Raw genomic sequence first — 57,671 nt, 5'->3', positions numbered from 1 at the left:
TTCTGGCACTTATGATTGCCGTGCCGGTGGGTAATCTTCCGGCGATGCTGAACAAACAATTCGGGAAAGATGATTCCGTGGTAGCAAAAGGCATTGTCTACACTACAGTTTTATCAGTTTTGACAATAACTGTAACCTGTATGTTCCTGTAAGAAAGGCTATACATTTGCCCTGTTTTATGATAAAACAGAAAGTAGGCGAAAAGTACGGATAAAGAAAGAGGTATTATATGAAATGGAATAAATTCACTGTTAAAACAACCACAGAGGCTGAGGATCTTGTCATCTCGGCACTGGTAGATCTGGGAATTGAAGGGGTGGAGATTGAGGACAAGCAGCCGCTGACGGAAGAGGACAAACAGCGGATGTTTGTGGATATTCTGCCTGACTTTCCGGAGGATGACGGGGTCGCGTATCTGAGCTTTTATCTGGAGGAGGATGCAGACACAAGTTCTGTTCTGGAACGTGTAAAGAGAGAACTGGAGGACATGCGCGCTTATACGGATATCGGAGAGGGAAGCATTGCTGCAAGCCAGACGGAAGATAAAGACTGGATAAATAACTGGAAGGAATATTTTAAACAGTTTTATGTGGATGATATTCTCATTATACCCTCCTGGGAAAAGGTGAAGGAAGAGGACAAGGATAGGCTGATCATCCACATAGATCCCGGGACTGCTTTTGGAACGGGGATGCACGAGACCACGCAGCTGTGTATCCGGCAGCTGAAAAAATATGTGACAGAAGAGACAGAGCTTCTGGATGTGGGGACAGGCAGCGGTATTCTGTCTATTGTGGCACTGAAGCTGGGGGCGAAGCATGCGGTAGGAACTGATCTGGATCCCTGTGCTGTGCCGGCAGTAGAAGAAAACAAAGAGGCAAATAATATCCCGACAGACGCATTTACCATGATGATCGGGAATCTGATAGACGACAGAGCAACCCAGGATGCCGTAGGGTATGAAAAATATGACGTTGTCACGGCGAATATCCTGGCCGATGTGCTGGTTCCCCTGACCCCTGTTATTATAAACCAGATGAAACAGGGGGGGATTTACATTACCTCAGGCATTATTGAGGACAAAGAAGCAGTTGTGGTAAATGCGGTGAAGGAAGCCGGCCTGGAAGTGCTGGAGGTAACCCGCCAGGGAGAGTGGGTATCCGTGACAGCCAGAAAGAATTAGGTGGGAATATGCATCGTTTTTTTGTAGAGCCTGAACAAGTAGGCCAAGAGGAGATTACCATCATAGGAAATGATGTGAATCATATGAAAAATGTGCTCCGTATGAAGCCTGGAGAAATCATTGGGATCAGCGACGGCTCCGGCATTGAGTATACTTGTGAGATCCTGGAGCTGAACAAAGAGGTAAAGACTAAAATTCTCACATGCCTGGATGCAAGAAGAGAACTGCCGTCCAGAATTACACTGTTCCAGGGACTGCCAAAGTCTGACAAGATGGAATGGATCATTCAGAAAGCGGTAGAACTGGGGGTGTATGAGATAATTCCGGTGGCTACAAGAAATACGGTGGTTAAGCTGGATAAAAAGAAGGAAGAGAATAAGAGGAAGAGATGGCAGGCAATAGCTGAGAGTGCGGCCAAGCAGTCTAAGCGGCTATATATCCCCCGGGTGGGAGCACTTATGTCTTTTCCCCAGGCGGTGAAAAGGGCCTGTGATATGGAGGTAAGACTGATCCCTTATGAACTGGCTGAGAATATGGCTGAGACAAGAGAGATCATTGCCGGAATACGTCCCGGCCAGTCAGCGGCTGTCTTTATCGGGCCAGAGGGAGGATTCGGGGAAGAAGAGATCGCCATGGCCATGGAGGCCGGAATGCAGCCTATTACCCTGGGAAAACGGATCCTGCGGACGGAAACGGCGGGAATTGCAGTACTGTCTGTTCTGATGTTTACCCTGGAAGGGGAACCGGCGGCAGCTGAAAAAAGCAGGGAGTGACAGGAACGTGGGGTGAAACTTGGAGGAAATAAAATGGAAGCTTATTTAGATAATTCAGCTACTACCAGATGCTATGAGAGTGTCAGGGATGTGGTGGTGAAGACGATGATGACTGATTACGGGAATCCCTCTGCCATGCATGCCAAGGGAGTAGAGGCAGAACAGTATGTAAAGAACGCAGCCCAGAGGGCAGCCAGGGCTATGAAGGTACAGGAAAAAGAAATATATTTTACTTCCGGGGGGACGGAGTCCGACAATTGGGCCCTGATCGGTGCGGCCATGGCGAATCAACGGCAGGGAAAGCACATTATCACCACGGCAGTAGAGCATCCGGCGGTATCAGCTCCCCTGGCCTATCTGGCAGAGCAGGGATTCCAGGTAACTGTACTGCCGGTGAACCGGATGGGGATAATATCCCTAAAGGATCTGGAGGACGCCCTCCGGGAGGACACCATTCTGGTGTCTACTATGTTTGTGAATAACGAAATAGGCTCCCTGCAGCCTGTGGAAGAAATCGGAAAGCTGTTAAAAGATAAGGCGCCGGGGGCAGTATATCATGTGGATGCTATACAGGCTTTCGGCAAATACCGTATATTCCCCAAAAAACTGGGGGTGGATCTGCTGGCGGTGAGCGGTCATAAGATTCACGGCCCGAAGGGGACCGGCATTTTATATATCAATGAGAAATGCAGGATACGCCCTCTGATACTTGGAGGAGGGCAGCAGAAGAATATGCGGTCCGGAACAGACAATGTTCCGGGGATTGCAGGACTGGGAGCTGCCGTGGAAGAAATATACCGGGACTTTGACCGTAAAATCGCAAAGCTGTATGAGCTGAAGGCATATTTCAGGGGACAGCTGGAAGGGATTCCGGATGTGGTGATCCACGGCATGGACACACAGCAGGGTGCTCCCCATATTGTAAATGCAAGCTTTCTGGGAGTCCGCAGCGAAGTCCTTCTCCATACACTGGAGGAAAAGGGGATATATGTATCTGCGGGGTCTGCCTGTTCCGCACATAAGCGGACGGGGAGCCCAACCTTGTCGGCAATGGGAGCGTCAAAAGCGGAAATGGAATCTGCGGTGCGCTTCAGCTTCTCAGAATTTACCACGCAGGAAGAACTGGAGTATTGTCTGGAGGCCCTCAGGGAAGCCGTTCCCATGCTTCGCAGATATGCCCGTTATTAATAAAGGAGAATACTATGTTTAAAGCATTTTTGATTAAATACGCAGAGATTGGAATCAAGGGAAAAAACAGATATCTTTTTGAGGACGCTCTGGTAGCCAGGATAAGGCAGGTGCTCAGGGAAGTAGAGGGGACGTTTAACGTAACCAAGGAACAGGGGCGTATCTATGTCTTTGCAGAGGGTGCGTTTGACTATGAGGAGACTGTGGAGGCTCTGAAGCGGGTGTTTGGAATCTTCGGAATCTGTCCGGTTGTGGTGCTGGAGGATAACGGCTATGAGGAACTGGCAAAAGAGGTTGTCTCTTATATGGACCGCATGTACCCAGATAAGAAGAAAAGCTTCAAGGTCAATGCCAGAAGGGCAAAGAAAAGCTATCCTCTCAACTCTATGGAGCTGAACTGCGAACTGGGAGGGGCTGTTCTGGACGCATTTCCGTCTATGCGGGTGGATGTGCACCATCCGGAGATTATGCTGAATGTGGAAATCCGCAGTAAGATTTATATATATTCAGAGATTATCCCCGGGCCGGGAGGAATGCCCATTGGAACCAACGGGAAGGCAATGCTGCTTCTCTCCGGGGGAATTGACAGTCCGGTAGCGGGCTATATGATCTCCAAAAGAGGGGTGAAAATTGATGCTGTATACTTTCATGCGCCTCCCTATACCAGTGAGCGAGCCAAGCAGAAGGTAGTAGACCTTGCCCGCCTGGTAGCCAGGTACAGCGGTCCCATTCAACTGCATGTGGTGAACTTTACAGATATTCAGCTCTACATCTATGAAAAGTGCCCTCACGATGAGCTGACTATTATAATGAGACGCTATATGATGAAGATTGCGGAGCATTTTGCCGGGGAGAACGGATGCCTGGGACTGATTACAGGGGAGAGCATCGGACAGGTGGCCAGTCAGACCATGCAGAGTCTGGCAGCTACGAATGAAGTCTGCACTCTGCCGGTGTACCGCCCTGTGATTGGATTTGACAAACAGGAGATCGTGGATGTATCTCTGAAGATTGGCACGTATGAGACTTCTATCCTTCCCTACGAGGACTGCTGCACCATTTTTGTGGCAAAACACCCGGTTACCAAACCGAATCTTAATATTATAAAGCGCTCAGAAAAGAATCTGGAGGAAAAGATTGAGGCTCTCATGGAAGAGGCGATCCGTACCACAGAAGTGATTTCCGTAGAATAATGCGGGGATACAGACAGAAAAAAACGGCCTCTGCAATGCAGGGCCGCATTCTGTTTTGTCTGTTCTCTGGTTTGTATAGAGCAGAGAAATTAAATCATGTAAGGTTTTAAAGTCTCTAAAATAGTATCCAAAGGTCCTTCATTTGCGTGGATATTCAAATCGATCGGCTTGGATAAATCTAAGCTGAAAATACCCATAATTGATTTAGCGTCGATTACGTATCTTCCGGATACTAAATCAAAATCAAAGTCAAACTTAGTAATGTCGTTAACAAATGATTTTACTTTATCGATAGAATTTAATGAGATCTGAACAGTTTTCATTGGAATCCCTCCCTTATGTATTAGTACTGTTTACAGGGATAATCTTACCGTCTATACTGGGAAAAGTCAAGATGAAAACATACAAAGATGAAAAGCAGGATTCGTCAAGTCGCATAATAAATGGAAAATGTTAGGAATAGAAAATATGGAAAAAAAAGTTGCCCTGCACAACCTGGGCTGTAAAGTAAATGCATATGAAACAGAGGCTATGGAGCAGATGCTGGAGGAGGCGGGATACCAAATCGTGCCTTTTGCTCCAGGGGCAGATATTTATATTATCAACACCTGTACTGTGACTAATATAGCCGACCGCAAATCCCGGCAGATGCTTCACAAAGCCAAGAAAATGAATCCGGATGCCATTGTAGTGGCAACGGGATGTTATGTACAGGTGGGAAAAGAAAGGCTGAAAAAAGATGACGCCATTGACCTGGTGGTGGGCAATAATAAGAAAAAGGATCTTCTGTCGATTCTGGACGCCTATATCCAGGGGAAGGCTGGGGACGGGGATGAAGTTCTGGATATGAAGGAGGCACTGGAGTATGAAAATCTTCAGCTTTCTCAGACCGGTGAGCATACCAGAGCCTATCTCAAGGTTCAGGATGGATGCAATCAATTCTGCAGCTACTGTATCATCCCCTATGCCAGAGGCAGGGTCAGAAGCAGAAACAAGGAAGAGGTTTTGGCTGAGGTAAACCGTCTGACGGCCAACGGGTATCAGGAATTTGTTCTGACCGGTATCCACCTGAGTTCCTACGGGATCGACTGCGGGGACAGTCTGCTGTCTCTGATACAGGCCGTACACAGTATAGAAGGCGTAAAGCGTATCCGGCTGGGTTCCCTGGAGCCGCGGATTATAACGGAGGATTTTGCCCGGGCACTGGCGGACATGCCCAAGATATGCCCTCATTTTCATCTCTCCCTGCAGAGCGGCTGTGATGAGACGCTGAGGCGGATGAACCGTCGGTACAGTGCCGGGGAGTACCGGGAAAAATGCGGGCTTTTGCGGCAGGTATTTGATAACCCTGCCCTGACTACAGATGTGATCGTGGGATTTCCGGGAGAGACAGAAAAAGAATTTCAGGAGTCCCGGGAGTTTATAGACGGCATTCGGTTCTACGAGACACATATTTTTAAATATTCCAGGAGAGAGGGAACCCGGGCGGCGGTTATGGAGAACCAGATTCAGGAAGCCGTAAAAGCACAGAGAAGCAGGGATTTAATTGCGCTGGGAGAACTGCACCAGAGGGAATATATGGAATCCTTTTTGGGAAAAGAAGTGGAAATTTTGTTTGAGGAAACAGTAAGTATCCAGGGGAAGAGCTTCTGGACCGGTCATACAAGGGAATACATCCGGGCAGTGGCAGAGACAGATCAGGACTTGGAGAATGTGATAGCCAGGGGAACCGTTCGCGGTTTTTCGACAAAAGATACAATTATTTGTGAAATATAGTAGAAAATATCCATTGAATTCTGTGTAGTTTTATATTAGAATAAAAGAAAGTTTAGGTAAGGGCGTGAAAATATGGCAAACAATAATATTAGCAATACACAATATTTCAAAGTAAAAACAGAACCGGAGATCCAGGTAAAAGAGATTCTGGATCTGGTATATAATGCGATGGACGAGAAAGGTTACAATCCGGTTAACCAGATCGTTGGCTACATTATGTCCGGAGATCCCACTTATATTACCAGCCACAAAGGTGCCAGAAGCATGATTATGAAGGTGGAAAGAGATGAGCTGGTTGAAGAGCTCCTCAAGGAGTATATCAAGAATAAATCCTGGAAACGAGATTAATCTATGAGAATTATGGGACTTGATTACGGTTCAAAAACCATAGGGGTAGCTGTCAGTGACCCCTTAGGTTTGACTGCCCAGGGAATCGAAACCATTCATCGCAAGGACGAGAATAAGCTTCGCAAGTCCCTGGCGCGGATTGAAGAATTGGTACGTGAATATGAAGTAGAAACCATTGTGTTAGGCTTTCCTAAAAATATGAATAATACCGTTGGGGACAGGGCTGTCAAATCTCTTGAGCTAAAAGATGTTCTGGAGAGAAGGACAGGCCTGCCTGTTGTGATGTGGGATGAAAGGCTGACGACAGTGGAGGCGAATCGGACGCTGATGGAGAGCGGGGTTCGCAGGGAAGACCGCGGCAAATATGTGGACAAGCTTGCCGCTGTATTTATTTTGCAGGGATATTTAGATTCCCTTAGCTAAAACTTAATATTGTGAAGAAAGGATGTCAGGTATGGAGACCATTATATTTGACGGAGACGACGGGATTCAGCTGGAATTCGGTATTCTGGAACAGACAAGAGTAAACGGACATAACTATCTTCTGGTAGTAGATCCGGACGAGGAAGACGAAGAAGAAGGAAGCGAGGCTTATATCCTGAAGGATATCTCTGAGGAAGAGGACGAAGAGGCCTGCTATGTATTCGTAGAGGACGACACGGAGTATGACGCCGTGTTTAAAGTTTTTGAAACTATGTTAGAAGATGTTGAATTTGTGAAATAATAATAAGTGAACAATGCACTTTATTCTACGTAAAAGTGAAGGTAAGAGGTGAGAACGTGACAGACAGCCAAGAGTTTGCAGAGATTTTAAGAAAAAACGGGTTGAAAGTAACCAACCAGAGACTACGGATATTGGAAGTGCTGGCTGGCTGTCCCGATCGGCACCTGACAGCAGAAGAAATTTATGATCTGGTAAAAGCAGAATTTCCTGAGATAGGACTTGCTACGGTTTACCGGACCATTCAGATTTTATTAGATTTGCATTTAATTGATCGGATTAATCTGGATGATGGATGTGTGCGGTATGAGATTGGCCAGGATAAAGGCCGGGACAGACACCACCACCACCATCTGATTTGTATATCGTGCGGAAAGATTATCTCACTGGAAGATGACTTTCTGGAACAATTAGAGGAGCATATCAGGGATTCCCTTGGGTTTACCGTAACGGATCACGAGGTGAAGCTTTTTGGATATTGCAGAGATTGTACGAAAGAACAGAATAAAGTAGAATGAGGTGCCAATTATATCATATGACGGAGGAATCATTTTGAAAAAAAAGAATAATGGCACAAGCTTGAAAATAATACCCCTGGGCGGGCTGGAACAGATTGGTTTAAATATGACTGCCTTTGAATACGAGGACAGCATTGTGGTAGTTGACTGCGGACTTTCTTTTCCGGAGGATGATATGCTGGGAATCGACCTTGTGATCCCGGACGTGACGTATCTGAAGGATAATATTCAGAAGGTAAAAGGATTTGTGATTACCCATGGGCATGAGGATCATATAGGGGCGCTGCCCTATATATTAAAAGAAATTAACGTTCCTATCTATGCGACAAAGCTTACCATAGGACTGATAGATAATAAATTAAAAGAGCACAACCTGCTGAAAACAACCAAGAGAAAAGTGATCAAACACGGACAGTCCATCAATCTGGGGGCTTTCCGCATTGAATTTATTAAGACAAACCACAGCATCCAGGATGCATCTGCTCTGGCCATCTACTCCCCCGCGGGGATCGTGGTGCACACAGGCGACTTTAAAGTGGATTATACGCCGGTGTTCGGGGATGCTATTGACCTGCAGAGGTTTGCCGAGATCGGAAAGAAGGGCGTGCTTGCTCTTATGTGTGACAGTACCAACGCGGAACGGCCGGGATTTACCATGTCGGAGCGCACCGTGGGACGCACCTTTGACAATATATTTTCAGAACACAAGAATACCAGGATTATCATTGCCACGTTTGCGTCCAATGTAGACAGGGTGCAGCAGATTATTAATTCTGCTTATAAGTTCGGCAGAAAAGTGGCGGTAGAGGGACGCAGCATGGTAAACGTTATTACCACAGCTTCTGAACTGGGCTATCTGAAGATCCCGGACAAAACGTTGGTTGAGATTGATCAGATTAAGAATTACCCGGATGAGCAGATGACGCTGATTACCACCGGCAGCCAGGGAGAATCTATGGCGGCTCTGTCCCGTATGGCAGCCAGTATTCATAAAAAGGTATCTATAAAACCAGGTGATACTATTATATTCAGCTCGAATCCCATCCCCGGGAACGAAAAGGCAGTATCAAAGGTAATCAACGAACTTGGGATGAAAGGGGCGGATGTTATCTTCCAGGATGCTCATGTATCAGGACACGCCTGCCAGGAAGAAATTAAACTGATCTATTCTCTGGTGAAGCCCAAGTATGCTATACCGGCGCATGGGGAATACCGTCACCTTAAGGCACAGGCTAAGGTGGTTGAGCAGCTGGGGATAGATAAGGACAATATTTTTATTCTGTCTTCAGGAGATGTTCTGGAGGTAAGCGATGACAAGGCGGAAGTGACGGGAAAAGTGCATACAGGAAGTATCCTGGTAGACGGCCTTGGCGTGGGAGATGTAGGAAATATTGTGCTCAGAGACCGCCAGCATCTGGCTGAGGACGGCATCATTATCGTAGTTCTCACCCTGGAGAGAAGGAGTAATCAGCTGCTTGCTGGTCCGGATATTGTGTCCAGAGGATTTGTCTATGTAAGGGAATCGGAGGACCTGATGGGAGAGGCCAGAGTTGTTGTGGAAGATGCCCTGGACGTTTGTCTGGATAAAAGAATCTCCGATTGGGGCAGAATAAAAGGAGTCATCAAGGATTCCCTTGGTGAATTTGTATGGAAACGCACAAAGAGAAGACCGATGATCCTGCCCATTATTATGGAGGCTTAGAGGTGATAAAATGAGTTTGATAGAAACCTGTACGGAAAGGCTGGCAGCAGCCATCCGCACCGGTGATGTTTATAAACGCTACAAAAAGGCGCTGGATGAACTGAAGCTGATGCCGGAAGAAAAAGCAAAAATGGATGAATTGCGAATTCTGAACTATCGTATGCAGAATGAGGAAAAGGACATTGATCTGTACGAGGCCATTGATCAGGTGGCGGAGCGTATGGATGAACTGCTGGAGATCCCTCAGGTGAGAGAGTTCCTTTTGGCGGAACAGGCCCTCTGCAGGCAGCTGCAGAATATAAATGCAACGATTCACCAGGGGATTGAAATCGACGTGCCGGATCTGTAAAAGTAAGGAGAATGTTATGGCTAATAGAATGAGAGACGATGGACATGGAGTAGCTATCGCAGGTGGGTTTTTCAGAATTCTTCTGTATGTCTGTGTGATATTCGCAATCATATATGTAGGTAAAACTGCTTACAGCTTTGGATACGATATCTTTAATCAGGTACCTGTGTCTCAGGGGGAGGGAAAGGATGTTACTGTGGTGGTAAAAGACGGAACATCTGTATACAAAATAGGTAAAATCCTGAAAAATAAGGGACTGATTGATGATGCGAAGGTTTTTGTGGTACAGGAAAAGCTGTCAAACTATAAGGATAAACTGCAGGCCGGGACTTACATTCTGAACACGTCCCAGACCGCAGATGAGATGATGGCGATTCTGGCCCGTGAGAATACGGAAGGCCAGCCTGAACAGGAAGACAAAGAGGAAGGCGGCACAAAGGACGAGGCGGACAAGACTGCGGACGAGAATCTGGAAAAAGTAAGCCAGGATCCTCAGGACGGAGACGATACCCAGGGCGGTGAAGGCGACTCTGGGGAAGAGGGGGCTGAAGAAGGCCAGGAATAAGCAGGATGGGAGACTGACAGATGATTGTAGAGGAGAGAATGGCTGCCTATATAAATTCCCTGGACAGAGGGAATACCCCATTTTTGGACCAGCTTGAGATAGAGGCGGTCCAGAATCGTGTCCCGATTATCCGTAGGGAGATGCAGAGCTTTTTAAAGGTGCTGCTTCTGTCCCTTCGCCCTCTGAACATATTGGAAGTAGGGACTGCGGTAGGGTTTTCCGCGCTTTTGATGAGCGAATATGCTCCACAGGGCTGCCGGATTACAACCATAGAAAATTATGACAAACGAATTCCCATAGCCAGAGAGAATTTCAAAAAGGCAGGAAAAGAGGATGTGATTACTCTTTTGGAGGGTGATGCGGCAGATATACTGAGAGATCTTGATGATAGGTATGATCTGATATTTATGGATGCTGCTAAGGGTCAATATATTCACTTTCTTCCTGAGATTCTCAGGCTTCTGCGCACTGGAGGAGTCCTGCTCTCAGACAATGTGCTTCAGGACGGAGATATCATTGAATCCCATTTTGCCGTGGAGAGGAGAAACCGGACCATCTATAAACGGATGCGGGAGTATCTCTATACATTGAAACATCATGAACAATTGGAAACTGCCATCCTTCCTCTGGGGGATGGCGTAACTATGAGCACAAAAATTAAATGAGTGATAATGCAATGAAAAAACCAGAATTATTAGTGCCTGCCAGCAGTCTGGAGGTATTGAAAATAGCCGTGATATACGGTGCGGATGCGGTGTATATCGGAGGGGAAGCCTTCGGACTGAGGGCAAAGGCTAAGAACTTTTCCATGGATGAAATGAAAGAGGGCATACAGTTTGCCCATGATCATGACGTAAAGGTTTATGTGACAGCCAATATCCTGGCTCATAACCATGATCTGGAAGGGATCCGCTCATACTTCCGGGAGCTTAGGGAAATCAGACCGGATGGGCTTATAATAGCCGATCCCGGTGTGTTTATGATCGCCGGGGAAGTATGTCCTGAGATCGAGCGGCATATCAGCACCCAGGCGAATAACACCAATTACGAGACCTATCTGTTCTGGCATAGGCTGGGAGCAAAACGGGTGGTATCGGCCAGAGAACTGTCTCTGGAGGAGATCAGGGGGATTCGCAGCCGGATTCCAGAGGAACTGGAGATTGAGACCTTTATACACGGTGCAATGTGCATCTCCTATTCCGGGAGGTGTCTGCTCAGCAATTACTTTACCGGACGGGATGCCAATCAGGGAGCCTGTACCCATCCCTGCCGGTGGAAATATTCCATTGTGGAGGAGACAAGGCCAAATGAATATATGCCTGTCTACGAGAATGAACGGGGTACTTATATCTTCAATTCAAAAGATCTCTGTATGATTGAACATATGGAGGATGTACTTACCTGCGGAATCGACAGCTTAAAGATAGAGGGCCGGATGAAGACAGCCCTCTATGTTGCAACCGTAGCCAGAACCTACAGGAAAGCAATTGATGATTATTTTTCAGATCCCGCTTTGTACCGGGAACATATGCCTTGGTACCGGGAGCAGATCTCTAACTGTACGTACCGTCAGTTCACCACAGGTTTTTTCTACGGAAAGCCTGATTCTGATACCCAGATTTATGACCAGAATACGTATCTGAAAGAGTATACGTATCTGGGATATGTGGAAGGAGTGGATGGCCGCGGGCTCTGCCGGATTACCCAGAGAAATAAATTCTCTGTAGGGGAAACCATTGAAGTCATGAAACCGGACGGCAGAAATATTTCTGTGCAGGTCAGATCCATTCTGGATGAGGAGGGCAGTCCCCGGGAAAGTGCTCCCCATCCAAAAGAGGTGTTATATCTTGATCTGGGAATAGAACTGGATCCATACGATATCTTAAGACGGCAGGAAGAATCTGCGTAATTTCAGAAGGGCATTTTTTTCTATTCTAGAGACGTAAGAGCGGCTGATATTCAGCCGCTTTGCTATTTCCCGCTGGGTATACTCTTCCTCTCCAAACAGGCCATAGCGAAGCTTTACCACCTCGTATTCTCTGGGGGTCAGAACAGACTCAATCAGCTCATATAATTTTTTTACATCTTCTTTGAATGTATAGGTATCTACTACATCTACCGGAACATTTTCTATAATGTCCAGCAGATGAATTTCATTGCCTTCCTTATCTGTGCCAATGGGTTCATAGAGGGAGACTTCTTTGGACGTCTTTTTGCGGGAGCGGAGCATCATCAACAGCTCATTGTCAATACACCTGGCCGCATAGGTAGAAAGCCTGTTGGCTTTATTGCTGTCAAAAGTTTGTATTGCCTTGATGAGCCCTACGGTTCCTATGGAAATCAAGTCATCCAAATCTTCATCTATTCCCTGATACTTCTTCACAACATGTGCAACAAGACGTAAATTTCGTTCGATAAGAACATTTTTAGCTTCCAAGTCGCCCCCCTGGTATCTCTGAAGATAATATTTCTCCTCTTCTACGGTAAGGGGCTTAAGAAATGTCTTCAAAAAGGTTACCTCAAAGGGATTTGTTTATAGTCTATGTGAGAGAAGAAGATTTTGTGCTTTTCCATCTGAAAAGGGCGAAAAAGGGGACGTGTTCTTTCTAGAAAGAACACGTCCCAAAATAGGATCGGCCTGTCCCAAAATGAGTATGACCTGTCCCCAACGGGGTTTTAGCTTTGTTTATCCTGCTGATAAGCTACCAGTACAATGTCTTTGTCTGTCTTCTGACTGATTTCCTGTTCCAGACGGTTGATCATGGAATTATCGGACTCAGTAATATCTGCCACCTGGTATCCTGAATATTCTTTTTTATCCATTTGAAACACCTCCTTTTGATGTAGTATGTGAAAAAAGAGGTAAAATTATGTTTTTAATTTCAAGGTGCAATTGACATGGCATAAATTTTGTGACAAAATATAAGAACCTTTTATTTAAACTTCTGTATTTTCGGGACACTTCGTCCAAGTTTATCCTTTACTAATCATTACTATAGAAAATAATAAGTTTCTTTCTTTTTGTCTCTGCGTTTCTGCAGCAGGCATATCTTTTTCTGTTCAGATTTGTCAAAGAAATATTTCCAAGGTATAAGTGAATTGTATTTGAGCCTGTGGAAAGGCTCGGAGAGGAGTTAAGTATGTTCAGCAGTGTATTGTCGGCAGCTATTATGGGAGTAGAATGTTTTCCGGTAAGGGTGGAGGCAGATGTGAGTGACGGGCTTCCTATGTTTAATATGGTGGGATATCTTACTTCCCAGGTGCGGGAGGCTCAGGACAGAGTGAAGACTGCTATGCGCAATATGGGGATTGCGCTTCCCCCAAAAAGGGTGACGATTAATCTGTCGCCTGGTGATCTGCGAAAGGATGGCCCCGCCTTTGACCTGCCTATTGCGGCAGCCATCCTGACTGCTCTTGGGTATCTGGAGGAGGTCATGGTAAAGGATGTTTTGATTGTAGGAGAATTGAGTCTGGACGGCTCCGTACACCCGGTATCCGGCATTCTGGCTATGGTGGATAAAGCGAAGGAGATGGGCTGCAGGGCCTGTGTACTTCCAAAGGAAAACTGGAGAGAGGGTCAGATTATCCAGGGAATACCAGTAGCCGGCGTCAGCACCTTAAGAGAAACCATAGAAATGCTTCGCAGCGGCGATTTTGAGCGTTTTCAGCTAGAAAATCCTGTCGGTGAGGTATTTTACCGGGAACCGGAATATTCTCTTGATTTTGATGAAATACAGGGACAGGAGGCTGTGAAAAGGGCGGCGGTTGTGGCTGCTGCAGGATTTCACAATTTCTTGATGATAGGTCCCCCCGGGGCAGGAAAGACAATGGTGGCAAGACGGCTCCCTACGATTATGCCTCAGCCGTCTCTGGAAGAATGCATAGAGATATCAAGAATTTACAGTATTGCAGGCCTTCTCCCGGCCGACAGCCCTCTGATGGCTGCCCGCCCCTTCCGGGCGCCCCATCATACGCTTTCTCCCCAGGCTTTGGCCGGAGGAGGCAGAATTCCTCGTCCGGGAGAAATTACTTTGGCTCACAGGGGGATTCTTTTCCTGGATGAATTGACAGAGTTCTCCAGAGTCAGCCTGGAGATTCTAAGGCAGCCTCTGGAAGACAGACAGATCTCAATCGCAAGGGCAATGGGGAGCTTCTGCTTTCCTGCCAATTGTATGGTGGTTGCTGCCATGAATCCATGCGGCTGCGGCTATTTCCCGGATATGAACCGCTGTACCTGCCGGCCTGGGGACATCAGTAAATACCTTCGGAAGATCAGCGGCCCTCTTTTGGATCGGATGGATATCTGTGTGGAGGCAGGAGCAGTGGAGTATCAGGATATTGCGGTAAAACGAAAAAAGGGGCCGTCCTCTGCTGAACTTCGTAAAGAGATTACAAGGGTACATAAGACGCAGGAGGAGAGGTTTCGGGGGACAGAGATACGTTTCAACTCACAAATTCCCGGCTCAGAACTTGAAACCTACTGTCCTGTGGAAAAGCAGGGCAGAGAACTTTTAGAAAAAGCGTATAAAAAGATGAATTTTAGTATCAGGGGCTATCATAGAATCTTAAAAACAGCCCGTACGATAGCAGATTTAGAGGGAGAAGAAATTCTTTTAAAAAGCCATATCAGTGAGGCAATCTGTTACAGGAAGGCTGACAAGAAATATTGGAAAATTTAATTGCCAAAGTAAAGAGAGGATATACCGCCATGTTCCCAGAGGCAGAGAGAAAAGGGACCTGGGGTATAAAAATCAGAATAGGAGGAATTATGGAGAATACGGGAGAAAAAGAAGTTATCTGTTATCATAAACTTCACAGGGAGTATCCCAGGCGCCTGCTGCATTACGTTGATATGCCGCCCCGGCTGTTTGTAAGAGGAGTGCTACCCAGAGAGGACAGGGCCACCGTGGCCATTGTAGGGGCGAGAATGTGCAGCTATTATGGTCAGGTGCAGGCGTTTGAATATGCAAAAGCTCTGAGTCAGGCTGGGGTTCAGATTATTAGCGGCATGGCCCGGGGGATAGACGGCCATGCGCACCGGGGAGCACTGGCGGGAGGAACCCCGACTTTTGCTGTTCTTGGCTGCGGCGTAGATATCTGCTATCCCAGGTCAAATTATGATTTATACAAAAAAATCCCTGAACAGGGAGGGCTGCTGTCAGAACTCCCGCTGGGATATGAACCCCTGCCCCGGAATTTTCCTCTTCGAAACCGTATAATCAGCGGGCTGGCGGACCTGGTGCTGGTTATAGAGGCAAAAGAGAAAAGCGGCTCTTTGATTACCGCGGACTTTGCACTGGAGCAAGGGAAGACAGTATATGCCCTGCCGGGCCGTGTGAGCGATGAGCTAAGCTATGGATGCAACCGCCTGATAGAGCAGGGGGCGGGAATTGCCTGTTCTGTGGAAAGCCTGTTGGAAGAACTGGGAATTTCCCCGGGAAAAAGCGACAAATTGCTAATAAAATCACAAATAAGACTTGAAAGTCAGAAAAATATGGTGTATAGTTGTCTGGATTTACAGCCCCAGAATCTGAATCAATTATTAGAAAAAATACCTCTGTCTCCAGAGGAAGTTATGGGGATTCTTCTGGAACTTCAGCTAGAGGAACTAATAGTGGAACCGATGAAAAACTATTATGCCAAAATAAAATAAATGAAATGGACCGAATACCGGAGGAGGTAAGGAATGGCGAAGTATTTAGTGATTGTGGAGTCGCCTGCAAAGGTAAAAACAATCAAGAAATTTCTTGGTTCAAATTATGAAGTGGCTGCATCAAACGGCCATGTGCGTGACTTGCCCAAAAGTCAGCTGGGAATTGATGTGGAACATGATTTTGAACCTAAGTATATAACGATCCGAGGAAAGGGAGAACTGCTGGCAGGACTGAGAAAGTCATCCAAAAAGGCTGACAAAGTGTATCTGGCAACTGACCCGGACCGTGAGGGAGAAGCGATCTCCTGGCATCTGTCTAAGGCATTGAATCTTCAGGATGAGAAGATGCGCCGGATTACATTTAACGAGATTACAAAAACAGCGGTAAAAGCTTCTATAAAAGAGGCGAGAGATATTGATATGAATCTGGTGGATGCCCAGCAGACCAGAAGGATCCTGGACCGAATGGTAGGTTATAATATCAGTCCTGTCCTCTGGGCGAAAGTCAAAAGAGGTTTAAGTGCCGGCCGTGTACAGTCTGTCGCCCTTCGCATCATCGGTGACAGGGAAGAAGAAATAAACGCTTTTATACCGGAGGAATACTGGTCTCTGGAAGCTTCCTTCAAAGTCAAAGGGGAGAAAAAGCCCCTGGTAGCTAAATTTTACGGCAGTGAGAAAAAAAAGATGGAGATCCATTCCCAGGAGGAGCTGGATAAGATCTTAAAAAATCTGGAAGGGGCAAAATACCAGGTAGCCGAAGTTAAAAAAGGCGAGCGTACCAAGAAAGCACCCCTGCCGTTTACCACCAGCACCCTTCAGCAGGAGGCTTCAAAAGCGCTCAACTTTTCTACCCAGAAAACGATGCGTCTGGCCCAGCAGCTATACGAGGGGATTGATATAAAAGGAAACGGCACCGTAGGTATTATTACTTATCTGCGTACAGATTCTACCCGTATCTCTGAGGAGGCCGATCAGCTGGCAAGAGAGTATATCACGGATCAGTATGGAGAAATGTATGCAGCGAAGAAAGAAGAGAATGGCAATAAAGGGAAGAAGATTCAGGATGCTCACGAGGCAATCCGCCCCACAGATATTACCAGAACCCCTGCTGCCATGAAAGAGTCCCTGTCCAGGGATCAATTCCGCCTGTATCAGTTGATTTGGAAAAGGTTTACAGCCAGCAGAATGCAGCCGGCCAAATACGAGACAACGTCTGTAAAAATTAAAGGCGGAGACTATTACTTTACAGTAGCCGCATCAAAACTAAAATTTGATGGTTTTATGGCCGTCTATGTGCAGAGCGATGAGGAAAAGCCGGAAAATAATCTAATGATGAAGAGCCTGGATGAGAACACGGAGCTTTCTCTGGAGAACTTTGACGGACAGCAGCACTTTACGCAGCCCCCTGCCCATTACACGGAGGCATCTCTGGTTAAGACGCTGGAGGAACTTGGAATCGGGCGTCCCAGTACTTATGCCCCTACGATAACCACAATTATAGCCCGCCGCTATGTGGCAAAGGAGAACAAGAACCTTTATATTACAGAGTTGGGAGAAGTGGTGAATAATATCATGAAGCAGGCTTTTCCCAGCATTGTGGATGTGAACTTTACCGCTACTTTCGAAGAACTTCTGGATAAAGTCGAAGACGGCAGTGTATACTGGAAAACCGTAATCCGCAATTTTTATCCTGATTTGGACGAGGCAGTAAAGGCAGCCGAACAGGAATTGGAACAGGTAAAAATAGAAGACGAGGTGACGGATGTTATCTGTGAAGAATGCGGCCGAAACATGGTAATTAAGTACGGCCCTCACGGAAGATTTCTGGCGTGTCCCGGCTTTCCCGACTGCCGGAATACAAAACCGTACCTGGAGAAAATTGGAGTTCCCTGTCCCAAGTGCGGGAAAGATATTGTCCTGAAAAAGACGAAAAAGGGTCGTAAGTATTATGGCTGTGAAGATAACCCGGAGTGCGATTTTATGTCCTGGCAGAAGCCATCCAAAGAGAAGTGTCCCAACTGCGGAGGCTATATGCTGGAAAAAGGAAACAAACTTTTGTGCGCGGATGAGCACTGCGGCTATGTAACGGAGAAGCCAAAGGAGGAAAAGGAATAGACGGCTAAGCTGCTGTAATCGGTTTAAAATACCATACAGCAGCTGCTTTTTGGATAAAAATCCTTTTTTGATTTGCATGATTATCCATAAATTTTGTGTTATTGGCTTCACCAGGTTTTGAAACTGAGGAATTATCAGAAAAAAAGTTAAAAAAGTATAAATCCGTTGGCGACGACATTGATTTGCCGCCAATTGTATGATAGAATAAAGCAAATGGGAGAATTTTATTTTATTACTCATATTTAGGACAAAAGAAAGGAGGTTCAGCATGAGCGTACAACTATTGGATAAGACGAGAAAGATAAACAAATTGCTGCACAATAATAATTCCTCAAAGGTATTATTTAACGACATCTGTGAAGTTATGGTAGAAACACTGGAGTCGAATATTCTGGTACTCAGCAAAAAAGGTAAGGTGCTGGGCGTAGGACTGTGCGAGGGAGTAGAAGAGATTACAGAGCTGATTGAAGACGAGGTGGGAGGCTTTATTGATACTCTCCTGAATGAGAGATTTCTGGGAGTGCTGTCTACGAAAGAAAACGTAAATCTTCAGACTTTGGGATTTGAAGGGGAGCATGTAAAACAATACATGGCTATCATTAACCCAATTGACATTGCCGGGGAACGCCTGGGTACTGTTTTTATGTACAGAAGCGGTAAGCAGTACGATATTGAAGATATAATCGTGAGTGAATACAGTACCACTGTGGTAGGACTTGAGATGATGCGTTCCGTACATGAAGAGAATGCTGAGGAAAATCGTAAGATACAGGTTGTCAAATCTGCATTCAGTACACTGTCATTCTCAGAACTGGAAGCTATTATTCATATTTTTGACGAGCTGGACGGGGATGAGGGAATTCTGGTGGCCAGCAAGATTGCAGACAGGGTAGGCATTACACGGTCTGTGATTGTAAATGCGCTCAGAAAGTTTGAGAGCGCGGGCGTTATTGAGTCCAGATCCTCAGGAATGAAGGGAACCTATATCAAGGTGCTCAATGAAGTTATATTCGATGAGCTGGAAGAGATTAAAAAACGGAAAATAGTTAAAAAATAATGCTTGTTTTGAACTATAAAAGGAGCTGTTAGGTATCTGCAGTTCCTTTTTTATGTTATTTTGCTGCTGCCTTTGCCGCGGAAAAGAAAAAATGTTTAATTTCTTCTTAAATGGCATAGGATAAAGATGGAATTATAAAATAAATATAAAATCAGGTAAAATTTAAGAAAGTGAGAAAATGAGAGAAAACACGAGATAAAAAGAGATAACAAGAGAATAGATGCTATAGAATCTCTTTCAGAAACTTGCAGATTTTTTCAAGATTAACTAATATATGACTAACGGTTAGCACTCGATGTAAATGAGTGCTAATAAAAGCAGAAAATATTTTAAGGAGGCAATAGATTATGAAATTAGTACCATTGGGAGACAGAGTCGTTTTAAAACAGTTAGAAGCTGAAGAAAAAACAAAATCAGGAATCGTATTACCAGGTCAGGCACAGGAAAAACCCCAGCAGGCTGAGGTTGTTGCAGTAGGACCGGGCGGAGTTGTTGACGGCAAAGAAGTAAAGATGGAAGTGAAAGTAGGAGATCAGGTAATCTATTCCAAATACGCCGGTACAGAAGTTAAATTAGACGATGAAGAATTTATCATTGTAAAACAGAGCGACATCTTAGCAGTAGTAGAATAAATCATAAAAACCAGGAGGAATGATAGATATGGCAAAAGAGATTAAATACGGAGCAGAAGCAAGAGAGGCACTGCAGAATGGTGCCGATAAATTAGCAAATACAGTACGTGTGACATTAGGACCAAAAGGAAGAAACGTAGTTCTGGACAAATCCTTTGGCGCACCTCTTATCACTAACGATGGTGTCACCATTGCGAAGGAAATTGAGCTGGAAGACGGATTTGAAAATATGGGCGCTCAGTTAATCAAGGAAGTAGCTTCCAAGACAAATGATGTGGCTGGTGATGGTACTACAACAGCTACGGTACTTGCACAGGCTATGATTCATGAAGGAATCAAGAACCTTGCAGCTGGTGCAAATCCAATCATCCTGAGAAAGGGAATGAAAAAAGCTACAGATGCAGCAGTAGAGGCCATTGCTTCCATGAGCAGAAAAGTAGAAGGAAAAGATCAGATCGCAAGGGTTGCAGCAATCTCTGCCGGTGATGACGAAGTGGGAGAATTAGTTGCAGATGCTATGGAAAAAGTATCCGGAGACGGTGTTATAACCATTGAAGAGTCTAAGACAATGAAGACAGAACTGGATTTAGTAGAGGGTATGCAGTTTGACCGCGGATACATTTCCGCTTACATGGCAACTGACATGGACAAAATGGTAGCTAATCTGGATGATCCATATATCTTAATCACAGATAAGAAGATCTCTAACATTCAGGAACTGCTTCCACTGTTAGAGCAGATTGTAAAAACAGGCGCTAAACTGTTAATCATTGCTGAAGACGTAGAGGGCGAAGCTCTTACCACACTTATTGTAAATAAATTAAGAGGAACCTTTAATGTTGCAGCTGTTAAGGCTCCGGGCTACGGCGACAGAAGAAAAGCTATGTTAGAAGATATTGCTATCTTAACAGGCGGCCAGGTAATCTCCGATGAATTAGGTCTTGACTTAAAAGAAGTTACCATGGATCAGCTGGGACGTGCAAAATCTGTAAAAGTTGAGAAGGAAAATACAGTTATTGTTGACGGAGCAGGCGATAAGGCAGCCATTGACGCAAGAATCAGCCAGATTAAAGGACAGATTACAGAGACAACATCTGAGTTTGACAAAGAAAAATTACAGGAAAGACTTGCTAAACTTGCAGGCGGCGTAGCTGTTATCCGTGTAGGTGCCGCTACTGAAACTGAGATGAAGGAAGCTAAGCTTCGTATGGAAGATGCTCTTGCAGCAACACGCGCAGCAGCGGAGGAAGGCGTTATCGCAGGAGGCGGATCCGCATATATCCATGCTTCCAAGAAGGTTGAAGAGCTGGCAGAGACATTAAGCGGCGATGAGAAGACTGGTGCTGTAGTCGTATTAAAAGCTCTGGAATCTCCTCTGTACCACATTGCTGCCAATGCTGGTCTGGAAGGCTCTGTTATTGTCAATAAAGTAAAAGAATCCGAGACAGGCGTTGGATTTAATGCTCTGAAAGAAGAGTATGTAGATATGATTAAAGAAGGAATTCTGGATCCTGCAAAAGTAACAAGAAGTGCATTACAGAATGCTACCAGTGTTGCATCTACTCTGTTAACAACAGAATCTGTTGTATCTAATATTAAAGAAGATACTCCGGTAGCTCCAGCAGCTCCTGGAATGATGTAAGCTTCACAGAATTTTAAGACTTTCTAAGGGCTGGCGTCGTAGACGTCAGCCCTGCTTTGTGCTAGAATGAAGACAGTTTCTAAGAATGTACAAGGAGAGAAACCATGAGTGATTTGTATTCAGAATTTTTGGTAAAAAAGCAGAGTACCGGCAAAGATATGGCAGTTAAAATCGGAATGCTGGCGCTCACTGTTGTGGCAGTATTTTCAGGAATCATGATACACCCTCTTTTATTTATTGCGGCTATCGGGCTGGGAGTTGCGGATTACTTTGTATTCCCCAATCTGGATCTGGAATATGAGTATCTTTATGTTAACGGCGAACTTGATATCGACAGAATCGCAGCAAAGACCAAGAGAAAGAAAGTGAAAAGCCTGGATACGGGTAAGATGGAGATCCTGGCGCCTGTGAAGTCTCACAGAATGGATTATTATAATAATAACAGCAGATTGAAAGTTTTGGATTATTCGTCGCAGGATCCATCCCACAAAATTTATGCCATGATTATACCTGATGGTCAGGAATTGTGTAAAGTTTTGTTGGAGTTCGACGAAAAGATGCTCAGCAACATACAGAAATCAAATCCCAGAAAAGTTTTTATGGATTGACACCTTTGTCGAATTTTGTTACACTAGGGAACAAAACCAAAATAAATAGAAACGAAAGGGAGAGAATAAATGGGTACAATAATTGGTGAAGGCATTACTTTTGACGACGTACTTCTAGTTCCGGCATACTCAAAGGTAACTCCGAATCAGGTAGATTTAAGCACATATCTGACCAAAAAAGTTAAATTAAACATTCCTATGATGAGCGCAGGAATGGATACTGTAACAGAACATCGCATGGCAATTGCTATGGCAAGACAGGGCGGTATAGGCATTATTCATAAGAACATGTCTGTGGAGCAGCAGGCAGAGGAAGTAGATAAGGTAAAACGTTCTGAAAACGGTGTTATTACAGACCCATTTTTCTTATCACCAGAGCATACGTTGGAAGATGCCAACAACTTAATGGCGAAATTCCGTATTTCCGGTGTTCCTATCACAGAGGGAAGAAAACTGGTAGGTATTATTACCAACCGTGATCTTAAGTTCGAAGAAGACTTTTCTAAAAAAATCAAAGAATCTATGACATCTGAAGGCCTGATAACAGCAAAAGAGGGAATCACACTTGAGGAGGCGAAGCGAATCCTGGCAAAAGCCAGAAAGGAGAAACTTCCTATTGTAGACGATGATTTCAATCTGAAAGGGCTTATAACCATCAAAGATATTGAAAAACAGATTAAATATCCGCTGTCAGCAAAGGACGCCCAGGGAAGACTGCTGTGCGGAGCTGCTGTGGGAATTACTAAGAATGTGATGGAGCGGGTGGACGCCCTTGTGAAGGTGCGGGTAGATGTCATTGTTATAGATTCTGCTCATGGCCATTCCGAGAATATTCTTTCTACACTTCGCATGATTAAAGGTGCATATCCTGAGCTACAGGTTATTGCAGGAAATGTAGCCACGGCAGAGGCAACCAGAGATCTGATTGCAGCAGGTGCGGATGCTGTCAAGGTAGGAATCGGTCCGGGATCTATCTGTACCACAAGAGTGGTGGCAGGGATTGGTGTTCCTCAGATTACAGCAGTTATGGACTGCTATGGAGAGGCAAAGAAGACCGGAACACCGGTAATTGCAGACGGAGGAATCAAGTACTCCGGAGATATGACAAAGGCTATTGCAGCAGGGGCTAATGTGTGCATGATGGGAAGTATCTTTGCAGGATGTGATGAAAGCCCAGGTACCTTTGAATTATACCAGGGCAGAAAGTATAAAGTTTATCGCGGTATGGGTTCTATAGGGGCCATGGAGAATGGAAGCAAGGATCGTTATTTCCAGACAGATGCGAAAAAACTGGTACCGGAAGGTGTGGAAGGCCGTGTGGCATATAAGGGACATGTGGAAGACACGGTATTCCAGCTCATTGGAGGGATTCGTTCTGGTATGGGCTATTGCGGTGCACCGGACATTGAAACTTTAAAGGAAACAGGAAAATTTATTAAGATTTCCGCCGCTTCACTGAAAGAATCTCATCCACATGATATTCATATAACAAAAGAAGCACCGAACTACAGTGTAGACGAGTAAAATACGAGGAGGAGGCAAAGGGGTGCCTCCTCCCTCTTTTTGGCAGAGGATAAGTATATGGTAAGGGGTAAAAGACGAAGGAAAAGACGCCGCAGTGCCGGATATCGGAAGAGGCAGCTGGAGGTAAGACGCAACATAATACTATTTGGGATCGTTCTATTGGGAGTGATTCTGTTCTGTCTTACGGTAAAGACAGTAAAGAATAAAAGAGAGGAAGCCAGGACGGCTGCTATGGATGACAAAAAGGTGTCTTTTGTGGGAGCACCGCTTCTGGATGTCCAGCTGCTGGATGTGAATCCGTATTCAAGGCCAGGTACTGCGCTGGAGCAGATTAAGGGTATTGTAATTCACTATACAGCTAATCCAGGGACTTCGGCTCAGAATAACAGGGATTACTTTGAGGGTCTGAAAGACAGCCAGGAGACAAAAGCCAGCAGTCACTTTGTCATTGGCCTGGACGGAGAAGTTGTACAGTGTATCCCCAGCAATGAGATATCCTATGCGTCAAATGAGCGCAACAGCGATACTCTCTCTATCGAGTGCTGTCATCCGGACGAGAGCGGTCATTTCAATGAAGCTACCTATCAGTCACTGGTGGAACTCACGGGATGGCTCTGTGAGCGGTTTTCACTGAAGTCAGACGATGTCATCCGCCATTATGATGTTACCGGGAAGATATGCCCTAAGTATTATGTTGAGCACGAAGACGCATGGAAGCAATTCAAGAAAGATGTGGACAAGCAGATAAAGATAGTAGAAAAAGAACAGAAAGAAGCAGGGGAATAGGAGGCAGAAAATGAATCTATTCAAACATTCACTCACCATTCAAAAACCTCAGACTATGGTAAAGATTACCGGACAGATAAGAGAAGACATAAAGAACAGCGGCATCCGATCAGGGATAGTTGCAGTGTACTGTCCCCATACCACCGCAGGGATAACCATCAATGAAAATGCAGATCCGGATGTAGTAACAGATGTGATCTATGGCTATGAGAAAGTATTTCCCACAAATGACAGGGTTTATCGGCACTGCGAGGGAAATTCTCATGCCCATATGAAATCCTCTGCAATGGGGGCTTCAGCCACCCTGATTGTTGAAGAAGGAAAAATAATTCTGGGAACCTGGCAGGACGTTTACTTTTGTGAATTCGACGGACCCAGAAATCGGAACTACTATGTGAAGATTATAGAAGGGTAAGCAATTGGGGACAGGCCATGTTGAATTTGGGACACCCAGGATCTATTTTGGGACGTGTTCTTTCTAGAAAGAACACGTCCCCTTTTTCACTTTTTTATTCCAGATTCAGTCTTCTGGACAATATATAGTGGATTCCAAGATAAAATCCTACAGTGAGCAGTAAGTCGAATACTATGGAAAAGCCCATAAACGCTGGTGACATCCCAGTGGTGGATGTGGTAGCTATTAATGCATTGTTCGAGTTGACGGAGTAAGGACTCCATCCCAGAGTGAGCATCATGATGACGCCTACAATCTGCAGTACCAGATAGATCCCTGCCAGGGAACCGATGGCTCCCAGGATCTTATGTGTCTTGCAGAGACTTCCCAGACAAATAGCAAAGTATACCATAAAGATGTTAAAGAAAACGCTGATAAGCATGGTCAAAAGCATATATATTGTACTAAAGAACTCTGAGGTTCCAAAGGCTGTCAGCATTGCGCTCCAGAATTCCTGAAAGAATTCAGGCAGATATTGCATGGTATAAGAGTTGATAAAAATGATTGCCAGGGAGGCGCATATGATTATCATGTCAATCAGTCCCCAGATGATAAATACAAAGCAGCGGGACCATATATGCTGGGCAGGCGTTACCGGCAGCGTATGCATAAGGTAGCCTTCATTGGAAAACATGCCTTTCTGGAAGTCACGGGCCAGAAATATATAGGTCATAACTGCTATGCAGAAGATTCCCAGTACATACAGCAGAATATAGACTGCAGTGATGAGACTGGTGGCTGCGGATGCGGTATTGAAGTCGCCCTCCCCGTTTAATGCCATTGAGAAAATAATTCTTCCTATTACAGAGAATGCAAGCAGCGCCCCATGTATCAGTATCAGCAGCTTGGATACCTGTTTTAAATTATGTTTAAACAATTTTCCTAACATCTGAATACCTCCCGGAATAAACCATCTACAGATTTGCCTCTCTCATACCGGATCTCGTCTACAGAGGAGATCAGCTTAATCTGACCGTACTGAATAAATATAACATCGTCCAGTACATTCTCTACATCTGAGATCAAATGGGTGGAGATGATGATGGTGGCATCTTCTGCATAGTTATTAATAATCGTAGAAAGGATGTAATCTCTGGCTGCAGGATCTACGCCTGCGATAGGTTCATCCAGGCAGTAGAGCTTAGCCCTGCGGCTCATGACCAGGATTAGCTGTACTTTTTCTTTGGTGCCCTTGGACATAGTTCTGAGGCGGTCGCTGGGGTTAATATTCAGCTTCTCCAGCATATCATAAGCGCGGCTCCGATCAAAGTCCTCATAAAAATCCACAAAGAAGCTGATGGCGTCATTCACACTCATCCAGTCTCCCAGATATGTCCGCTCCGGCAGATAGGAGACAATTTTCTTTGTATCCACACCTGGTGCCATACCGTCTATCAGGACCTCCCCGTTGGTGGGTACCAAAAGACCGTTAATCAGCTTAATCAGCGTAGTCTTTCCGCTTCCATTTGGGCCAAGCAGACCGATGATTTTTCCTTTATCCAAGGATAGGTTAATATTGGCAAGTGCTGTCTTAGTACCATAAGACTTGGTAAGATTCTTGCACTCTAATATCTGGCTCATTCATTCTCCTCCTTGTCGCTTTTCTCCAGCTGCGTGATCAGATCAATAATCTCCTGTTTTTTAAATCCCAGCTGCGCCATCTTATCCAGAAATTCTTTAATATGGGCTGACGCAATTTCTTCTTTCATTTTTTGAATCATAATAATGTCCTCCGTGATATATCGTCCGCTGGTTCTCTGGGCAAATACCAGACCGGTTCTCTCGAGTTCTGTCAAAGCCTTCTGCATGGTATTAGGATTGACGGCAGCTTCTGATGCCAAATCCCTCACTGACGGGAGCCTGTCTCCCGGAGCATAATTCCCGGATATAATATCTTGTTGTATCTTTTCGATAATTTGAGCATATATCGGGCGTTCGGAACTAAGATTCCAAGCCATTAATGAACACCTCCTGTACTATTGTATTAATGATTTAATACAATCATAATCGATTTTTTCTTTCTTGTCAAGGATAATGACAAAGAAAATGGTTTATAGTATACTGAAAGAAGAAAATTAACGGAGGAATCATCATGGCAGAAAGCAAGAGTGTATGGAAGAGAGAGGAAGTAAAGGAAGAAGACCGTTGGGCCATAGAAGATTTATATCCAAGCAGGGAAGCTTGGGAAAAGGATGCAGAGATACTCAGACATAAGATAGAGAAGCTGGAGCAGTATCAGGGATCACTTGGAGAGAGCAGCGGCGTTCTTTCCGGTATGCTGGAAGAATACAGTAGTACGAGCCAGCTCTTTGAAAGGCTGTATGTATACGCCAATCAGAGGCTTCATGAGAATACTGCCGACAGTACCAGCCAGAAACTCACCGGAGAAGCCCAGGTTCTCATGACTCTGCTGAACAGTAAAACCGCATATATTGTACCGGAGATATTAAACATACCCCAGGAGAAGCTGAATATATTTATAGAGGAGGATGAGAGATTAAAACCGTTCACAATCTTTCTGAATCAAATCATCCGTCAAAAGGAGCATACCCTCACAAAAGAGATGGAAGAACTCATGGCTAAAATAGACGAGCTTGCGCAGGGTCCGGGAAATATTTTCAGTATGTTTAATAATGCGGACATTACCTTTCCCGCAATTACCGATGAGGAAGGCAATGAAGTTCCCCTGACCCACGGCCGCTATGCCGGATACCTGGAGAGCAGCAGCCGGCAGGTGCGCAGGGATGCCTTTATGAGCTTGTATCATACCTACAGGCAGTTTGAAAACACATTGGCTGCCGCGTTTGATTCCAATGTACGCCATGCAGTATTCGAGGCAAGAGAGCGAAAGTATGGATCATCTTTGGAAGCTGCTTTGGACGGCAGCAAAATTCCCACGGAAGTGTATGATAATCTTATTCAGACGGTGCACAGCCATATGGATTTGATGTACCGGTATCTGGAACTGAGGAAGAGGGCATTGGGAGTGGAAGAACTTCATATGTATGACGTATATGTACCGCTGGTAGATGATGTAGATATGAAGATACCCTTTGACAAGGCAAAGGAGATGGTTCTGGATGGCCTGGCTCCCCTGGGGGAGGAATATGCCGGCCGGCTGAGAGAGGGCTTTGAAAACCGTTGGATTGATGTATATGAGAATCAGGGAAAAAGAACAGGTGCGTATTCCTGGGGGGCTTATGGGGTGCATCCCTATGTGCTGCTGAATTATCAGGAGAATCTGAACCAGGTATTTACCCTTGCACATGAGATGGGGCATGCTCTGCATTCCAGCTATTCGGATGAGAAGCAGCCATACCTCTATGCCGGTTACAAAATATTTGTAGCGGAAGTGGCCTCTACCTGCAACGAAGCGCTGCTCATACACCATTTGCTGAAACATACAAGTGATAAAAGGGAAAAGGCATATCTGATTAATTATTTTCTGAATCAGTTTAAAGGGACCCTGTACCGCCAGACTATGTTTGCCGAGTTTGAAAAGAAGGCGCATAAAGAAGTAGAAAATGGGGGTACTCTCAATGCTGCATGGCTGAATGAAACCTACTATAATCTGAACAGAGAGTATTTTGGAGACGGGGTAGTGCTGGATGAGGAGATTGCTCTGGAGTGGGCCAGAATCCCCCATTTTTATACTCCCTTCTATGTTTATCAGTATGCCACCGGGTTTTCTGCAGCCATTGCTATCAGCAGCAAGATTCTGAAAAAGGAGCCGGGAATTGTTGAAAAATATAAAGAATTTCTCAGCGGGGGCAGTTCTATGGACTGTATAGACCTCCTGAAATTATGCGGGGTGGACATGACAAAGCCGGAGCCGGTGAAGGACGCACTGAAGGTATTCCAGGAATATTTGCAGGAATTGGAGCACCTGTTATAGATAAAAACCGAGTTTGAGCATATTGCATAGAAACATTAATAAAATAATAATAAATTTGGCATTGCATTTGGGAAAAAGTATGTTACAATATTGTTACAGAATGATTAAAAAGGTGAGAGTATGAACTTGTATGAGGCAATATTCGTCAGGAAATCCATCCGAAATTACGAGATGGAACCCATCAGTCCTCAGCTTTTAAAGGAAATATGCGACTATCATAAAGAAATTGAGGGACTGAATGCAGGAATCCAGACAGAAATTACAGTAATAGATAATACCAAGAAGCATCAGATATCACTGAATCCTTTTGGGGTAAAAGCACCTTATTATATGGCAATTTATACGGAAGAAAAGGATAAAGCGCTGATGAATGCAGGCTATATTATGGAGCAAATGAGTCTCTTTATCTGCTCCAAGGGGCTAGGCAGCTGTTTTGTGGGCAGCGCGAAGCCCAAACCTGGTATGGGAAAACTGGGGGACAAGAAATTTGTCATTATGCTGGCGTTTGGAAAATGCAAAGGCAGTCCTTACCGGAAGGCAGCAGAGGCAAAGCGCATGGATCTGAAGGAGCTCAGCGTTTACAAAGAAGTGCCCCGTCAGTGGATGAACCAGCTTCTGGAAGGTGCACGTCTTGCTCCCTCGAGCATGAATAGCCAGCCCTGGCGGTTTGTGGTCTATGACAGCAGGATTCACATCTTTGCAAAAAAGCATAATATGAACCATCTGGGAAAATGGGAAGAATTTAATTTTGGCGTCATGTTTTCTCACCTGATGCTGGTTGCGGAAGAACTGTGGCTGGAGGTAGATCTTATCCGCCTGGAGGATATCAGCCATAAAAACTTTCCTAATAACCAGTATATGTTAAGTGCTATCTTAAAACCATAAAAGCCCTTGAGAACGAAAAGTTCTTGCGGGCTTTTTGCGTACTACAAAACTGCAGATCTGGCTTTTTTAAAATCCTCACGGGCACTGTGGAGAAGTTCCGGGGTTTCCAGAAGCTCTGCAGCGGCAGAGGATAAGATACGTGAGGCAGTCAGCATTCCTTTGTGTGCAATGGAAGCTTTGCCCTGGGCAGTTACGGTCCAGTGGTGCAGGGGCGATCCGTTTGCATAACAGTTAACCATAAAACTTCCGCTGGGTACCTCCCAGCTTACATTTCCTGCATCAGTAGAGATGCCGCTCTTACGGTCCAGCGTCAGATCCGGATAGGGATCTATGGAAAGCTCTGCATTGGGAAGGCTTCCTTCCAGCTGAAAAGCTCTGGCATAGCGGATTTCCTCTTCAGTATAGCGGAGCGGCGTGCTGGCTTTCAGATGTTTTATCAAAAGCTGATCCAGTGTGGGGTTTGGGAGAAAGCTTCGGTATACGGCGTTTTGCGTGATGGTTACCTGTGTGCCGGTCATCAGCGCAGCACCCTGTGCAATATTGTCCACTCGCTCTTTCAGCTCCCTGGTGTCTCTGTCTTTTGGGGCGCGGATCGCATAAAAAACCTGTGCTTCGGCAGGGATAATATTGGGTGCGGTTCCTCCGGCGTTCAGATAGGCGTAGTGAACTCTTGCATCTGGCAGCATATGCTCCCTGAGGTAATTTACGCCGATGTTCATAAGCTCACAGGCATCCAGCGCACTCCGCCCAAGATGGGGGGCCAGTGACGCGTGGGCACTTTTGCCGTGAAAGGTGTAGGTCACCCGCACATTGGCAAGAGAATTGTTAAAAAGTCCGCTTTTATAATGGGGATGCCAGGACAGCATAATGTCTGTTTCATCAAAAAAATGCTCTTCAATCATGAGGGCTTTGCCTGCTCCGTTTTCTTCCCCGGGACAGCCGTAATAAATCACAGAACCACATATTCCGGTATCCTCAATATAATGCTTGACAGCCAAAGCAGCAGCCATACCTGCTGTCCCCAGAAGATTATGCCCGCATCCGTGGCCGCTGCCCTGAAAAACCAGGGGATGCTGAGAGGGACAGTCTGCCTTCTGGCTGAGCCCGGGAAGCGCGTCATATTCACCCAGAATTCCGATAACAGGCCCCAAAGTGCCGTACCTTGCGCGAAAGGCTGTGGGAAGAGAACTGCTGGGGAAGCATACTTCAAATCCAAGACGTTTCATAACGTCAGCCTGAAGTTTACTGGACTTATGTTCTTCGAATCTGGTTTCTGCGTACTCCCATATGGTATTGCTTGTCTGTATAAAAAGATCTCTGGACTGCTCCAGATAGAATGCTATTTTTGATGAATCCATGATAGTACCTCCAAGATTATCTGTTTCTCCTATTATAATAAACAAGTAGAATATTTACTATAGGGACAAGAAAAAAGGACAGGAAAAAATCGAAAAAAGTCATTGACAATTCATTCAAGTTATAGTATATTAACTATTGTCGTTGATGACATGCGCGAGTGGCTCAGTTGGTGGAGCGCGACCTTGCCAAGGTCGAGGCCGCGGGTTCGAGTCCCGTCTCGCGCTTTTTTTATTTCCGGAATTTTGCAGAGTGCAAAGTTCCTTTTTTATTACATAGGAAACTTATGCTTGTCTCTGTGGAAGATGCGGAAAGCATTCCAGAGGTCAGTCTGTTACCCGCACAGAGTCTGTGCTTGCGTATTTCTGTTTTTTTACGTATACTGGAAATATGGAAAATGAAGATTACAGGAGGTACCAAAGATGGTAAGAAAAGCGACAATCGCCACAAAATCGAACGTAAGAGGAGGGGAAGGAAGCGTTACCTTTCATCACATCGTATCAGAGGAGGAACTGCTGGGACATGGGAAGATGCTGGCAAAAGTAGTGATTCATCCCCACAGTTCTATCGGGATGCATCAGCATATAGGAGAAACCGAACCCTATTACATACTTAGCGGTAAAGGTGTTTTTACAGACAATGACGGCAGCAGAACAGAGGTGGTTCCGGGGGATGTTTGTGTGATCGAAGTGGGACAGAGCCACAGCCTGGAAAACCCAAATGACGAGCCTTTAGAAATCATGGCTATGGTCTATTACGACAAGACAAAATAGGACATAAAACCCCCAAATTCTACTTGAGAAATTCCATCATTAATGATACACTACAGGTATGATTAAAGTTTAACAATAATTTATGTGAAGGTGGAGGAATTTCTAATGAAAAAACTAACGGTGAAAAAAGGGTCAACCTGTATGGCATGTCTGGAGTGTGTGAGAGCCTGCTCGAATGCTTTCTACAAAGAGTTTGATCCTGGCAAATCCTGCATCGAAATCGTAGAGAAAAAAGGTGCACCGAAGCCTATGGTATGTCCACAGTGCGGAAAATGCGCAGAAGTCTGCGAAGCAGGAGCTATCACACAGAATGCGAAAGGGGTATATACAGTAAATAAAAAACTCTGTACAGGCTGCGGCAAATGCGCAGAGGTCTGTCCATTCGGCGTGATGGTAAAAGCAGAAGATTCACCTGCTGCATCCAAATGCATTGCCTGCGGTATCTGTGCAAAGGCCTGTCCTATGGATGTTCTGGAAGTCGTAGAGAAATAAATGAGGCATATTTGAGGAGCTTCTTTCCTTATGGAAAGAGGCTCTTTTTCAGGAAAAGGCGGCGATTCCACAGTTGACAGTGCCTCCGGTGTCCATTATAATAAAGTTGTATAAGAGGAAAACGGATAAATGTATACTTATATAAGTTCGTAATTGGACGGACGTTTCTACCAACTACCGTAATAGTTGACTATAAGTTCCCGTGTCAGAGCGGGAACTTTTGTGCGTTTTGGAAGGAGGAAGAAACATGCAGGAGTTATTGATTTTGCGGGGCAACATTTGTTACAGCACCGGAAAAAAGCAGCTGGAGTCAGCAGACAGGGGGTATCTGGTCAGCAGACAGGGAATCGTAGAGGGGGTATATTCCAGTCTCCCCGCCCAATACGAGGATGCAGAGATTACGGACTGGGGAAACTGCCTGATTATTCCGGGCCTTACGGACCTTCATGTCCATGCGCCCCAGTATGCCTTCCGAGGGCTGGGTATGGATCTGGAGCTTCTGGATTGGCTGAATACACACACCTTTCCGGAGGAGGCGAAATACCGGGATCTGGAATATGCAGGGAAGGCTTATGAAATGTTTGTCCGGGATCTGAAGAATGGGGCCACCACCAGGGCGGTGGTATTTGGAACCATACATGAAGAGGCGACGGAACTGCTTATGGATCTTTTGGAGGAGTCCGGGCTTATCACGATGGTGGGAAAGGTAAATATGGACCGGAATTCACCGGATGAACTCCGGGAGAAAAGCGCCGGGGAATCCCTGCAGAGCACGAGGCGGTGGCTTGGGAAGATCAGGGATAAATATGAGAGAACACGTCCCATACTTACCCCCCGGTTCATTCCCAGCTGTACAGATGAGCTGATGAGCGGACTGAAGGAGATTCAAAGGGAATACAGCCTTCCCGTACAGTCTCATTTATCGGAGAATCAAGGAGAGGTAGAATGGGTGAGAGAGCTCTGCCCGTGGTCTGATTTCTACGGGGATGCCTACGATCACTTTGGGCTGTTCGGAGGGGAATATCCTGCGGTAATGGCTCACTGTGTACATTCCAAAGAGGAAGAGATACGGCGGATGAAACAGCGGGGTGTCTACATTGCTCACTGCCCGCAGTCTAATACAAACCTGTCTTCTGGTGTGGCACCGGTAAGGACCTATCTGGAACAGGATATGAATATTGGGCTGGGGAGTGATGTGGCCGGTGGATTTGCAACATCTATTCTCAGGGCAATGGCAGATGCCATACAGGCCTCAAAGCTCCGATGGAGGCTTTCTGACAGTTCCTTAAAACCGCTTTCTTTTGAGGAAGCATTTTATCTGGGGACGAAGGGGGGAGGATCCTTCTTCGGAAAAGTGGGAAGCTTTGAACCCGGCTATGAGATGGACGCAGTGGTTTTGGATGATTCTCAGTGTCCCTATCCCCAGGAACTGACGGTAAAAGAGAGAGTGGAACGCCTGATATACCTGGCAGATGACAGCCAGATAGCAGGTAAATATGTGGCAGGGAAAAAGATAAAATAATGACAGTCTCCTTTGGCTGTGTGCAAAGGGGATGCAGGAATTGATGGAGGGAGCACATATGCTGGAGAGGCAGATTAGAGTTGCAAGAGGATTGGAAGACGCCGATTTGGTGCTGAAACATGGAAAGATTGTAAATGTGTTTACAGAGGATATTCAGGAGGGGGATGTAGCTGTCTGTGAAGGAATGATCGTTGGAATCGGCTCATACAGAGGCCGCAAGGAGGTAGACTGTACCGGCAAATATATTGCCCCCGGCTTTATGGACGGACACATCCATCTGGAAAGCTCTATGATGCAGCCGGCAGAATTCGCCAGAACTGTACTTCCCCACGGCACAACAGCAGTTTTTACAGACCCCCATGAGATTGCCAACGTGTGCGGCACACAGGGGATAGATTACATGATGAGAGCCACAGAAGGGCTTCCCCTGGAGGTTTATTTTGTCCTTCCCTCCTGTGTACCGGCCGCTTTGCTGGATGAAAGCGGTGCCTGCCTTGAGGCGGAGGAGCTGAAACCCTACTACCAGTCTAAAAGGGTAGTGGGGCTGGCAGAAGTCATGAACTATGTCGGAACCGTCGCGGGGGATATGAATGTGTTGAAAAAGATTCAGGAGGCTGTTTCCCAGGGAAAGGTAGTTGACGGGCATGCGCCTGGTTTGGGAGGCAAAGAACTCTGCGCATATCTCACTGCAGGAGTGATGTCTGACCACGAATGTGCAACCGCAGAGGAGGGGCTGGAGCGAATCCGGCAGGGACAGTGGATGATGATTCGGGAAGGGACGGCCGCAAAGAATCTGGAGGCTCTTATGCCTCTCTTTGAACGCCCTTACTGTGAGCATGCGATGTTGGTTACAGACGACAAGCATCCGGGAGATCTGGAAAAACTGGGGCATATTGACTATATCATACGCAAAGCGGTCTCTCTCGGGGCAGATCCCTGCATAGCGGTAAAGATGGCAACTTATAATACGGCCCGTTATTTCGGCCTGAAGCATCTGGGGGCGGTAGCGCCATCTTATCAGGCGGATCTGGTGGTACTCAGCGATTTGGAACAGATTCAGGTGGAACAGGTGTATAAAAAGGGGCTTCTGGCCGCAGACAGGCATAACGGCTGCGCTGTTCAGGAACCTGTGGTGAACAGCAAGCTGAAGGAAAGTGTTACCCATACCTTCCGTATGAAGCGCTTTACCGTGGAAGACTTTTATCTGCCGGTATCCAGGGACAGGCAGCCGGAGAAGATGCGCGTGATAGAACTGCACCCCGGACAGATTCTCACAGGTGAATATATCACAGAGTATTCTTCTGCCAGCAACGGCACTGATGTGCAGCAGGATATCATCAAGCTGGCTGTTATGGAACGGCATCTCTGTACCGGGCATATAGGTCTGGGCTATGTAAAGAATTACGGGCTGAAAAAAGGGGCTATCGCATCCTCTGTGGCACACGACTCCCATAACCTGATTGTGGCAGGCGCCAGTGAGCAGGATATGTACACCGCGGCAGAGGCGGTAAGAAAGATGCAGGGAGGATGGGCTATTGCGCTGGACGGAGAGGTTCTGGAAGTGCTTCCCCTGCCGATTGCCGGTATTATGAGTGACCGGCCGCTCAGGGAGGTAGAGGGGCAGATACTGAAAATGAAAAAGATAGCCAGAGAGCTGGGAGTACCGGAGGGAATTGATCCATTTATGACACTGGCCTTTATCAGTCTGCCGGTTATCCCCCGGCTGAAGCTGACTACCTTCGGCCTTGTGGATACAGATACCCAGGAAATTGTGGACGCAGTCTTTTAAAAAGGACCCGGAGAAGAGCTCCGGGTCCTTTCTATGTGTTTTATTTCGTCACTAGGTTGTTTTTGTATTGGAAACAAAACTATAAAGTGCTGACAATTCTCAGCAGGAAGAGAATGCCGATTACATACATAATGGGATGGATATCTTTTGCTTTTTTTGTAAAAAGCTTCACTACGATCCAGGTCAGAATACCGAACATAATACCATTGGCAATGGAATAAGTCAAAGGCATCATCAGAAATGCCAGGTAACCGCCCAGCGCGTCTGCCATATCTACTGAGAAGTCCATCTTAAGTACAGCGGAAGCCATATTCAGTCCTACGATAATAAGGGCCGGTGCTGTGGCAAAGGACGGGATTGCCAGAAAGATAGGTGACAGGAAAAGTGCTACCAGGAAAAGAATTCCGGTTGTGAGTGCCGTAAGGCCTGTCTTGCCTCCCTCTGCAACACCCGCGCTGGATTCTACAAAGCTTGTGATGGTAGAGGTACCCAGAACTGCGCCTGCGGTGGTACCGATAGCATCTGCCATAAGCACACGGCCCACACGGGGCAACTTGCCGTCTTTGTCCAGCAGATTGCCCTGATCGGCAATCCCGATAACGGTGCCTACTGTGTCAAATAAATCTACAAATAAGAAAGAAAAAACAATGACAATAAATTCAAATATATGTCCGCCTACCCAGCTGAAATCAAATTGGAAAAATGTAGGGGCGATGGACGGGGGAATAAAACTGGAGGCAGACAGGGAAGGAATCAGGGAGTAAACTCCGTTTTCCGGATCCACTGCATACCAGCCGATTCCCTGGGCGATCATACCCAGAACCCAGGTTCCAAGGATTCCCCAGAGGATAGAACCCTTTACCTTGTAATGGTTCATTACTGCAATGGCAATCACGCCGATAACACATAAGGTAACACCGGGAGATGCAAAGCTTCCGAGACCTACCAGTGTGGAATCATTGCTGACAGTCACCCCGGCACCCTGAAGGCCGATGAAGGCAATGAAGAGTCCGATGCCTGCTGTGATCCCAAGCTTCAGGTTTTTGGGAATAGAATTAACAATGGTTTCTCTGAATTTGAAGAAGGATAACAGGATAAAGACAATACCTTCCACAAAGACAGCGGCCAGAGCAATTTTCCAGGGATCCTGAATGTCCTTTAAGTCAACAAGACAAACGCTGAAGGCAAAGTAGGCATTCAGTCCCATGCCTGCGGATAAAGCGATGGGATAGTTTGCCCAGAAAGCCATGATGAAGGTGGCCAGGGCGGAGGCCAGAGCGGTTGCCGTAAATACTGCGCCGCTGTCCATCCCTGAAGCGCTGAGCAGATCAGGATTGACAGCCAGGATGTAAGCCATAGTCAGGAAAGTTGTGATTCCGGCCATGACTTCGGTTCTGACATCCGTATTGTGTTCTTTGAGTTTAAATAATTTCTCCATACAATATCTCCTTTTCCCCTTGAATTTAGTGACAATAAAACACATTTGTACTATACTGTAATCATACCGTCGTGTCAATTGTTTGTCAATCGTTTCGGAAATATTGGGCAAAATGTATAATCAATAAATAAAAAAGGAGAGGAAGTGGTAATAATGATAGAAAATAAACTTATGATACCATCGAATTATGACCAATTGGATCTGGATGTGCGGTCAGTAGAACCGAAGGGGGAGATACGCGGCATTGTTCAGATCTCCCATGGCATGTCTGAATATAAAGAGCGGTATCTTCCTCTGATGAAATATCTGGCTTCCCATGGCTACGCCTGTATCATTCACGATCACAGAGGGCATGGCAAAAGTATCCGCAGCCAGGAGGACCTGGGGTATTTCTACGGAGGGGGAGCCGATGCTCTGGTAGAGGATCTCTTTCAGGTGACTTGTCTGGCGAAGGAGCAGTGGCCCGGTGTGCCGGTGATTCTTCTGGGGCACAGTATGGGCTCCCTGATAGCCAGAAACTATATAAAGAAATATGATGATCAGATACAGACCCTGATTTTAACGGGATCACCCAGCAAGAATCCGGCAGTGAAGCTGGGGATTCTCATCGCTTGGACAGAGGGAAAGCTTTTTGGGAGCAGGCACAGAAGCAAATTGCTGGAAGCCCTTTCCTTTGGAAGCTATATGGCCAGATTTCCCGGTGAAAAAAGCCGCTTTGGGTGGACGTGCTCAGTTCCTGAGGTTGTAGAAGAATATGACAGGTCCAGGCTCTGCGGATTCACGTTTTCCTGCGATGCATATCTGGGATTGCTGAATCTGATGGAGGAGACATACAATCAGAAGAACTGGAAATGCTATAATCCGCAGCTTCCCATACTTTTTCTGGGAGGGACGGAGGATCCCTGTATCGGAAGCGGCAGGAAATTTTATCATGCCATTCGCTGCCTCTACAGAGCAGGCTACCATAACATCACTCAAAAGCGCTATCCGGGTATGCGGCACGAAATATTAAACGAGAAAGGGAAAGAAAAAGTCTATCAAAATATCCTGACATTCATAGAAAAGAACCGGGAAGTATGCTATACTTTTAACCGCGCGCAAAAGGGAAAAAACGATGTATAAAGGAAACTAATCAATGAGAGAGCTGATTCGATATCTAAAAGATTATAAAAAAGAGAGTATTATGGGCCCCCTGTTTAAAATGCTGGAGGCCTGCTTTGAGCTGATTGTGCCCCTTGTTATGGCAGCTATCATTGATACAGGCATTAGAAACCATGACAGGCCCTATATCTGGCGTATGGGGCTTCTTCTGGTTTCCTTCGGGGTGCTGGGACTGATCTGTTCACTGACCGCCCAGTATTTTGCGGCAAAAGCGGCTATGGGTTTTGGTACAGCGCTGAGAAGAGACCTATTCGCACATATAAACAATATGTCATATACGGAGCTGGATATCCTGGGAACCCCGACCCTGGTAACCCGGATGACCAGTGACATTAACCAGGCCCAGGCAGGGGTGAATCTGGTTCTGCGGCTGTTTCTGAGATCTCCCTTTATTGTTGTGGGGGCAGTACTTATGGCTTTCACTATAAGTGTTAAGATGACGGTGATATTTCTGATTGCCGTGCCCGTAATCTCTTTGATTATTTATTTTATAGTAAAAAGTACGATCCCCATCTACAAAAGTGCTCAGGCGGCACTGGACAGAGTTTCCCTGCTTACCAGAGAAAACCACATAGGAGCCAGAGTGGTTCGCGCATTTTCAAAACAGCAGGAAGAAATCAGCCGTTTTGAGGAAACCACAGGAGCGCTTACCAGGATACAGCTGCATGCGGGTAGGATCTCCGCCCTGCTCAACCCGGCCACCTATGTAGTAGTGAATCTGGCGATAATGGCAATTCTGTGGTCCGGAGGTTATGTGGTAGACAGCGGGGAGATTACCCAGGGGGAGTTGATTGCCCTAATAAACTACATGTCTCAGATTCTTCTGGCGCTGATTGCTCTGGCAAATCTGATCATCACATTTACAAAGGCAACGGCGTCAGCCATTCGGATCAATGAAGTCTTTCATACGCAGCCGTCTATGTGCGGGGGAGAAAAGACTGGAAGTGAGGGCGATGGGGAGGTGCCGGCTGTGGAATTCAGAGGGGTATCCTTTTCTTATGCAAATGCAAAGGAAAATGCGCTGGAGGAGATATCTTTTTCGGCCGCTCAGGGTGAGACCATAGGAATTATCGGGGGAACCGGATCCGGCAAATCAACGTTGGTTCATCTGATTCCCAGATTATATGATACCTCCGAAGGAGAGGTGCTCTTTAGAGGCCGGTCCATACAGGAGTATCAATTGGAGTATATCCGCAGTCGGATTGGCTTAGTGCCTCAGAAGGCGGTTCTTTTTCAGGGGACACTGCGGGACAATATGAAATGGGGAAAAGAAGATGCCTCGGACAGTGAGATCCGTGAGGCTCTGGACATTGCCCAGGCCAGAGACTTTGTGGAAGCGAAAGAAGAGGGGCTGGATCTTAAAATTCAACAGGGGGGCAGTAACCTTTCGGGCGGCCAGCGTCAGCGCCTGACTATAGCCAGGGCCCTTGTGGGAAAGCCGGATATTCTGATTCTGGATGACAGTGCCTCAGCTCTTGATTTTGCCACGGATGCAGCGCTGAGAAAAGCCATAAAAGAAAAGACAAGGGGAATGACCGTTTTTATCGTATCGCAAAGGGCTTCGTCGATCAAATATGCAGATAAGATACTGGTATTGGATGACGGCAGGATGGCAGGTATGGGAACCCACCGGGAGCTTATGGAGAACTGCCGGGTATACGAAGAGATCTGTACCTCCCAGTTATCCGGAGAGGAGGTGCAGAGGGGATGAAACAGAAAGATACATTGAAAAGAGTATTGGATTTTATACGGCCTTACAGCGGATACGTAGCTGTGATTCTTGTATTTGCCCTTATAAGTGTGACATTCACCCTGTATGCGCCTATCTTAATCGGAGAAGGGGTAGACCTTATTCTGGGAAAAGGTCAGGTTCTCTTTGACGGGGTGTTGAAAATTATTGTAAAACTGGGGTTTGTAGTGGCTGCTACGGCCGTGGCTCAGTGGCTTATGAATCTGGCCACCAACCATGTTACCTTTTGTGTGGTGCGGGATATCCGCAGAAAGGCATTTGCACATCTGGAAGAGGTTCCGGTTAAATATATTGACAGCAATCAGCCAGGGGAGATGATGAGCCGGATTGTGACAGATGTGGATCAGTTTTCAGACGGGCTTCTTATGGGATTTACCCAACTGTTTACCGGGGTAGTCACAATTGTGGGCACACTGGGATTTATGCTCTCCATTCATGTTAAGATTACACTTATTGTAGTCCTGATCACCCCTGTGTCTCTCTTTGTTGCCAGCTTTATAGCCAAGCGCACCTTTTCCATGTTTAAGCTTCAGTCAGAAACCAGAGGGGATATGACATCTCTGGTGGAGGAACTGGTGGGAAATCAGAAGCTGGTACAGGCCTTTTGCTATGAGAAAAAGGCAGAAGAAAGGTTTCAGGAGGTTAATGAGAAGCTGCGGGTATGCGGGATCCGTGCGCTGTTCTTCTCATCTATAACAAATCCAGCCACCCGGTTTGTAAATGGTCTGGTATATACAGGGGTTGGCATCTTTGGAGCCTTCACCGTATTAAACGGCGGAATTACCGTGGGACAGCTTTCCTGTTTCTTGAATTATGCCAACCAGTATACGAAGCCATTTAATGAAATATCAGGGGTAGTGACGGAGCTGCAGAACGCACTTGCCTGTGCACGGCGTATTTTTGATTTTATGGATACCCCTTCTGTGGATCCGGACCCTGAGGACGCGGCGGAGCTTAAGGAGTGCGACGGGAGCCTTGAACTTTCCCATGTGTATTTTTCCTATCTTCCCGGCACCTCCCTTCTGGAGAATATCAATCTGAACGTGAAACCCGGGCAGAGAATTGCCATTGTGGGTCCCACAGGCTGTGGAAAAACTACGCTTATCAATCTGCTGATGCGGTTTTACGATATTGACCGCGGGAACATTAAGGTTAGCGGATATGAGGCGGGACATGTAAAACGTGACAGTCTGAGGCAGCAGTTCGGTATGGTGCTTCAGGACACCTGGCTACGGTCAGGCACCATAGCGGAGAATATAGCATACGGAAGACCGGACGCATCCCGGGAGGAGATACTGGAGGCAGCAAAAGCAGCCCATGCTCACAGCTTTATCAAACGTATGAAAAACGGATATGATACTGTCATTACAGAAGACGGGGGCAACCTCTCCCAGGGACAAAAACAGCTTTTGTGTATTGCAAGAGTAATGCTGTTAAAGCCCCCTATGCTGATCCTGGATGAGGCTACCTCATCTATCGATACCCGTACGGAGATAAAGATCCAGCAGGCATTTGAAAAGCTTATGGAGGGCAGAACCAGCTTTATTGTGGCCCACCGCCTTTCTACCATTAAAAGTGCTGATGTTATCCTGGTTATGAAGGATGGCAATATTATAGAACAGGGGAATCATAAGGAACTTCTGAAAGAAAATGGATTCTATGCCAAACTGTATGAGAGCCAGTTTGCCGTCTCTTAGCGGGAGGATGATAAAACAGCAGTTGCCTTTTTCGACAAGATTTGCTATTCTAGAGGATAGAAAACCACAGGAAACGAGGAAAAATTATGGATTCAAACAGAATGAAAAGCACCTATATGCTGCGTATTCTGGCGGGGGCATATCTGATTTATATTGCGTATTCTCTTGTGGGGGGTTACGTAAAAGGGGAGACCCCCTCCTTTTGGATAGCGCTGGCAGGGGCAGCCTTTGGAATCATAGGCGCAGGACTGCTGTATTTCTCAATCAAGGGGTGGATTCGCTGCACTAAAGCAGCCAATGATCCGGAGCCTGAACCAGAGGATGAGAAAGAAGAAGAGGATGAAAAAAGAGCGGAGTAAGCCGGGCTTACCTCGCTCTTTTTTTTCGGCGTCTGGCTTTCCTCATCCTGGATGGGGCGAGAAACACCCAGCACACGATTCTTACAAGAATAATTCCAAAGAATACACCCACACTGTCTATCATGACATCTCGTTTGGAAGGCCCTCTTCCTTCTACAAACGACTGGTGATACTCATCCCCGCAGGCAAAGGCTACACAGATGGCACCGGCTACAATCATGAGGGGAATACCTCTCAGGTTATATACATAGAGCGGAAAGGACACGGCAACTGCCAGGATAAAATACTCTGTCATATGTGCCAGCTTCCGGACCGGGCCATGAATCTTATCAACATAAAATTCGATCTGCTCCTCTGTAAAATCTTTACCCAGAAGATCGCTGCCAACGGTTACAATTTTATGGCTCACCTTGTAGCTGATATTGGACGAGACCGCGCCGGTCTGTCCGGAAAAAGAGAAGATCATGTACATGATTGCAAGGGCAGGAAGAAAAGACAGTGGCTTTAAAAGTAAAATTAGAAATTTTTTCATTTGTTCACACTCCTATTACGAGAATATATCATGTTTTAGAAGAGGCGTCAAATTGCTTGCACCGGGTATTTGTATATATTATAATGGAAAAATCGGGACATCCCGTTACGGAGACTGGCAACTGATTACAGATAAAGGAGAAAAAACATGAGTTTAGCAGATAATATATTTATCACCATGTGCCGGGATATTATAGACAACGGTACCAGCACAGAGGGAGAGAAGGTCCGTCCGGTATGGGAGGACGGTACATCGGCTTATACAATCAAACGGTTTGGAGTAGTAAACCGTTATGATCTCTCAAAGGAATTCCCGGCCCTGACACTGCGGCGCACGGCCTTAAAGAGCGCTATGGATGAGATTTTATGGATCTGGCAGAAGAAATCTAATAACATTAAAGAGCTGAACAGCCATGTGTGGGACAGCTGGGCAGACGAGACGGGATCCATCGGAAAGGCCTACGGCTACCAGATGAGCGTGAAGCACCAGTACAGAGAAGGAATGATGGATCAGGTAGACCGGGTACTCTTTGATCTGAGAGAGAACCCCTACAGCCGCAGAATCATGACCAATATCTATGTTCATCAGGATCTCCATGAAATGCACCTGTATCCCTGCGCGTACTCAATGACGTTTAATGTTACGAAGGAGAAAGACAGTGATCAGCTGATTCTCAATGGGATTCTCAATCAGAGATCCCAGGACGTTCTTGCCGCAAACAACTGGAATGTATGTCAGTATTCACTGCTTCTTATGATGTTTGCACAGGTTTCGGGGATGAAGGCAGGGGAGCTGGTGCATGTGATTGCAGACGCGCACATCTATGATCGGCATATTCCTCTGGTGCAGGAGCTTATCTCCCGTCCGGCGTATCCGGCGCCCAAGGTGACATTAAACCCTGAGATTCGGGATTTCTATCAATTTACTGTGAATGATCTGACGGTGGAAGATTATCAGACAGGCCCCCAGATCAAAAATATCCCTATAGCTGTGTAGTAAGAAAGGAGAACTCTATGAATTTAATTGTAGCCGCAGATAAAAACTGGGGGATCGGAAAAGACAATAAACTTCTGGTCAGCATTCCCTCTGATATGAAGTTCTTCCGGAACCAGACCACCGGCAAGGTTGTTGTTATGGGGAGAAAAACCCTGGAAAGCTTCCCCAATCAGATGCCGCTAAAAAACAGGACGAACATAATACTGACCAGAAATCCTGGATATAGCGTTAAGGGAGGGACAGTGGTTCATTCCCTGGAGGAACTTGCGGAGGCTCTGAAGCCCTATGAGGAGGAGGAGATTTATGTCATCGGAGGAGACAGCATTTATAAACTTCTTCTGCCATACTGCTCCACAGCCCATGTGACGAGAATTGATTTTGCCTTTGAAGCTGACACCTTCTTTCCCAACCTGGATGAGGACGAGGAATGGGAGATTACGGGAAAAAGTGAGGAACAGACATATTTTGACCTGGAATACGAATTTGTCAAATATGAGAGGAAAAAGGCCTGATTTTCTCGGGTCTGTCTCTTGACAGTGTCTGAAAAAAGTATAATAATAAAAAAAGATTCATGATATTGCAGTGTAACACGTCGTAGCGATAAAGTGGATTGTAGATAGAGGAGGAAAATCACATGTTAGAGATTAAGATTGAGAAAACTACAAATCCAAAACCAATTCCGGACAAGGATAATCCGTTAGTATTCGGTACTATTTTTACAGACCACATGTTTGAGATGGATTATACGGATGGAAAGGGATGGCACGATCCACGAATTGTACCATATCATAACCTGGAACTGGAACCCTCCGCCATGGTGTTCCACTATGGACAGGAAATGTTTGAAGGCTTAAAAGCATACAAGACAGAGGACGGAAGGATTCTGTTATTCCGCCCGGATAAGAATATAGAGAGGGCAAACCATTCCAACCGCCGACTGATGATTCCTGAGATCCCTGAGGATATATTTATGGAGGCAATTAAGCAGGTAGTGAAAATCGATGAGGCATGGATCCCTACAAAAGAGGGGACATCTCTTTACATACGTCCTTTTGTAATTGCGACAGATCCATTTTTGGGAGTGAGACCTTCCTATACCTATAAATTTATGATTATTTTATCTCCGGTAGGAGCCTATTATCCGGAGGGATTGGATCCTGTTAAAATCTGGATTGAGGATGAATATGTCAGGGCTGTCCGCGGCGGAATTGGAGAGGCAAAGACCGGGGGCAATTACGTGGCATCTATGGCATCTCAGATGAAGGCTCATGAGGAGGGGTATTCCCAGGTGCTCTGGCTGGACGGCGTGGAGAGAAAGTACATTGAAGAAGTAGGAGCTATGAATATTTTCTTTAAAATAAATGGGACAGTAGTGACGCCTATGCTGAACGGCTCTATTCTTTCCGGCGTTACCAGAAGAACCTGTATAGAATTGTGCAAATCCTGGGGAGTTCCTGTGGAAGAAAGAAAAGTATCTGTGGATGAGCTGGAAGAGGCAGCCAGAACAGGCGCTCTGGAAGAAGTCTGGGGAAGCGGTACGGCAGCTGTTATATCACCGGTTGGACATCTTCGCTATGAGGATGATGTATTCCAGATAGGAGACGGTGGGATCGGAGAACTGAGTCAGAAATTATACGATACAGTGACAGGAATCCAGCTGGGAAAGATAGAAGACAAGTTTGGATGGACCGTTGAGGTTTAAGAATAAAGTAAGAAAAGTTCCGGAAGTTAACCTCCGGAACTTTTTTAACGTTTAAGACCTGTCCGGAAGCATTGATTTTTCTTATTATATCATATATAATTCACTGTAGGACGAAACATGATAGAATACAATACAGATACAGGGAGGGCAAGATGGCCAATCAGGATTGGATTAATCTGGGGGATGAGATTCGTGACATAGTGGAAAATGCTATAGATTCCCAGAATTTTCATAAATTAAATCAGTCGATCAGTGATACGGTTACCAGCGCAATGGAGAATGTGAACCGTACGATCCGAAATGCAGGCTCTGCGGCCGGACAGGCCGGGCAGCGCATTCAGGAGGAAGTCAGAGAACAGCAGGGAAGATACCGTTACCAAAACAAGAACAGCTATATAAGGCCCAGGGAGATAGTAAAAAGCTCTCCTTCGCTCTTTGCAAAAACCGGTCCGAGCTCCTGTGCGGGATATGCACTGACGATCACTGGGGGGATCCTGACCGGAGGCCTGGGGATTGCTGTGTTGATACTGCTGATTGTCGCAATTGCGACCGGAAGTATGGGGGCAGCTTTCAGCATCCCTATATTTATTATGCTTCCTCTGCTTATCGGAAGCGTGGTTATGACCTGGAAGGGAAGCACCATTCTGGGGCGGCTAAAGCGATTCAAAAATTATATTCGCGGCTTACGGGGCCGGAATTACTGCGGCATTAAAGAATTGGCTCAGATGGTGGGAAAGTCAGAGAATTATGTGATTAAAGACCTGAGAAATATGATCGAGAGAGGTCTGTTTCTGCAGGGACATCTGGATCGGCAGAATACCTGCCTGATTGCATCAGACGATGTGTATGAACAGTACCAGCTGGCTCAAAAGCAGCTGGAGATCCGACAAAAGGAATTGCAGCAGGAGGCAGCAAAGCCAAAAAGCGGTTTGTCTGAGGAGGCCAGAAAGGTAATTAAGGAAGGAAATGATTACTTGGAGGCCATCAAGGGCAGCAATGACGCCATTCCCGGGGTTGAGATATCGAAAAAGATTTCCCGTCTGGAAGTGGTGATACAAAAGATTTTCCAGCGGGTGGAACAGCATCCGGAGCTGATAGCAGATCTGAGAAAATTTATGGATTATTATCTGCCCACTACGATGAAATTGCTGAAGGCGTACGAGGAACTGGATGCCCAGCCGGTGCAGGGAGAGAATATAGCAACTGCAAAAAGAGAGATAGAAGAGACTTTGGACACCATCAGTACGGCATTTGAGAATCTGCTGGACAGTTTCTTTAAGGACACGGCATGGGATATCTCCACGGACATCTCTGTGCTTCAGACAATGCTGGCACAAGAGGGACTGACAAAAAAGGACTTTTAAGAAAAGAGGATAACATATGAGCGAAGAATTTAAGGATTTCACTGCAACCCCTACACTGACCTTTGATCCCCTTCCCACAAAGGAAGAGATCATAGAGCCTAAGCCTCAGGAGCCTGAGAAGACCTGGAATGATGATATTCTCTCCGCGGAGGAGATTAAGATGGTGGACGAGTTTGCCCAGCAGATAGATCTGAATAATTCCAATGCTATCCTTCAGTACGGAGCGGGAACCCAGAAAAAAATGGCGGATTTCTCCGAAGGGGCCCTGGAAAATGTAAAGACAAAGGATCTGGGAGAGATTGGAGATCTCCTTTCCAATGTAGTCTCCGAGCTGAAAAGTTTTGATGTAGAAGAAGAGGAAAAGGGCTTTCTGGGATTTTTCAAAAAGACGTCCAACAAGATTACAGCCATGAAGACAAAGTTTGACAAAACTGAGGTAAATATAGACAAAATTTGTCAGGTGTTGGAGAAACATCAGATTCAACTTTTGAAGGACATAGCAGTGCTGGATAAGATGTATCAGTTGAATCTGACCTATTTTAAAGAGCTGTCCATGTACATCCTGGCAGGAAAGAAGAAGCTTCAGGAGGTCAGGGGGAAGGAACTCAGCAGCCTTATGGCAAAGGCGCAGTCCAGCGGGCTTCCTGAGGACGCCCAGGCAGCCAAGGATCTGGACTCTCTCTGCAATCGTTTTGAGAAAAAGATTCATGATCTGGAATTAACCAGGATGATTTCTATCCAGACGGCACCTCAGATTCGTCTGGTGCAGGGCAATGATACTCTGATGGCAGAGAAGATTCAGTCCACTCTGGTCAACACAATCCCACTGTGGAAGAGTCAGATGGTGCTGGCACTGGGTGTGGCTCATTCCACCCAGGCGGCAGAGGCTCAGCGCCAGGTTACAGATATGACAAACGATCTGCTGAGAAAGAATGCAGAGACACTGAAGCTGGCAACCATAGAAACTGCAAAAGAATCAGAGCGGGGCATAGTAGATATGGAGACGCTGAAAATGACCAACGAATCTCTTATCTCTACGCTGGATGAGGTGATGAAGATTCAGCAGGAAGGGAAGCAGAAGCGAAGGGAAGCTGAAGTGGAAATGAACCGCCTGGAAAATGAACTGAAAACGAAATTATTGCAGATTAACGGTTGAGAATCGTAAGGAACAGTATATGACTGGGAAGAGACCGGTACAGAACAGGTAATACACTACCTGTTCTGTACCGGCTTTTTTGTATCATAGGAAAGTACTCCAATACGCAATGTGCAGATACAAGTTCAAAAAATGAACAAAAATACTTGACAATCCTGTGGAACCGAAGTAAAATGATGTAAGTTCAAAAAATGAACAAAGACGGGAGGGAGCACAGAATGTATAGATGGAGAAGACGGGGAGAGGCATTATTTTTTGTACTGCCGATTCTGATACCCCTAATCGTATTTTGGATTTACCCTATTATCCGTTCCGGATGGATCAGTTTTACTAATTGGGATTATATGACCCCGGAATATGATTTTGTAGGTCTGAAAAATTATAAAGATCTGTTGAGCACAGGAGGATTTTTCCCTGCTCTTAAAAATACACTGGTCTTCGGACTGGGGACAGCTATTCCGGTGATTACCGGGGGATTTCTGCTGGCTGTTCTGGTGAGAAGTCTGAAGAAAGGGAGTAAATTTTACCAGTTTATTTTATTTTCACCATGGATTACTCCTACGGTGGCTATCTCTATCGTATGGACCTGGATCTTTGAACCAGATACCGGAATTGCTAATATTGTGCTTCGTTTTTTACATATGCCGGCTCTGCAGTGGCTGCACAGTTCTCAAACGGCAATGCTTTCCGTGATTCTGGTTACCCTCTGGAAAACCTTGGGGTATGCCATGATATTTTATCTGACGGCATTGGCAAAGGTTCCGGAAGAGCTGTACGATGCGGGGAAGGTAGACGGGGCATCTAAACTGGCACTCATGAGACATATAACCATACCTATGGTTTCTCCCACCACCCTGTTTCTGGTGGTTCTGAATACAGTCAATGCGCTTCAGGCTTATGACCAGATTCAGGTTCTGACCCAGGGAGGCCCTTCGGGAAGCACCCGAACACTGCTGTATCTTTATTACCAGCTGGGCTTTGAACAGTTTCATATGGGGCAGGCTGCGGCATCCGGTGTGCTTCTGGTGATCATTGCGTCAGTGCTGGCGGGAATACAGTTTGCGGTTTCAAAAAAATCAGTACATTATTAGAAAGGGAGTGTTCCAGTATGGAGAATTTACAGGCACTGAAGCTTCCCTCAGGGAAGATAGCCCAGGAGAGATGCATAACAAGGACTGCAAAGACTGGAAAGCTGGCGTGGATAACCGGAGAGGCAGTAAAGCACATATTTCTCGCCGGAATCAGCCTTGTTATGGCATTTCCATTTTTATGGATGGTCATCAGCGCGCTTAAAACAAAAGCAGAGGTTATGAACACAGAGGTTTTTTGGCCCCAGGAGGCACAGTGGGGGAACTTTGCGGAAGTGATCTTCCACTCTCCTATCCTCCGGTATATGGGCAACAGCCTTCTGGTGTCGGCAGCCATTGTCCTTCTTCAGGTGGTTACAGGGGCAATGATGGCATATGCGCTCTCATTTATGAGATTTAGGGGCCGCAAAACCTTGTTTCTGGTGGTGGTGGGAACGTATATGCTTCCTCCCGCAGCCACATATATCCCTGGCTATATTATATTATCCCAGCTGAACCTGCTGGACAGCCTGACAGGACTTACCATATCCTGTACCGTAAATATTTTTGGGATCTTTCTGCTCCGGCAGGCATTTATGCAGCTGCCCTACGGATTGGTTGAGGCGGCTAAGGTAGACGGAGCCAGACCGTGGTATATTCTGTGGAAGATTGTGTTTCCACTTACCCGCCCAACATTTATTACATTTATTCTTATGAGCTTTATCACAAGCTATAACAGCTATATGTGGCCCTCTCTTATTACGGAGACACCGGATAAGGCGCTCATTTCCCAGGGGCTGCGGATGTTTTTTATAGAAGGCGGTGCTTACGGCACAGAATGGCCTAAGGTTATGGCAGCCAGTGCGGTTATTGTCATCCCCCTTTTGCTGCTGTTCTTATTTACACAAAAATGGTTTATTAAAGGGATCAGCGATACAGGGATGAAAGGGTAACAGAAGGAATGGATTCAGAGAGGAGAAAAGAATTATGAAAACAATGAAAGCAGCAGCAGCGGTACTTGTTTTGGGCTTGTGCACCGGACTTTTGGGGGGATGCCAAAAGACGGCGCAGGCAGACAGCAAAGAAGATGCCGGAGACAGGGTACAGGTGAAAGTGTGGTATTCCGGGGGCAAGACAGCGACCAAGGTGCTGGATGAGATTATTCAGCAGTTTAACAGCAGCCAGGATATCTATGAAGCAAAAGGGGTTGTCCAGGCGGATTACGATGAGACCTACGAGAAGCTCCAGGCAGCCATAGCCGGGAAAAAGCAGCCGGATGTGGTGCTGCTGGATGCAGACAAGGCAGTAAATCTGGCAGAAAAGGGGCTTCTGGAAGATTTGAATACTTTTGTGGAAAAAGATGCATCCATGAATACAGAAGATTTTATCCCGGTATTTTACAATCAGGGATTTACAGAGGACGGAGAGCTATTTGCTATTCCGGCCTACGGAACTACGCAGGTGATGTACTATAACATAGAGGCTTTTGAGAAAGCCGGCATTCAGGCGGACAATATAAAAACCTGGCAGGATCTGGCACAGGCAGCCGAGAGTATGACAGTCAGGGAAGGAGAGGAAACCACTTTCTACGGATGGGAGCCTATGTACAATGAGGATAATCTTATGGATGCGGTATTCAGCAATGGAGGATCTGTATTCAGCGAGGACGGTAAATCCGTTTTGATTAATTCCAGGGAATGGGTGGAAGTTTGGGAAGCCTTCCGCCGGTGGATTCACGAGGATAAGACTATGAGGATTCATTACGGCGGACAGGGCTGGCAGTACTGGTATGACACCATGGATGATGTTCTCCAAAACCGGGCAGGAGGGTATACCGGCTCCTCAGGGGATCAGGCGGATCTTGACTTTTCGGTGGTGGCAGCTATGCCTCAGCCGGGCTTCCATGATAATCCTCCGGCACCAGTTGCCAGAGCTCTGCAGTTTACCATGGTGAAGGGCGGCAGCGACGAGGCAAAGCAGGGGGCCTATGAATTTATGAAATACTTTACTGAGGCAGAGCAGCAGGCAAAATGGTCGATGGAAACCGGCTATGTGGCGGTCCGTCAGTCTGTCAAAGAAAATGAGGAATTCCAGGCATTTTCAGAGGAGAATCCGCAGATACTGGTTCCGCTGGAACAGTCTATGCACGCATCCATTCTCCCTATCGATCCCACAGGAGGAAAGGTATATGATGCCCTGAAGATAGCTGCGGATAAAGTTGAAATTGAAAATATACCTGCACAGGAGGCGCTGGACGAGGCACAGAAGACCGCGCAGGAAGCGCTGGACGCTCTGTAATCATCTGCAGGGGCGGAGGAATTTCCATATTCCTCCGCCCCTGATGGGATTTTGAAGCAAAATGAGTTATAATGGCAGATAGGAAGCTATATCTTAATACTGCTCTTCAGGCAGGCAAATGAGTACACCGTTCATTAAAATATAATTTTGAGACCCAACGGCAAACACTGTGTATAGTTTTCTTTCAGGTGCGAACCATAAGTGAACATAGAAGTACCGGGGGATTCGCACCTGAAATAGGGGAATACATGTTTGGAAAAAGGAAGAAGAAAAGTATGGGATATTGTATTTTTGTATGGAATTAACAAAAATCAAGTGGTAAAATAGAATTAGATTATGTATAATTGCTGTCACTGCCTGCGAGGGCAGTGTGGATTGAAATATAATCTGAATATATTAAGTAATACGCTGTACCGTCACTGCCTGCGAGGGCAGTGTGGATTGAAATCACATCATCCCCTGATCTGTTTATTATTGCATTTGTCACTGCCTGCGAGGGCAGTGTGGATTGAAATAGAGAATCCCTTAAGTTTCTGTGCATCCGAGAAAACGTCACTGCCTGCGAGGGCAGTGTGGATTGAAATCTTAACTGATTTCTGAAAAATAAACATAAAAAACACGTCACTGCCTGCGAGGGCAGTGTGGATTGAAATAGAAAAGAAAGGCTGCTAAATGAGAGCGCTATTCGTCACTGCCTGCGAGGGAAGTGTGGATTGAAATCCTGGGGCGTCCCACGGATTGCCGGGACTGTAGGTCACTGCCTGCGAGGGCAGTGTGGATTGAAATATGTTTATCCCCCTATATTGAAATTCGGTCATCTAGTCACTGCCTGCGAGGGCAGTGTGGATTGAAATAGAAAAGAAAGGCTGCTAAATGAGAGCGCTATTCGTCACTGCCTGCGAGGGAAGTGTGGATTGAAATCCTGGGGCGTCCCACGGATTGCCGGGACTGTAGGTCACTGCCTGCGAGGGCAGTGTGGATTGAAATATGTTTATCCCCCTATATTGAAATTCGGTCATCTAGTCACTGCCTGCGAGGGCAGTGTGGATTGAAATACAAAGCGTCCCATCAAAATCCACGGCATATACTGTCACTGCCTGCGAGGGCAGTGTGGATTGAAATCTTGAAATGGCGGAAAAACTGTGCTAAGATTGTGTCACTGCCTGCGAGGGCAGCATGGATTGAAACAATAAAGTTAACTTTTTATATAAAACCAGGAAAGAAATGGAGAACATGCAATGTACAGAGATCATACAAAAGTTGTTTCTATAGGGGACAGGGTTATCGGCGGCGGTAATCCTGTTCTTATACAGTCTATGACAAATACAAAAACAGAGGATGTGAAGGGAACAGTTGCCCAGATTCAGGCCCTCACGGCGGCTGGGTGTGAGATTGTCAGATGTACAGTTCCCACTATGGAGGCGGCTCTGGCGTTAAGAGAGATAAAAAAACAAATATCTGTCCCCCTAGTGGCGGATATTCATTTTGACTACCGGATGGCCATAGCGGCTATGGAGAACGGGGCGGATAAGATTAGGATTAACCCTGGGAACATTGGCAGCAGAGAGCGTATCAAGGCCGTGGTGGATGCAGCAAAGGAGAGAAATATTCCTATTCGCGTCGGGGTAAACAGCGGGTCCCTGGAAAAGGAACTGGTGGAGAGGTATCACGGGGTGACTGCAGAGGGACTTGTGGAAAGTGCACTGGACAAAGTGAAGATCATTGAGGAGCTGGGCTATGATAATCTGGTGATCAGCATTAAGTCCTCAGATGTAATGATGTGTGTGAAAGCCCATGAGTTAATCGCCAGCCGGACACAGTACCCTCTGCATGTGGGAATTACCGAGGCGGGAACTCTGTATTCCGGGAATATAAAGTCTGCTGTTGGGCTGGGAATAATTCTCTATCAGGGAATCGGCGATACCATTCGGGTGTCACTGACAGGAGATCCGGTGGAAGAAATTAAATCTGCCAAAGGGATCCTGAAAACCCTGGGACTCCGAACGGGAGGGATAGAGGTGGTCTCCTGCCCTACCTGCGGACGCACAGAAATTGATCTTATTGGATTGGCCAATCAGGTGGAGACTATGGTACAGGAATTCCCCCTGGATATTAAGGTGGCTGTGATGGGATGCGTGGTCAATGGACCGGGGGAGGCTAAGGAAGCTGATATTGGAATCGCCGGAGGCAAAGGCGTAGGGCTTTTGATTAAAAAAGGGGAGATAATCCGCAAGGTACCTGAGGGTGAACTCCTTTCCTGTCTGCGCAAGGAGCTGGAACATTGGGAACAATAGGAGTTTTGTAATATGGAAAAAGATTTTTTTGAAGTTTTTCCCAATCTTAAAGTAGAAGATAAGCTTCAGGAACTGCTGGATGGAGTTCAGGTTACTAAGGTAGCTTCCAACTCTGCGAAAGACCGGCTGAGGGTATATCTCCTCAGCCGTCAGTGGATACATAAAAAATATATTTATGATTTGGAAGAGGCCATTTCCTCCCAATTTTTTTCAGGTGTGTCCATGGAAGTGAAAATCATAGAAAAATTCAGCCTTTCCTCCCAGTATACGCCGGAAAACCTCTATGAAGTCTACCGGAACAGTATGCTGACAGAACTAAAGGAATACAGTATCCTTGTCTATAATCTGCTGGCCACAGCAAAAGTAGAGTTCCCGGAGCCGGAACGAATGGTTCTTCAGATCCCTCAGTCGGTGCTTGCTGCCACGAAGGAGAAAGAGCTGACAGAGTATCTGGAAAAGGTGTTCTGCGAGAGATGCGGTTTATCTCTGAAGGTAGAGCCCCTGTATCTGGAGGCCAAGGAGAGCAGAGCCAGAAAGAACAGTGAACTGAGGATTCAGCAGGAAGCTGCCCATATCATTGCCCAGTCATCTTTCGGAAACTGCGCCGGGGGAAATTACTCTGTGGAGGAACTCCATGAGGAGGCACTGCCGGAGAAGTCCATAGAAAAAGAAAAGCCGGCGTCTGACAAGAAAAAAGATGTTCCTGCACAGGGAAAAAGCATGTCCAAGGCTCCGGGGAAGGCCGGGGCGGCAGATAAGAGAAATGGCAGGGGAAGCTTTGGAAAGAATACTGGGGGCGGAGACTTCCGCCGTTCTGTGAAGCGTTCTGATAATCCTGAGGTATTATATGGACGTGATTTTGATGATGAGGCTCTGCCTTTGGAGCATATCACGGGAGAGATGGGAGAAGTATGTATCCGCGGAAAAATCATGTCTCTGGAGACCAGGGAAATCAGAAATGAAAAGACAATTATCATATTCTCCATGACGGATTTTACGGATTCAATCACTGTGAAAATGTTTGCCAGAAACGATCAGGTGGAAGAGATTCTGGCCGGGATAAAGGTGAAGGCATTTATTAAGCTGAAAGGTGTCACTACCATTGACCGATTCGACAGTGAATTAACAATAGGCTCAGTTGTGGGGATAAAAAAGATTGCTGACTTTACCAGCAGCAGGGCAGACACCAGTCCGGAAAAGCGTGTGGAGCTCCACTGTCACACGAAGATGAGTGAGATGGACGGTGTCTCGGATGCCAAAGCTCTGATTATGAGGGCATATGAATGGGGGCATAAGGCCATAGCGATCACTGACCACGGGGTCGTACAGGGATTCCCGGATGCGCTTCACGCAACCTGGGATATGCCCAAAGATGCGGATTTCAAAATTATTTATGGGGTGGAGGCATATCTGGTAGATGATCTCAAGGGCATTGTGGCCAACAGCAAAGGACAGGATTTGGATGGCACTTTTGTGGTTTTTGACATCGAGACTACCGGCTTCAGCCCTCTGGCGAATAAAATCATTGAAATAGGGGCTGTGAGAGTGGAAGAAGGAAAGATCACAGATCGCTTCTCCACGTTCGTAAACCCTAAGGTGCCCATTCCTTTTCGGATTGAGACCCTTACAGGGATAAATGATAATATGGTCTCCCAGGCAGAGGAGATTACGGACATTCTGCCGCGGTTCATGGAGTTTTGCCGCGGGGCAGTCATGGTGGCGCACAATGCAGAGTTTGATATGAGCTTTATTCAGAAAAACTGTGAAGATCTGGGCATTGAGACGGACTTTACCTATGCCGACACCGTAGGAATGGCTAGATTTCTTCTGCCTGCCCTGAACCGGTTTAAGCTGGATACCGTCGCCAAAGCAGTGGGGGTTTCTCTGCAGAACCATCACCGGGCAGTGGATGATGCGGCCTGTACGGCAGAAATCTTTGTGAAATTTATAGAAATGCTGAAGGAGAGGGAAATTGAGAATCTGGATCAGCTGAATGAAGCTGGGGCGGTTACCCCTGAGGTAGTAATGAAGATGCCTACCTATCATGCGATCATTCTGGCCGCCAGCGATCAGGGAAGGGTGAATCTCTATAAAATCATATCCCAGTCACATCTCACGTACTATAACCGGAGACCAAGAGTGCCAAAGAGTCTGTATCTGAAGCTACAGGAGGGCCTGCTCATTGGTTCCGCCTGTGAGGCCGGGGAGCTGTACCAGGCGATCCTCAACGGCAGACCGGAGACGGAGATTGCAAGGCTGGCTGATTTCTATGATTATCTGGAAATCCAGCCCCTGGGGAATAACGGCTTTATGCTGAGAAGCGATAAGATTGAGGTTTCCACCGAGGAGGACCTGATGAATATTAACCGCAGGATTGTTAAACTGGGAGAACAGTTTAATAAACCAGTGGTTGCCACCTGTGACGTCCACTTTCTGGACCCGGAGGACGAAGTCTACCGGAGAATTATTATGGCAGGAAAGGGATTTGACGACGCGGACGATCAGGCTCCCCTGTACCTGCGCACCACAGAAGAAATGCTGGCCGAATTCTCTTATCTGGGAAGGGAAAAAGCTGAGGAGGTAGTGATTACGAATACCAATAGAATTGCGGATATGTGCGAAAAGATATCCCCGGTTCATAAGGGGAAATGTCCTCCGGTGATTCCCAATTCTGATGAGATGCTGCGGGAACTCTGTTATCAGAAAGCCCATGAGATTTATGGGGAGGATCTTCCCTCTCCCGTTACCGAGCGGCTGGAAAGAGAATTAAATTCTATTATATCCAACGGCTACGCAGTTATGTATATGATTGCACAGAAGCTGGTGTGGAAATCAAACAGTGACGGCTATCTGGTAGGCTCCCGTGGATCCGTAGGTTCTTCCTTTGCTGCAACCATGTCCGGGATTACAGAGGTGAATCCCCTGAGCCCTCATTATTACTGCTCAGAGTGTCACTACAGTGACTTTGACTCGGAAGATGTAAAGAAGTACGCCGGAGGCGCCGGCTGTGATATGCCGGACAAAGTCTGTCCGGTGTGCGGGGCCAATCTCCAGAAAGAAGGGTTTGACATTCCGTTTGAGACATTTCTGGGATTTAAGGGGGATAAGGAGCCTGATATTGACCTTAACTTCTCCGGGGACTACCAGGGAAAGGCTCACCGCTATGTAGAAGTTATCTTTGGCTATGGCCAGACCTTTAAAGCAGGAACCATTGGTACCCTGGCAGAGAAGACGGCCTTCGGCTATGTGAAAAATTATTATGAGGAGAGGGGCTCCAGAAAAAGGAACTGTGAGATTAACCGGATTGTCCAGGGCTGCACCGGCGTACGCAGGACCACAGGCCAGCATCCGGGGGGGATCATTGTACTTCCCATCGGGTGGGATATTGAAGAGTTTACCCCGGTGCAGCACCCTGCCAACGATATGGGCAGCGATATTATAACTACACATTTTGATTATCACTCCATTGATTCCAACTTGCTGAAGCTGGATATTCTGGGACACGATGATCCTACCATGATCCGTATGCTGGAAGACCTGACAGGCATTAATGCCAGGGAGATTCCTCTGGACAGCCAGGAGGTAATGTCCCTGTTCCAGGGAACAGATGCCCTGGGCATTACTCCCGAGGATATAAGAGGCTGTCCCCTAGGGTGTCTGGGGGTTCCGGAGTTCGGTACTGAGTTCGCCATGCAGATGCTGATTGACACTCAGCCCAAGTCTTTCTCTGATTTGGTGCGTATCGCCGGGCTGGCTCATGGTACGGATGTTTGGCTGGGCAATGCCCAGACCCTGATTCAGGAGGGAAAGGCCACGATCTCTACCGCTATCTGTACCAGGGATGATATTATGATCTATCTGATACAGAAAGGACTGGAGAGCGGCTTATCCTTTACTATCATGGAGTCTGTGCGGAAGGGAAAGGGACTGAAGCCGGAGTGGGAAGAAGAGATGACGAAGCATGGAGTGCCGGACTGGTATATCTGGTCCTGTAAAAAGATTAAGTATATGTTCCCCAAAGCCCATGCTGCTGCGTACGTTATGATGGCTTTTCGAATTGCCTACTGTAAGATTTTCTACCCTCTGGCGTACTATGCGGCGTTCTTCAGTATCAGGGCCACAGCATTTTCCTATGAACTTATGTGTCAGGGAAAGGAGAAACTTGAATATTTTATGGATGATTACCAGAAGCGGATGGACACCCTGAGCAAAAAAGAGCAGGATACCTACAAGGATATGAAGGTGGTGCAGGAGATGTATGCCCGGGGGTTCGAATTTGTTCCCATTGATCTTTACCAGGCAGAGGCACATACCTTCCGGATTGTAGAGGGGAAGCTGATGCCGGCGTTGGATACCAT

General features: G+C 46.3%; 54 protein-coding genes, 1 tRNA gene, 1 CRISPR repeat array and 1 riboswitch (2 of these 57 running past the window's edge). Of the genes, 46 read left to right on the top strand and 9 right to left on the bottom strand.

What is annotated here, in order from left to right:
* The 5 genes from BUA56_RS03845 to thiI form a co-directional block, all read left to right on the top strand.
* Positions 1-152, top strand: the final stretch of a protein-coding gene (locus tag BUA56_RS03845) for an AEC family transporter (protein ID WP_072849135.1). The gene continues 769 nt to the left of window position 1, outside the view; only the last 152 of its 921 coding nucleotides appear in the window; its start codon lies off the left edge, out of view; its stop codon occupies positions 150-152.
* Between the two features lie 77 nt (positions 153-229).
* Positions 230-1,183 carry a 50S ribosomal protein L11 methyltransferase gene (prmA, locus tag BUA56_RS03840; RefSeq protein ID WP_072849134.1) on the top strand — a complete coding sequence of 318 codons (954 nt, stop codon included), beginning with the start codon at positions 230-232 and terminating at the stop codon, positions 1,181-1,183.
* Between the two features lie 8 nt (positions 1,184-1,191).
* Positions 1,192-1,956 (top strand): 16S rRNA (uracil(1498)-N(3))-methyltransferase, encoded by a 765-nt coding sequence (locus tag BUA56_RS03835; protein ID WP_072849133.1) that lies wholly within the window; start codon positions 1,192-1,194, stop codon positions 1,954-1,956.
* Between the two features lie 33 nt (positions 1,957-1,989).
* Positions 1,990-3,144, top strand: coding sequence for a cysteine desulfurase family protein (locus BUA56_RS03830; protein ID WP_072849132.1), 1,155 nt, complete (start codon positions 1,990-1,992; stop codon positions 3,142-3,144).
* Between the two features lie 14 nt (positions 3,145-3,158).
* Positions 3,159-4,337 carry a tRNA uracil 4-sulfurtransferase ThiI gene (thiI, locus tag BUA56_RS03825; protein WP_072849131.1) on the top strand — a complete coding sequence of 393 codons (1,179 nt, stop codon included), beginning with the start codon at positions 3,159-3,161 and terminating at the stop codon, positions 4,335-4,337.
* Between the two features lie 89 nt (positions 4,338-4,426).
* Here thiI and BUA56_RS03820 read toward each other — a convergent pair whose 3' ends face one another.
* Positions 4,427-4,660: an HPr family phosphocarrier protein gene (locus BUA56_RS03820; RefSeq protein ID WP_072849130.1), complete on the bottom strand. Its 234-nt coding sequence runs from the start codon at positions 4,658-4,660 to the stop codon at positions 4,427-4,429.
* 145 nt (positions 4,661-4,805) lie between these two features.
* Here BUA56_RS03820 and mtaB point away from each other — a divergent pair, with 145 nt between their 5' ends.
* The 10 genes from mtaB (at position 4,806) to BUA56_RS03770 (ending at position 12,225) form a co-directional block, all read left to right on the top strand.
* Positions 4,806-6,113, top strand: a complete 1,308-nt coding sequence (mtaB, locus tag BUA56_RS03815) for a tRNA (N(6)-L-threonylcarbamoyladenosine(37)-C(2))-methylthiotransferase MtaB (protein ID WP_072849366.1) — start codon at positions 4,806-4,808, stop codon at positions 6,111-6,113.
* A gap of 72 nt (positions 6,114-6,185) precedes the next feature.
* Positions 6,186-6,461, top strand: a complete 276-nt coding sequence (locus tag BUA56_RS03810; protein WP_072849129.1) for an IreB family regulatory phosphoprotein — start codon at positions 6,186-6,188, stop codon at positions 6,459-6,461.
* A 3-nt stretch (positions 6,462-6,464) separates the two neighbouring features.
* Positions 6,465-6,884 (top strand): Holliday junction resolvase RuvX, encoded by a 420-nt coding sequence (ruvX, locus tag BUA56_RS03805; RefSeq protein ID WP_072849128.1) that lies wholly within the window; start codon positions 6,465-6,467, stop codon positions 6,882-6,884.
* 31 nt (positions 6,885-6,915) lie between these two features.
* Positions 6,916-7,185: a DUF1292 domain-containing protein gene (locus BUA56_RS03800; RefSeq protein WP_072849127.1), complete on the top strand. Its 270-nt coding sequence runs from the start codon at positions 6,916-6,918 to the stop codon at positions 7,183-7,185.
* Between the two features lie 56 nt (positions 7,186-7,241).
* Positions 7,242-7,700 (top strand): Fur family transcriptional regulator, encoded by a 459-nt coding sequence (locus BUA56_RS03795; RefSeq protein WP_072849126.1) that lies wholly within the window; start codon positions 7,242-7,244, stop codon positions 7,698-7,700.
* A 34-nt stretch (positions 7,701-7,734) separates the two neighbouring features.
* Positions 7,735-9,402 (top strand): ribonuclease J, encoded by a 1,668-nt coding sequence (locus tag BUA56_RS03790; RefSeq protein ID WP_072849125.1) that lies wholly within the window; start codon positions 7,735-7,737, stop codon positions 9,400-9,402.
* A gap of 10 nt (positions 9,403-9,412) precedes the next feature.
* Complete coding sequence (locus BUA56_RS03785; RefSeq protein WP_072849124.1) at positions 9,413-9,751, top strand: YlbF/YmcA family competence regulator; 339 nt, start codon at positions 9,413-9,415, stop codon at positions 9,749-9,751.
* A 16-nt stretch (positions 9,752-9,767) separates the two neighbouring features.
* Positions 9,768-10,316, top strand: coding sequence for an endolytic transglycosylase MltG (locus BUA56_RS03780; RefSeq protein ID WP_072849123.1), 549 nt, complete (start codon positions 9,768-9,770; stop codon positions 10,314-10,316).
* A 20-nt stretch (positions 10,317-10,336) separates the two neighbouring features.
* Positions 10,337-10,981, top strand: a complete 645-nt coding sequence (locus BUA56_RS03775; RefSeq protein ID WP_072849122.1) for an O-methyltransferase — start codon at positions 10,337-10,339, stop codon at positions 10,979-10,981.
* A gap of 11 nt (positions 10,982-10,992) precedes the next feature.
* Positions 10,993-12,225 (top strand): peptidase U32 family protein, encoded by a 1,233-nt coding sequence (locus BUA56_RS03770; RefSeq protein WP_072849364.1) that lies wholly within the window; start codon positions 10,993-10,995, stop codon positions 12,223-12,225.
* Here BUA56_RS03770 and sigK read toward each other — a convergent pair.
* Both sigK and BUA56_RS23175 read right to left on the bottom strand, forming a co-directional pair.
* On the bottom strand, positions 12,199-12,825 hold the full coding sequence (gene sigK, locus BUA56_RS03765) for an RNA polymerase sporulation sigma factor SigK (RefSeq protein WP_072849121.1): 627 nt from the start codon (positions 12,823-12,825) through the stop codon (positions 12,199-12,201). The two genes, BUA56_RS03770 and sigK, sit on opposite strands and share 27 nt — an antisense overlap.
* Before the next feature lie 167 nt (positions 12,826-12,992).
* On the bottom strand, positions 12,993-13,139 hold the full coding sequence (locus tag BUA56_RS23175) for a hypothetical protein (protein WP_167594271.1): 147 nt from the start codon (positions 13,137-13,139) through the stop codon (positions 12,993-12,995).
* A gap of 317 nt (positions 13,140-13,456) precedes the next feature.
* On the opposite strand from BUA56_RS23175, the gene BUA56_RS03760 reads away from it, so the two are divergent.
* The 10 genes from BUA56_RS03760 (at position 13,457) to BUA56_RS03715 (ending at position 24,748) form a co-directional block, all read left to right on the top strand.
* The gene (locus tag BUA56_RS03760) at positions 13,457-14,995 is read left to right on the top strand and encodes a YifB family Mg chelatase-like AAA ATPase (protein WP_072849119.1); all 1,539 of its coding nucleotides are present in this window, start codon (positions 13,457-13,459) and stop codon (positions 14,993-14,995) included.
* An 89-nt stretch (positions 14,996-15,084) separates the two neighbouring features.
* Positions 15,085-15,969: a DNA-processing protein DprA gene (dprA, locus tag BUA56_RS03755; RefSeq protein ID WP_072849362.1), complete on the top strand. Its 885-nt coding sequence runs from the start codon at positions 15,085-15,087 to the stop codon at positions 15,967-15,969.
* A 33-nt stretch (positions 15,970-16,002) separates the two neighbouring features.
* On the top strand, positions 16,003-18,084 hold the full coding sequence (topA, locus tag BUA56_RS03750) for a type I DNA topoisomerase (RefSeq protein ID WP_072849118.1): 2,082 nt from the start codon (positions 16,003-16,005) through the stop codon (positions 18,082-18,084).
* A gap of 268 nt (positions 18,085-18,352) precedes the next feature.
* Entirely contained in the window at positions 18,353-19,141 is a 789-nt protein-coding gene (gene codY / locus BUA56_RS03745) for a GTP-sensing pleiotropic transcriptional regulator CodY (RefSeq protein ID WP_072849116.1), read from the top strand.
* 347 nt (positions 19,142-19,488) lie between these two features.
* Complete coding sequence (gene groES, locus BUA56_RS03740; protein ID WP_072849114.1) at positions 19,489-19,773, top strand: co-chaperone GroES; 285 nt, start codon at positions 19,489-19,491, stop codon at positions 19,771-19,773.
* A gap of 28 nt (positions 19,774-19,801) precedes the next feature.
* Entirely contained in the window at positions 19,802-21,415 is a 1,614-nt protein-coding gene (gene groL, locus BUA56_RS03735) for a chaperonin GroEL (protein ID WP_072849112.1), read from the top strand.
* Positions 21,416-21,519: 104 nt separating this feature from the next.
* Complete coding sequence (locus BUA56_RS03730) at positions 21,520-22,023, top strand: DUF6106 family protein (protein ID WP_072849110.1); 504 nt, start codon at positions 21,520-21,522, stop codon at positions 22,021-22,023.
* A gap of 69 nt (positions 22,024-22,092) precedes the next feature.
* Entirely contained in the window at positions 22,093-23,547 is a 1,455-nt protein-coding gene (gene guaB, locus BUA56_RS03725) for an IMP dehydrogenase (RefSeq protein WP_072849108.1), read from the top strand.
* A 57-nt stretch (positions 23,548-23,604) separates the two neighbouring features.
* Positions 23,605-24,333: a peptidoglycan recognition protein family protein gene (locus BUA56_RS03720; protein WP_072849360.1), complete on the top strand. Its 729-nt coding sequence runs from the start codon at positions 23,605-23,607 to the stop codon at positions 24,331-24,333.
* A gap of 10 nt (positions 24,334-24,343) precedes the next feature.
* The gene (locus BUA56_RS03715; protein WP_072849106.1) at positions 24,344-24,748 is read left to right on the top strand and encodes a secondary thiamine-phosphate synthase enzyme YjbQ; all 405 of its coding nucleotides are present in this window, start codon (positions 24,344-24,346) and stop codon (positions 24,746-24,748) included.
* Positions 24,749-24,842: 94 nt separating this feature from the next.
* On the opposite strand, the gene BUA56_RS03710 is transcribed toward BUA56_RS03715, so the two are convergent.
* Genes BUA56_RS03710 through BUA56_RS03700 form a run of 3 tightly spaced genes read right to left on the bottom strand, consistent with a single transcriptional unit; the run spans position 24,843 to position 26,745 of the window.
* Positions 24,843-25,676, bottom strand: coding sequence for a hypothetical protein (locus tag BUA56_RS03710; RefSeq protein ID WP_072849104.1), 834 nt, complete (start codon positions 25,674-25,676; stop codon positions 24,843-24,845).
* Positions 25,670-26,368, bottom strand: coding sequence for an ABC transporter ATP-binding protein (locus BUA56_RS03705; RefSeq protein ID WP_072849102.1), 699 nt, complete (start codon positions 26,366-26,368; stop codon positions 25,670-25,672). Before BUA56_RS03705 ends, BUA56_RS03710 begins: the two co-directional genes overlap by 7 nt.
* Positions 26,365-26,745: a GntR family transcriptional regulator gene (locus BUA56_RS03700; protein WP_072849100.1), complete on the bottom strand. Its 381-nt coding sequence runs from the start codon at positions 26,743-26,745 to the stop codon at positions 26,365-26,367. The genes BUA56_RS03705 and BUA56_RS03700 overlap by 4 nt, the downstream gene beginning before the upstream one ends.
* Positions 26,746-26,879: 134 nt before the next feature.
* Between BUA56_RS03700 and pepF the strand changes: the two genes are divergently transcribed.
* A complete protein-coding gene (gene pepF, locus BUA56_RS03695; RefSeq protein ID WP_072849098.1) occupies positions 26,880-28,682 on the top strand; it encodes an oligoendopeptidase F in 1,803 nt (600 codons plus the stop codon).
* A 120-nt stretch (positions 28,683-28,802) separates the two neighbouring features.
* Entirely contained in the window at positions 28,803-29,567 is a 765-nt protein-coding gene (locus BUA56_RS03690) for a nitroreductase family protein (protein WP_072849096.1), read from the top strand.
* Positions 29,568-29,608: 41 nt separating this feature from the next.
* Here BUA56_RS03690 and BUA56_RS03685 read toward each other — a convergent pair whose 3' ends face one another.
* Complete coding sequence (locus BUA56_RS03685) at positions 29,609-30,925, bottom strand: amidohydrolase (RefSeq protein ID WP_072849094.1); 1,317 nt, start codon at positions 30,923-30,925, stop codon at positions 29,609-29,611.
* Positions 30,926-31,077: 152 nt separating this feature from the next.
* On the opposite strand from BUA56_RS03685, the gene BUA56_RS03680 reads away from it, so the two are divergent.
* The 5 genes from BUA56_RS03680 (at position 31,078) to ade (ending at position 35,499) form a co-directional block, all read left to right on the top strand.
* Positions 31,078-31,150: transfer RNA gene (locus BUA56_RS03680), tRNA-Gly, on the top strand.
* A 195-nt stretch (positions 31,151-31,345) separates the two neighbouring features.
* Entirely contained in the window at positions 31,346-31,696 is a 351-nt protein-coding gene (locus tag BUA56_RS03675; RefSeq protein WP_072849092.1) for a cupin domain-containing protein, read from the top strand.
* Positions 31,697-31,801: 105 nt separating this feature from the next.
* Entirely contained in the window at positions 31,802-32,188 is a 387-nt protein-coding gene (locus tag BUA56_RS03670; RefSeq protein WP_072849090.1) for a 4Fe-4S binding protein, read from the top strand.
* A gap of 117 nt (positions 32,189-32,305) precedes the next feature.
* Positions 32,306-32,401: riboswitch (purine riboswitch) on the top strand.
* Between the two features lie 34 nt (positions 32,402-32,435).
* A complete protein-coding gene (locus BUA56_RS03665) occupies positions 32,436-33,710 on the top strand; it encodes an amidohydrolase family protein (protein ID WP_072849089.1) in 1,275 nt (424 codons plus the stop codon).
* Positions 33,711-33,768: 58 nt separating this feature from the next.
* Positions 33,769-35,499: an adenine deaminase gene (gene ade, locus BUA56_RS03660; RefSeq protein WP_341443348.1), complete on the top strand. Its 1,731-nt coding sequence runs from the start codon at positions 33,769-33,771 to the stop codon at positions 35,497-35,499.
* A 79-nt stretch (positions 35,500-35,578) separates the two neighbouring features.
* Here the strand turns inward: ade and BUA56_RS03655 are convergent, their stop codons facing one another.
* Entirely contained in the window at positions 35,579-36,937 is a 1,359-nt protein-coding gene (locus tag BUA56_RS03655; protein ID WP_072849085.1) for an NCS2 family permease, read from the bottom strand.
* 153 nt (positions 36,938-37,090) lie between these two features.
* Between BUA56_RS03655 and BUA56_RS03650 the strand changes: the two genes are divergently transcribed.
* From BUA56_RS03650 to BUA56_RS03635, 4 genes are all read left to right on the top strand, one after another.
* A complete protein-coding gene (locus BUA56_RS03650; protein WP_072849083.1) occupies positions 37,091-38,059 on the top strand; it encodes an alpha/beta fold hydrolase in 969 nt (322 codons plus the stop codon).
* A 13-nt stretch (positions 38,060-38,072) separates the two neighbouring features.
* Positions 38,073-39,809 carry an ABC transporter ATP-binding protein gene (locus BUA56_RS03645; RefSeq protein ID WP_072849082.1) on the top strand — a complete coding sequence of 579 codons (1,737 nt, stop codon included), beginning with the start codon at positions 38,073-38,075 and terminating at the stop codon, positions 39,807-39,809.
* Complete coding sequence (locus BUA56_RS03640) at positions 39,806-41,545, top strand: ABC transporter ATP-binding protein (RefSeq protein ID WP_072849080.1); 1,740 nt, start codon at positions 39,806-39,808, stop codon at positions 41,543-41,545. Before BUA56_RS03645 ends, BUA56_RS03640 begins: the two co-directional genes overlap by 4 nt.
* An 86-nt stretch (positions 41,546-41,631) precedes the next feature.
* Positions 41,632-41,904 (top strand): hypothetical protein, encoded by a 273-nt coding sequence (locus tag BUA56_RS03635; RefSeq protein WP_072849078.1) that lies wholly within the window; start codon positions 41,632-41,634, stop codon positions 41,902-41,904.
* A 7-nt stretch (positions 41,905-41,911) separates the two neighbouring features.
* Here the strand turns inward: BUA56_RS03635 and BUA56_RS03630 are convergent, their stop codons facing one another.
* The gene (locus BUA56_RS03630) at positions 41,912-42,436 is read right to left on the bottom strand and encodes a VanZ family protein (protein WP_072849076.1); all 525 of its coding nucleotides are present in this window, start codon (positions 42,434-42,436) and stop codon (positions 41,912-41,914) included.
* Between the two features lie 147 nt (positions 42,437-42,583).
* Here BUA56_RS03630 and thyA point away from each other — a divergent pair, with 147 nt between their 5' ends.
* The 10 genes from thyA to BUA56_RS03580 all read left to right on the top strand — a co-directional run.
* Positions 42,584-43,432 (top strand): thymidylate synthase, encoded by an 849-nt coding sequence (gene thyA, locus BUA56_RS03625; RefSeq protein WP_072849074.1) that lies wholly within the window; start codon positions 42,584-42,586, stop codon positions 43,430-43,432.
* Between the two features lie 17 nt (positions 43,433-43,449).
* Positions 43,450-43,944 (top strand): dihydrofolate reductase, encoded by a 495-nt coding sequence (locus tag BUA56_RS03620; RefSeq protein WP_072849072.1) that lies wholly within the window; start codon positions 43,450-43,452, stop codon positions 43,942-43,944.
* A 122-nt stretch (positions 43,945-44,066) separates the two neighbouring features.
* Entirely contained in the window at positions 44,067-45,134 is a 1,068-nt protein-coding gene (locus BUA56_RS03615; RefSeq protein WP_072849070.1) for a branched-chain amino acid aminotransferase, read from the top strand.
* Between the two features lie 152 nt (positions 45,135-45,286).
* Complete coding sequence (locus tag BUA56_RS03610; RefSeq protein WP_072849068.1) at positions 45,287-46,498, top strand: 5-bromo-4-chloroindolyl phosphate hydrolysis family protein; 1,212 nt, start codon at positions 45,287-45,289, stop codon at positions 46,496-46,498.
* A gap of 16 nt (positions 46,499-46,514) precedes the next feature.
* Positions 46,515-47,654 carry a toxic anion resistance protein gene (locus BUA56_RS03605; RefSeq protein ID WP_072849066.1) on the top strand — a complete coding sequence of 380 codons (1,140 nt, stop codon included), beginning with the start codon at positions 46,515-46,517 and terminating at the stop codon, positions 47,652-47,654.
* Positions 47,655-47,872: 218 nt separating this feature from the next.
* Positions 47,873-48,745 carry a carbohydrate ABC transporter permease gene (locus BUA56_RS03600; RefSeq protein ID WP_242946720.1) on the top strand — a complete coding sequence of 291 codons (873 nt, stop codon included), beginning with the start codon at positions 47,873-47,875 and terminating at the stop codon, positions 48,743-48,745.
* A gap of 17 nt (positions 48,746-48,762) precedes the next feature.
* Positions 48,763-49,674: a carbohydrate ABC transporter permease gene (locus tag BUA56_RS03595; RefSeq protein ID WP_084067619.1), complete on the top strand. Its 912-nt coding sequence runs from the start codon at positions 48,763-48,765 to the stop codon at positions 49,672-49,674.
* Positions 49,675-49,708: 34 nt separating this feature from the next.
* The gene (locus BUA56_RS03590) at positions 49,709-51,019 is read left to right on the top strand and encodes an ABC transporter substrate-binding protein (RefSeq protein WP_084067617.1); all 1,311 of its coding nucleotides are present in this window, start codon (positions 49,709-49,711) and stop codon (positions 51,017-51,019) included.
* Positions 51,020-51,368: 349 nt separating this feature from the next.
* A CRISPR array of direct repeats spans positions 51,369-52,207; the repeat unit is 33 nt; unit sequence GTCACTGCCTGCGAGGGCAGTGTGGATTGAAAT.
* Positions 52,208-52,257: 50 nt separating this feature from the next.
* Entirely contained in the window at positions 52,258-53,313 is a 1,056-nt protein-coding gene (gene ispG, locus BUA56_RS03585; protein WP_072849061.1) for a flavodoxin-dependent (E)-4-hydroxy-3-methylbut-2-enyl-diphosphate synthase, read from the top strand.
* A gap of 12 nt (positions 53,314-53,325) precedes the next feature.
* Positions 53,326-57,671, top strand: partial view of a PolC-type DNA polymerase III gene (locus BUA56_RS03580; RefSeq protein WP_072849059.1) — the 5' portion only. It continues 187 nt past the right edge of the window; 4,346 of the gene's 4,533 nt are visible here — the first part of the coding sequence; the start codon lies at positions 53,326-53,328; its stop codon lies beyond the right edge, outside the window.

Source organism: Lactonifactor longoviformis DSM 17459 (assembly GCF_900129135.1).
Taxonomy (GTDB): domain Bacteria; phylum Bacillota; class Clostridia; order Lachnospirales; family Lachnospiraceae; genus Lactonifactor; species Lactonifactor longoviformis.
This window is presented reverse-complemented; position numbering and strand designations above follow the sequence as displayed.

Coding starts and splice junctions, on each gene's coding strand:
- BUA56_RS03700 (WP_072849100.1), bottom strand. CDS start 26,745: ATGGCTTGGAATCTTAGTTCCGAACGCCCGATATATGCTCAAATTATC.
- BUA56_RS03760 (WP_072849119.1), top strand. CDS start 13,457: ATGTTCAGCAGTGTATTGTCGGCAGCTATTATGGGAGTAGAATGTTTT.
- BUA56_RS23175 (WP_167594271.1), bottom strand. CDS start 13,139: ATGGATAAAAAAGAATATTCAGGATACCAGGTGGCAGATATTACTGAG.
- BUA56_RS03605 (WP_072849066.1), top strand. CDS start 46,515: ATGAGCGAAGAATTTAAGGATTTCACTGCAACCCCTACACTGACCTTT.
- topA (WP_072849118.1), top strand. CDS start 16,003: ATGGCGAAGTATTTAGTGATTGTGGAGTCGCCTGCAAAGGTAAAAACA.
- ruvX (WP_072849128.1), top strand. CDS start 6,465: ATGAGAATTATGGGACTTGATTACGGTTCAAAAACCATAGGGGTAGCT.
- pepF (WP_072849098.1), top strand. CDS start 26,880: ATGGCAGAAAGCAAGAGTGTATGGAAGAGAGAGGAAGTAAAGGAAGAA.
- ispG (WP_072849061.1), top strand. CDS start 52,258: ATGTACAGAGATCATACAAAAGTTGTTTCTATAGGGGACAGGGTTATC.
- thiI (WP_072849131.1), top strand. CDS start 3,159: ATGTTTAAAGCATTTTTGATTAAATACGCAGAGATTGGAATCAAGGGA.
- BUA56_RS03590 (WP_084067617.1), top strand. CDS start 49,709: ATGAAAACAATGAAAGCAGCAGCAGCGGTACTTGTTTTGGGCTTGTGC.
- BUA56_RS03715 (WP_072849106.1), top strand. CDS start 24,344: ATGAATCTATTCAAACATTCACTCACCATTCAAAAACCTCAGACTATG.
- BUA56_RS03675 (WP_072849092.1), top strand. CDS start 31,346: ATGGTAAGAAAAGCGACAATCGCCACAAAATCGAACGTAAGAGGAGGG.
- BUA56_RS03655 (WP_072849085.1), bottom strand. CDS start 36,937: ATGGAGAAATTATTTAAACTCAAAGAACACAATACGGATGTCAGAACC.
- codY (WP_072849116.1), top strand. CDS start 18,353: ATGAGCGTACAACTATTGGATAAGACGAGAAAGATAAACAAATTGCTG.
- BUA56_RS03630 (WP_072849076.1), bottom strand. CDS start 42,436: ATGAAAAAATTTCTAATTTTACTTTTAAAGCCACTGTCTTTTCTTCCT.
- guaB (WP_072849108.1), top strand. CDS start 22,093: ATGGGTACAATAATTGGTGAAGGCATTACTTTTGACGACGTACTTCTA.
- BUA56_RS03650 (WP_072849083.1), top strand. CDS start 37,091: ATGATAGAAAATAAACTTATGATACCATCGAATTATGACCAATTGGAT.
- BUA56_RS03785 (WP_072849124.1), top strand. CDS start 9,413: ATGAGTTTGATAGAAACCTGTACGGAAAGGCTGGCAGCAGCCATCCGC.
- BUA56_RS03800 (WP_072849127.1), top strand. CDS start 6,916: ATGGAGACCATTATATTTGACGGAGACGACGGGATTCAGCTGGAATTC.
- BUA56_RS03820 (WP_072849130.1), bottom strand. CDS start 4,660: ATGAAAACTGTTCAGATCTCATTAAATTCTATCGATAAAGTAAAATCA.
- BUA56_RS03665 (WP_072849089.1), top strand. CDS start 32,436: ATGCAGGAGTTATTGATTTTGCGGGGCAACATTTGTTACAGCACCGGA.
- BUA56_RS03610 (WP_072849068.1), top strand. CDS start 45,287: ATGGCCAATCAGGATTGGATTAATCTGGGGGATGAGATTCGTGACATA.
- mtaB (WP_072849366.1), top strand. CDS start 4,806: ATGGAAAAAAAAGTTGCCCTGCACAACCTGGGCTGTAAAGTAAATGCA.
- BUA56_RS03595 (WP_084067619.1), top strand. CDS start 48,763: ATGGAGAATTTACAGGCACTGAAGCTTCCCTCAGGGAAGATAGCCCAG.
- groES (WP_072849114.1), top strand. CDS start 19,489: ATGAAATTAGTACCATTGGGAGACAGAGTCGTTTTAAAACAGTTAGAA.
- BUA56_RS03685 (WP_072849094.1), bottom strand. CDS start 30,925: ATGGATTCATCAAAAATAGCATTCTATCTGGAGCAGTCCAGAGATCTT.
- BUA56_RS03810 (WP_072849129.1), top strand. CDS start 6,186: ATGGCAAACAATAATATTAGCAATACACAATATTTCAAAGTAAAAACA.
- BUA56_RS03645 (WP_072849082.1), top strand. CDS start 38,073: ATGAGAGAGCTGATTCGATATCTAAAAGATTATAAAAAAGAGAGTATT.
- prmA (WP_072849134.1), top strand. CDS start 230: ATGAAATGGAATAAATTCACTGTTAAAACAACCACAGAGGCTGAGGAT.
- BUA56_RS03670 (WP_072849090.1), top strand. CDS start 31,802: ATGAAAAAACTAACGGTGAAAAAAGGGTCAACCTGTATGGCATGTCTG.
- BUA56_RS03615 (WP_072849070.1), top strand. CDS start 44,067: ATGTTAGAGATTAAGATTGAGAAAACTACAAATCCAAAACCAATTCCG.
- BUA56_RS03705 (WP_072849102.1), bottom strand. CDS start 26,368: ATGAGCCAGATATTAGAGTGCAAGAATCTTACCAAGTCTTATGGTACT.
- groL (WP_072849112.1), top strand. CDS start 19,802: ATGGCAAAAGAGATTAAATACGGAGCAGAAGCAAGAGAGGCACTGCAG.
- BUA56_RS03835 (WP_072849133.1), top strand. CDS start 1,192: ATGCATCGTTTTTTTGTAGAGCCTGAACAAGTAGGCCAAGAGGAGATT.
- thyA (WP_072849074.1), top strand. CDS start 42,584: ATGAGTTTAGCAGATAATATATTTATCACCATGTGCCGGGATATTATA.
- BUA56_RS03780 (WP_072849123.1), top strand. CDS start 9,768: ATGGCTAATAGAATGAGAGACGATGGACATGGAGTAGCTATCGCAGGT.
- BUA56_RS03620 (WP_072849072.1), top strand. CDS start 43,450: ATGAATTTAATTGTAGCCGCAGATAAAAACTGGGGGATCGGAAAAGAC.
- BUA56_RS03690 (WP_072849096.1), top strand. CDS start 28,803: ATGAACTTGTATGAGGCAATATTCGTCAGGAAATCCATCCGAAATTAC.
- BUA56_RS03635 (WP_072849078.1), top strand. CDS start 41,632: ATGGATTCAAACAGAATGAAAAGCACCTATATGCTGCGTATTCTGGCG.
- ade (WP_341443348.1), top strand. CDS start 33,769: ATGCTGGAGAGGCAGATTAGAGTTGCAAGAGGATTGGAAGACGCCGAT.
- BUA56_RS03600 (WP_242946720.1), top strand. CDS start 47,873: ATGTATAGATGGAGAAGACGGGGAGAGGCATTATTTTTTGTACTGCCG.
- BUA56_RS03710 (WP_072849104.1), bottom strand. CDS start 25,676: ATGTTAGGAAAATTGTTTAAACATAATTTAAAACAGGTATCCAAGCTG.
- dprA (WP_072849362.1), top strand. CDS start 15,085: ATGGAGAATACGGGAGAAAAAGAAGTTATCTGTTATCATAAACTTCAC.
- BUA56_RS03720 (WP_072849360.1), top strand. CDS start 23,605: ATGGTAAGGGGTAAAAGACGAAGGAAAAGACGCCGCAGTGCCGGATAT.
- BUA56_RS03775 (WP_072849122.1), top strand. CDS start 10,337: ATGATTGTAGAGGAGAGAATGGCTGCCTATATAAATTCCCTGGACAGA.
- BUA56_RS03640 (WP_072849080.1), top strand. CDS start 39,806: ATGAAACAGAAAGATACATTGAAAAGAGTATTGGATTTTATACGGCCT.
- BUA56_RS03730 (WP_072849110.1), top strand. CDS start 21,520: ATGAGTGATTTGTATTCAGAATTTTTGGTAAAAAAGCAGAGTACCGGC.
- BUA56_RS03770 (WP_072849364.1), top strand. CDS start 10,993: ATGAAAAAACCAGAATTATTAGTGCCTGCCAGCAGTCTGGAGGTATTG.
- BUA56_RS03830 (WP_072849132.1), top strand. CDS start 1,990: ATGGAAGCTTATTTAGATAATTCAGCTACTACCAGATGCTATGAGAGT.